This window comes from Mesorhizobium sp. B2-8-9, assembly GCF_006439475.1.
Taxonomy (GTDB): domain Bacteria; phylum Pseudomonadota; class Alphaproteobacteria; order Rhizobiales; family Rhizobiaceae; genus Mesorhizobium.
Map to the genome: position 1 here is coordinate 1 of NZ_VFTQ01000006.1, position 57,080 is coordinate 57,080.

The window sequence follows — 57,080 nt, forward strand, 5'->3', positions numbered from 1 at the left end:
TGTCCGAAAGGACGACCAGGATTCATTCGGTCTCCTTCCCACTTCAACCATACACCAGAACCAACACACAGGATTCTCGGGTCTGCGCGCGTCGCTTTGCTCCTTGCTCCGCCCTAGAATGACGAAGCAGAAGGGGCATCGCCACCTACGCCCCGTTGATCATCGCCTCGATATTATAGCCGTCGGGATCGAACACGAAACAGGCGTAGTAATGTTCCGCATAATCCGGACGCGGTCCGGGCGCCCCATTGCCCGCCGCGCCTGCATCGAGCGCCGCCCGATAAAACTCATCGACCTCTGCCTTGCTCTTCACCCGGAAGGCGACATGCAGATGGGTGAGCGGCGGCTTCTCGCCGGTGCGCTGGATCTCGAACAGGGAGCTGTTGCCGACATCGAACGCCCAGAACACGCCTTCCTTGCCGAAGGAGAGGCGATAGCCCAGAGGCGCGAAAGCCTGCTCGTAGAAGAGCTTGCTCTTGGTGAGGTCGCTCACTTCGATGGTGATGTGGTCGATCATTGTCGTCGATGGATATGTTTGGCAGCGAGGCCTTAGGCACGGTAGGCGTAGCTGGCGGCAGCTACGCCTCTACATACTCCGCCAGGCTGACGCCTTTCGGCACATCCAGCCCGTCCGCACGTAAGCCTTCGATGTGGAAGCGGATCGCATCACGGATTTCGGTTTCCACTTCAGCTACCGTCGCTCCGGTGGCGATGCAGCCTGGCAGGTCGGGCACATATGCAGAAAAGTTCTTTCCGGCTTTTTCGATCACCACGGCGTAACGCATACCATCACTCCTTCAGGCCGGACTGCTTGAGGATGCTGTTCAACGTTCCTGGTGCAACCTCTTCAGACGGCTTGCCGGCCACGGTGACGCGGCCGGCTTTGGTCTTATGCTTATATTGGCGATGGCTGCCCTTGGTTGCAACCAAATACCAGCCGTCGGCCTCCAGCATGCGAATAACTTCGCGGACTGTAAGCCGAGGCGGCATCTAGCTTCTCAGCTGCATCCGCTCGTGCTTCCACACGTGTCGCACTTCTCGCAGGTGCCGTTCCGCACCATGGTGAAGTTGTGACACTCGGAGCATTCGTTGCCGGTGTAGCCCTGGAGAAGCGATTGCTGGCGCCTTGTCGCGGCGAGCTTTTTCGCTTCGGCCGCCTCGTTGGCGGCAGCGTCGGTGAATAACGCCTCGGCGCCGCCGGCGGCTTCGGCTTCTTCTTCCACCATATCCTCGGCCAGTTCCCTGGCGCGCTCCTCATAGTCGCGCTTGTAGGCGATAGCCTCGTCGCTTGCCGGCTTCAGCGCCAGCACGTTGGAGCCTGAGAAGGCCGTCGGCGCAGCGCGGGCAGGGGCGGTCGACGGCCCAGAGCCGCCGAAACCCTTCGGGTCTGAACCAGCAGCGGACACCAGCTTCACCGGCGAGGCGCCGCGATAGAGGCCCTTGGAGAAGGGCGTCGCCTTGCCTTCGGTGATGCCGCGGCCGAGCGCGGTCTTGTCGAAGTCCGACTGGTCGACATGGGCGAGATCGTGGCGGCCGAGATAGGAGACCGCGAGCTCACGGAACACATAGTCGAGGATCGACGTCGCGTTCTTGATCGCGTCGTTGCCCTGCACCATGCCGGCCGGCTCGAACTTGGTGAAGGTGAAGGCCTCGACATATTCGTCGAGCGGCACGCCATATTGCAGGCCGAGCGAGATGGCGATGGCGAAGTTGTTCATCATCGCGCGGAAGGCGGCGCCCTCCTTGTGCATGTCGATGAAGATCTCGCCCAGGCGACCGTCGTCGAACTCGCCGGTCCTGAGATACACCTTGTGGCCGCCGACGACGGCCTTCTGAGTGTAGCCCTTGCGGCGGTTCGGCAGTTTCTCGCGGTCGCGGTAGAGCCGCTCGATGACGCGCTCGACGATCTTTTCCGTCACCTGCACGGCGCGCTGCGCGGCGGGCGCCGCGATCAGCTGCTCGACCGCCTCGTCCTCGTCCTCGTCGTCATCGACGAGCAGCGAGGCATTGAGCGGCTGCGACAGTTTCGAGCCGTCGCGATAAAGCGCGTTGGCCTTCAGCGCCAGCTTCCACGACAGCATATAGGCGTTCTTGGCGTCCTCGACCGTCGCCTCGTTCGGCATGTTGATGGTCTTGGAGATGGCGCCCGAGATGAAGGGCTGCGCTGCCGCCATCATCAGGATGTGGCTGTTGATCGAGAGCGAGCGCTTGCCGATCTTGCCGCAGGGGCTGGCGCAATCGAACACGGGCAGATGCTCGGCCTTGAGGAAGGGCGCGCCTTCCAAGGTCATCGCACCGCAGACATGGATGTTGGCGGCGTCGATGTCCTTCTTCGAGAAGCCGAGAGCTGGCAGCATCTCGAAGGAGATGTCGCCGAGCTGCTCGTCGGTGAAGCCAAGCGTCTCCTTCACCCAGTCGGCGCCGAGCGTCCACTGGTTGAACACGAACTTGATGTCGAAGGCCGACTTCAGCGCTGCATTCAGCGCCGCGATCTTCTCGTCGCTAAAACCCTTGGCCTTCAGCGAGGAGGGGTTGATGCCGGGCGCCTGGTTGAGGTTGCCGTGGCCGACCGCATAGGCCTCGATCTCGGCGATCTGGCTCTCGGAATAGCCCAGCGTGCGCAGCGCTTCCGGCACGGCGCGGTTGATGATCTTGAAATAGCCGCCGCCGGCGAGCTTCTTGAACTTCACCAGCGCGAAGTCGGGCTCGATGCCGGTTGTGTCGCAATCCATGACGAGGCCGATCGTGCCGGTCGGCGCGATGACGGTTGCCTGCGCATTGCGGTAGCCATGCTCCTCGCCGAGCTCGATGGCGCGGTCCCATGCGGCGCGGGCATGCTCGGCCAGCGCCTGCTGCTTCAGGTCGGAGGCGACCAGCGGCACCGGGTTGACGGCGAGCTTCTCATAGCCGTCCTTGTCGCCGTAAGCGGCGCGGCGGTGATTGCGCATGACGCGCAGCATGTTCTGGGCGTTGCGGTCATAGTCCGGGAAAGCGCCGAGCTCGGCGGCCATTTCGGCCGAGGTCGAGTAGGCGACGCCGGTCATGATGGCAGTGAGCGCGGCGCAGATGGCGCGGCCCTCGTCGGAATCGTAGGGGATGCCTGAGGTCATCAGCAGGCCGCCGATATTGGCGTAGCCGAGGCCGAGCGTGCGGTATTCGTAAGAGAGCTTGGCGATCTCCTTGGACGGGAACTGCGCCATCATCACCGAGATTTCGAGCACGATGGTCCACAGCCGAACGGTATGCTCGTAAGCGGCGATGTCGATCGTGCCGTCTTCGCGGCGGTAGGGCAAAAGGTTGATCGAGGCGAGATTGCAGGCCGTGTCGTCGAGGAACATGTATTCCGAGCACGGGTTGGAAGCCCGGATCGCACCGGCGGAGGCGCAGGTGTGCCAGTCGTTCATCGTCGTGTTGAAGTGCAGGCCCGGATCGGCGGAAGCCCAGGCGGCGTAGCCGATCTTTTCCCACAGGTCGCGCGCCTTCAGCGTCTTCAGCACCTTGCCGTCCTTGCGGGCGGTGAGCTGCCAGTCGCCATCGGCCTCGACGGCGCGCAGGAAATTGTCCTTCAGCGACACCGAATTGTTGGAGTTCTGGCCGGAGACGGTGAGATAGGCGTCCGAATCCCAGTCGGTGTCGTAGGTCTTGAACGACATCGAGGTGTAGCCCTGGCGGGCGAACTGGATGACGCGGTAGATATAGTTCTCCGGCACGGCGTCCTTCTTGGCCGCCTTGATCTCGCGCTTCAGCGCGGTGTTCAGCGCCGGGTCGAAGCAGTCGTCGCCATGGCCTTCGCAATTGACGCAGGCCTTCATGATGGCTTCGAGATGCTTCTTGACGATCTTGGAACCGGTCACCAGCGAGGCGACCTTCTGCTCCTCATTGACCTTCCAGTCGATGAAGTCCTCGATATCCGGGTGGTCGGCGTCGACGATGACCATTTTCGCCGCGCGGCGCGTCGTGCCGCCCGACTTGATGGCGCCCGCCGCGCGGTCGCCGATCTTGAGGAAGCTCATCAGGCCGGACGAGCGGCCGCCGCCGGAAAGCTTTTCGCCCTCACCGCGCAGCATCGAGAAGTTCGAGCCGGTGCCGGAGCCGTATTTGAACAGGCGCGCCTCGCGCACCCACAGGTCCATGATGCCGCCCTCGTTGACGAGGTCGTCCTGCACGCCCTGGATGAAGCAGGCATGCGGCTGCGGGTGCTCGTAGGAGGACTTCGACTTGGTCAGCTTGCCGGTGAAGGGATCGACATAGAAGTGGCCCTGGCTCGGGCCGTCAATGCCATAGGCCCAGTGCAGGCCGGTGTTGAACCATTGCGGCGAGTTCGGCGCGACGCGCTGGGTGGCGAGCATATAGGCGAGCTCGTCGCGGAAGGCGCGCGCATCATCCTCGGATTTGAAGTAGCCGCCCTTGTATCCCCAGTAGGTCCATGTGCCGGCGAGGCGATCGAAGACCTGGCGGGCGTCGGTTTCCGAACCATAGCGCTCGGCCTCGGGCAGCTTGGCGAGTTCGGCCTCGTCGGCAACCGAACGCCACAGAAAGGAGGGAACGTCGTTCTCCTCAACCTTCTTCAGGCGCGCCGGCACGCCGGCCTTGCGGAAATACTTTTGGGCCAGGATGTCGGCCGCGACCTGGCTGAACTGCGCCGGCACATCGATATTGTCCAGGCGGAACACCACCGAGCCGTCGGGATTCTTGATCTCCGACAAAGCCTTGCGAAATTCGATCTCCGCATAGGCGGACTGATCTGGCTTGGTGAAGCGACGCTCGATGCGCATTGGTCCCGTTCCTTTGTGTCTATATATAGCGCCTTTCCCAAGGGATTGCTGCCCCACATGGCGAAAAGCGCAGTCCGCCGTTTGCCGGCATCGCGGGCGACGCCGACACTCTCCTCGTCGCGGGCGCTGCCATGCAGACAAGCAAACGCCTTTCCAGGCGCTTACCCAGGTTGCCGGCCGACCCGCGGGTCCTCAAACTGAAACTTTTGTCGATTCCCTCCATGGAGGGAGGTTCACACTATCTAGGGTCGAGCCTGCCTGCAAACACTAAATATAGTGTTAACAGATCATTTTTTCCAGGCCGACAATTCTCCCTTTCGCCCACCCAAGCCCTAACGATCCCAACGCTTCCGCCGGCCTCGTGAACAGGCGGAAATCCGGGCAAAACGCACAAAATCCGGGAAAAAAGACCGGCCTCAGAACTCTCCGGTCGCGCCCGCTACAGGAGCGCATGGCCTATAAAAAGCGACTCGTTCCGACCCGTCAAGGATTCGTTTGCGTAGCTTTTATGACCCCAACATCTTGTGTGTCACATATGTGGATAACGGGGACATAAGAAGCCCGGCTTTGCAGGCGCTTGACGCGGCGACCGGCCAAGCCGGAAGCCGTGTCGGGCCGATGGCTTTTCATTTTAGCTGGCTTGCACTATCTGTTGCGTTCGCGCGGGGGCGCGCCTTGTCAACACCAAAAGCATCCGCTACGCCCCGCTCATGACCGTTACCGTACGTTTTGCCCCATCGCCGACCGGCCGCATCCATATCGGCAATGCGCGCACCGCGCTGTTCAACTGGCTTTTCGCCATGAACAACAAGGGCCGTTTCATCCAGCGCTTCGACGACACCGACATTGCCCGCTCTACGCAGGAATATGCCGATTCCATTCTTTACGACTTGCATTGGCTGGGCATCTTCCCGGATGTCACCGAATACCAGTCGCGCCGCTTCGAGATCTATGACGCGGCGGTCGAGCGGCTGAAGGCGGCGCGGGTGCTTTATGCCTGCTACGAGACGCCGGAAGAGCTCGACCTGCGCCGCAAGGTGCGCCGCACGCGCGGCCTGCCTCCGGTCTATGGCCGCGAGGCGCTGACGCTGACGCCGGAGCAGGTGGCCGAGTACCAGTCGGATGGCCGCCGGCCGCATTGGCGTTTCCTGCTGCCCAACTACACCAACGACCCACTGCAGCCGGAGCGCACCGAGGTGCGCTGGAACGACCTGGTGCGCGGCGAGGAGACGGTCGACCTCGCCTCGCTGTCGGATCCTGTCCTGGTGCGCGAGGACGGCACCTATCTCTACACGCTGCCCTCGGTGGTCGACGACATCGAGATGGGTGTCAGCCATGTCATCCGCGGCGACGACCATGTCACCAACACCGGCGTGCAGATCGCCATCTTCAAGGCGCTGGGCGCCGAGCCGCCGGTCTTCGGCCACCACAATTTGCTCACCACAGTGTCGGGCGAGGGGTTGTCGAAGCGCACCGGCGCGCTGTCGATCGAAAGCCTGCGCGAGGACGGCATCGAGCCGATGGCCGTCGCTTCGCTGGCTGTGCTTGTCGGCACGTCGGAAAATGTCACCGCCGCGCATGATCTCAACGAGCTCGCCGGCCATTTTGACCCGGCTGCGACGTCCAAGTCCGCCTCCAAATTCGACCCGGACGAGCTCTTCGTGCTCAACCGCACGCTGATGCATCGCATGTCGTTCGAGGAAGCGCGCGACCGGCTGATGGTGCTGGGCATTTCCGGCGACAAGGCCGAGCCGTTCTGGATGGCGGTGCGCGGCAATCTCGACCGCCTGTCGGACGCGGTCGCTTGGTGGCGTATCCTGAGCGAGGGCCCGCAGGAGCCGGCGGAATTTTCCGGCGAAGACCGCGATTTCCTCAATCAGGCGTTCGACGTTCTCCCCGAGGAGCCGTGGAACGGCACGGTGTGGAAGGACTGGACCGGCAAGATCAAGGAAGCCACCGGGCGCAAGGGCAAGCCGTTGTTCATGCCGCTGAGGCTGGCCCTTACCGGGCGGACTTCGGGGCCGGAGCTTTCAGATCTATTGCCGCTGATGGGTCGGGAAGGAACGCTGGCCCGACGACCCTGACCTTGCGCTGATCGGGCGGCAGCGCCGAGACCGGCGACACCGGCACCTTGGTGGTCAGCCGCCTGATCGCATCAAGGTCGAGCCCGCCTTCGGCATTGGCGAGCGTTTCCGGATCGGCGCCCGGATCGGGCTTGGACGCCGGCATCGGTATGAAGCGCGCTGCCTCGCCGTTCGGCTGCGATTGTTCAGGATCAGGCGGGTTGCCGCCGATGATCGTGAAATTGCCGGCCTGCGCATTGCAGCCGCAGGTGGGCGGGCGCGAGTAATTGACCTGTTTGTAGAGATAGGCGGTCGGCAGCTCGCTGTAGGGTTGACCTGTCGCCGACGAGGTCATCGAGCCAGAGTCGTCGTCCATTCCGCGCGAATAGAAGACCTGCATCTCGGTACCTGGGCAGCTCGACTCGCAATTCTTCTGGTCGCGCTCGAAGTCACCGATGGAAGCGGCATTCGACATCGGGAAGAAATAGCCGTCGCAGGTGCGCACGCACATCGTGTGGAACTCGCCGCCCAGCCGGGGCAGGTCCATGCCGTCCGGCTGGTTGATGACGCGGCGAATGTTGCGCACGCTCGGATCATCGGGCGGCACGTCCGCCGAGTCCGGCATACCGGGGGCATCGGGCGTTTCGAGCTGCTGGTCCTGGCGGCCGAAAAGCTGCTCGAACAGATTGCCACCGCCATTGTCGCGGGCCGCCTCCCGAAGCGGGGCGCGGCGCGGCGCGATCTCGTCGTCGCGGCAGCCATTGGCATCGAGCGCCGCCAGGATGCGGCTGCGGTCGCGCCGCGTGCCGCCGGCGGCCAGCCGCTCGCGCTTGGCCTGCAATGTGTCGAGATTAGCGTTCATGCGCTCTATCGAGGCGTTGATCGCCGTGCATTGGCTGACATTGCGCGAAAACAGCGTGAAGCCGCAACCGGCGTCGCTTGCCCGGCCGCGGGCCTTGGCAAGCTGCTCGCGCTGCCTGGCGATCGCGTCGTCATATTTGCGGACGAGACCCGGCCCTCCGCCGCCACCGCGCGTCGCGGCGAGTTCGGCTTCGAGTTGCCGGCATATGCGAGAAGCTGCCTGGGTTTCAGCGGCGGCGACAGCTGAGCCTGCAAGCGCTGCAAGCAGCGTCGCAAGATGCATCAGCTTCAGCCCCTTCATTCTCGTGGAATCCCGATTGCCCGTGCCGGAAGGCTACCGCGTTCGTGGTTAACTGTTCGCTATGCGTTTCACCGTTTCACGGAAACGGCGAAACCTCCTATTTCTTTGTTTTTACGCAATTCCAGACGGAAAACCGCTCACACTTTTCCTGGAATTGCTCTTGTCTGCAACCCGGCACAATTGCGCTCGTCGCGCCACCTCAGTTCAAGTCGACGAGGGCCTGCGCCTTGTGCGCCGCCTCGACCACCGCAAGCGCGGTCATGTTGACGACGCCGCGCGAAGTTACGGACGGCGTCAATATATGCGCGGGCTTGTCGGTGCCGAGCAGAATCGGTCCGACATGCAGCGCGTCCATCATGGCGCGCAAAGCCGTCAGCGTGATGTTGGCCGAATCGAGGTTCGGGAAGACCAGCAGATTGGCTTCGCCTTTCAGCCGCGAATGCGGGTAGACGCGCTGCCGCAGATGTTCTGAAAGAGCGGAGTCGGCATGCATCTCGCCATCGCACTGGAGTTCCGGGGCGATGCGAGCCAGGATCGCCGCGGCCTGGCGCATCTTCAGCGCGCCGGGTGAATCGCGCGAGCCGAAATCCGAATGCGACAGAAGCGCTGCTTTCGGCTCGATGCCGAAGCGCTGGATTTCCTCGGCCGCGAGCACAGTCATCTCGGCGATTTCTTCCGCTGTGGGATCGACCGAGACATGCGTGTCGGTGAGGAAGATGATGCCGCGCTGCGAGATCAGCATCGACAATGTCGACAGGTCGCGGTCCTTGATGCCGGCGCGAGGCCCGATGATCAGCGTGACATTGCGGAGATGCCGCTCAAAGCGGCCTTCGAGCCCGCAAATCATGGCATCCGCGTCGCCGCGCTTCAGCGCAAGAGCGGCGATCACCGTATTGTTGGTACGCGCCATGGTGCGGGCGGCTTCCGTCGTGATACCGCGGCGGCCGGCAAGCTCGATCAGGAGGTCGACATAGTGCCGGTAACGCGGATCGTCTTCCGGGTTTATCAGGCCGAAATCGACGCCGGGCCGGATGCGCAGGCCGTAACGCTTCAGGCGGACCTCCACGACATGCGGACGGCCGATCAGGATCGGCTCGGCGATGCCTTCCTCCAGCACCACCTGCGCGGCACGCAGCACACGCTCGTCCTCGCCGTCGGCATAGATGACGCGCTTGGCGCTCGAGGTTTTGGCGGAGGAGAACACCGGCTTCATCACCAGGCCGGAGCGGAAGACGAAGCGGTTGAGCTTGTCGATATAGGCGGCGAAATCGGCGATCGGCCGCGTCGCGACGCCGGTGTCGCAGGCAGCCTTCGCCACCGCCGGCGCGATGCGCAGGATAAGGCGCGGATCGAAGGGCGAGGGGATCAGGAAATCGGGGCCGAAAATCGGCGTCTCGCTGGAATAGGCGCGCGCCGCGACATCCGAAGGCTCCTCGCGGGCAAGGGCGGCGATCGCCCGCACGGCCGCCATCTTCATCTCCTCGTTGATGGCGCTGGCGCCGCAATCTAGCGCGCCGCGGAAGATGTAAGGAAAGCACAGCACGTTGTTGACTTGATTGGGAAAATCCGAGCGCCCGGTGCAGATCATGGCGTCCGGCCGCGCGGCGCGTGCCACTTCCGGCATGATCTCGGGATTGGGGTTGGCCAAGGCCAGGATCAGCGGTTTCGGCGCCATGTGCTGCAAAAGCTCCGGCTTCAGCACGCCGGCGGCGGAAAGGCCGAGAAAGACGTCGGCGCCGGAGATGACGTCGGCCAGCGTGCGCGCCTCGGTGTCCTTCACATAGGGATCTTTCCAGCGATCCATCTCTTCGACGCGACCCTTATGGGCGACGCCGAAACGGTCGGTGACCCAGATGTTTTCCACCTTGGCGCCGAGCGAGACCAAAAGGTTGAGGCAGGCAAGTGCTGCCGCACCCGCGCCGGACGTGACGATCTTGATGTCGGAAATCGTTTTGCCGGCCAGTTCCAGCCCGTTGAGCACCGCGGCGGCGACGATAATCGCGGTGCCGTGCTGGTCGTCGTGAAAGACCGGAATGCCCATGCGGGCCTTCAGCCGCTCCTCGACCTCGAAACATTCAGGCGCCTTGATGTCCTCGAGGTTGATGCCGCCGAAGGTCGGCTCGAGCGCCGCCACCGTCTCGACCATCCGCTCGATCTCGGGCGCGTCGATCTCGATATCGAAGACGTCGATGCCGGCGAACTTCTTGAACAGCACCGCCTTGCCTTCCATGACCGGCTTCGAGGCGAGCGGACCGATATTGCCCAGCCCCAGCACGGCGGAGCCGTTGGAGACGACGCCGACGAGGTTGGCGCGGCCGGTGTAGTCGGCGGCGGTGGCTGGATCGTCGCGGATCTCGAGGCAGGGCGCCGCCACGCCCGGCGAATAGGCAAGCGCCAGGTCGCGCTGGTTGCCGAGCGGCTTCGTCGCCTGGATCTCGAGCTTTCCCGGCGTCGGGTGCTTGTGAAAGAAGAGGGCGGCCTCGTCGAGGTCCGACCGGGCCGTTTTCTTGTTCTCGCCGTCCATTGCGGCCCCTCCCTGCGATACTGGTTTGGAGCCTTTTAGCATGTGTCGACGATTTCGCGACGCCAAAATCTCGGGCTCCGGCCTTCACAATGCCGGAGCGGAAATAATCAAACGATTCCAGTCGGTTGCCTCAGGAGCCTCAGGCTTATTGGATTGGCGGCGGTCAGAACGCGCTGACGTAGAGGCCGCCGTCGACCGGGATGTTCTGGCCGGTGAGATAGCCGGCATGGACCGAGCACAGGAAGGCGCAGATCTGGCCGAATTCCTCCGGCGTGCCGAGACGTTTTGCCGGCACGTCGGCGCTGATGCGGGCCTTGCGCGCGGCTGCTGCGGCCGGGTCTTCCGGAGTGCCGGCCTCATGCGGGCCGCGCAGCCGGTCGGTGTCGAGCTTGCCAGGCAGCAGGCTGTTGATGGTGACGTTGCGGTCGATGACCGTGCGCGCCACGCCGGCGAGGAACGAGGTCAGGCCGGCGCGCGCGCCGGACGACAGGTCGAGGCCCGGGATCGGAACATAGACCGACAGCGAGGTGATGTTGACGATGCGGCCGAAGCCGCGCTTGGCCATGCCGTCGATCACCGCCTGGATGAGCTCGATCGGCGTGACCATGTTCTGCGTCACACCCTCGAGGATCTTGGTGCGGTCGAGCTCGCGAAAATCGCGCAGCGGCGGGCCGCCATTGTTGTTGACCAGAATGTCGGGATCAGGGCAGGCGGCGAGCATCGCTTTCTGCACCTCGGGCTTCGACACGTCGCCGGCAACTTCGATGACATCGACGCCGAACCGGTCGCGGATCTCCTTGGCGGTCTTGGCCACGAGTTCGGCGTTGCGGCCGTTGACGACGAGATCGACGCCGGCTTCGGCAAGCGCCATGGCGCAGCCTCGCCCCAGTCCCTTGCTCGAGGCGCAGATGATGGCCTTCTTGCCGCGAATACCGAGATCCATGACGTTGTTCTCCTGATTGTGTCGCGCGCAAGCTAACGCCTGGGCTGGACCAACCGCAACCGTCATACGGTTGTTGCATGAATCGGGGCATAGGCACGCGAAAGCAAAGGGTAAAATCGTGATGTCAGACCCAGAGCCCCGCACTTTTCGCGCCCTGTTCATTTCCGACGTGCATCTCGGCTCGAAAGCGGCCAAGGCCGATTTCCTGATCGACTTCCTGCGTCATCACGACGCCGAAATCATCTATCTGGTCGGCGATATCGTCGACGGCTGGCGGCTGCGGCGCAACTGGCACTGGCCGCAGAGCCACAACGACGTGGTGCAGAAGCTGCTGCGCAAGGCGCGCAAGGGCGCCTCGATCACCTACATCGCCGGCAATCACGACGAATTCGCCCGCCAGTTCCAGGGCGTGCATTTCGGCGGCATTGTCGTCGCCGACCGCGCCATTCACGAGACCGCCGACGGCCGGCGCCTGCTGGTCATCCATGGCGACCAGTTCGACACGGTGGTGCACAACCAGCGCTGGCTGGCCTATCTCGGCGACTATGCCTATGACGCGGCAATGCTGGTCAACCGTGTCGTGACCAAGCTGCGCCACCTGCTCGGCCTGCCTTACTGGTCGTTCTCGTCATGGGCCAAGGTCAAGGTGAAGAAGGCGGTGAACTTCATCGGCTCGTTCCAGACCGTGCTTTCGGAAGAGGCGCGGCGCTCGCATGTCGACGGCGTGATCTGCGGCCACATCCATCACGCCGCAATCGAAAGCTATGGCGACGTGCAGTACATCAACACCGGCGACTGGGTGGAAAGCTGCACGGCGGTGGTCGAGCATTTCGACGGCCGCATGGAAATCCTGACCTGGGCACATGTGCTGCCCGAGGCATCGGCCGGCAATGAAGCGCTGGTGCCGATCGATATCATCGACCTCAAGGGCAGGGCGGCTCAGGCGGCTTGAGCGCAGCTGCCTTTTTCCCGGTTCAGCCTGCTGCTTTCGCGTTCACGCTGGCCGCGCGCCGCGCTTGCTCACAGGCACCGTCCGTCAACAGCTTTGCCCTCGATCGATTGGTCCAGCCGGTTCCGTCGCGCTTTGCCGCATGTTAGGGATCGAGACACGTTGCATGGGAGTCGAATGCAGCGAAATTGGATCGATTCATGTCGCTGCCGCCGCTATCGCCCGAACAGCTTGTCAAGCCGAGCCATTTCGAACTGCGCATGAGCCTGATCTTCGCGACCTTGTTCGTCTCGCAAGGCACGCATCTGCCTTACTTTCCGCTCTGGCTGCAGGCGAAAGGTTTTCATGCCGAGCAGATTGCGGTCATCCTGGCCGCGCCGATGTTCCTGCGCGTATTGACGACGCCGATGCTGACCGCGCTTGCCGACCGGGCCCGGGATCGCGCCGATGTCTATATCGCGGTGGTTGCGGCCTCTATGGTCATCTCTGCCGGCTATTTCCTGACGGCCACCTATGCCGTCGTGCTCGCCGTGTCGCTGCTTTTGACGATCGTCTGGACGCCCCATTCGCCGATGGCCGATTCGCTGGCGCTTTCGGGCGTGCGCCGTTTCGGTTCGAACTACACGGCGATGCGCAAATGGGGCTCGATCTCGTATCTGTGCGCCAATGTCGTGGGCGGGTTCATCCTGGCGGCCACGGGTCCACAGGCGGTCCCGCTCATCATTTTCATTGCGCTCGGCGCGGCCCTGGTCGCGGCGCTGCTGTCGCCGCGCATGGGGCGGCCGCGCAAGGCCTCGCCGCTTTCGGCGACCGAGATCCAGCATAAGGCGCCGAGCCTGTTCAATGCCTATTTCCTGTATTTCACGCTTGGCGTCGGCATCATCACCGCCAGCCACGCCTTCCTCTACGGCTTCGTCTCGATCTACTGGAAATCGATCGGAATCGGCGATTCCGTCGTTGGCCTGCTATGGGCCTGGGGCGTGGTGTCGGAAGTCTGCATGTTTCTGTTTTTCAACCGCATTTTTGCTTCGATCTCGGTCGCCAGGGTGATGGTGATCGCCGGCATCGGTTCGATCGTGCGCTGGATCGCCTTTCCGCTGGTCTGGCCGCTCGGCTTGGGCGTCGTCGGCTTCTTCGGCGTCCAGACGCTGCATTCGGTATCGGTGGCGATGGTGTTGATCGGCCTGCAGAAGATGATCGGCGAAACGGTCTCCGAAGAGCGCACGGGCGCCGCGCAAGGCATCGCCTATTTCTTCAACGGCTTCTTCATGGCGGCGGTGACGCTCGCTTCAGGCCCGCTCTATGACCGTTTGGGCGTCGACGGTTTCTGGGCGATGATCCCGATCGCTGTCGTCGGCATGGTGCTGATAGGCTTAGCTTCCCGTTCAGCCCCAAAGCACCCTGTCGGGGGGTGAAACCAGCGATCCCCGGTAGACGAGACCGGGCTCGCGATCTCGTGCCAGCAGCAGCGGACCGTCGAGGTCGACGAAGTCGGCGTCCTGCGCAAGCAGCACCGCCGGGGCCATGGCGAGCGAGGTGCCGACCATGCAGCCCACCATGATGCCGAAGCCGAGTTCGCGCGCGCGGTCGCGCAACTTCAACGCCTCGGTCAGGCCGCCGGATTTGTCGAGCTTGATGTTGACGGCGTCATAGAGCCCGACCAGAGCATCGAGATCCTTTTCCGCATGCACGCTTTCGTCGGCGCATATCGGTACCGGATGCGCGATCCGGCGCAGGATCTCGTCCTTGCCGGCCGGCAGCGGCTGCTCGACGAGCGCGACGCCGTGCTGCGCGGCGAAGGCAAGGTTCGCCTCGACATTTTCGTCGGCCCAGCCCTCGTTGGCATCCAGGATGATGCGGCTTTCGGGAGCGGCTTCCGTCACCGCGCGGATCCTTGCCATGTCGCCGTCGCCGCCGATCTTGACCTTGAGCAAAGGCCGCGCGGCATTGGCGCGCGCTTGCGCCGCCATGGCGTCCGGTTCGGCGAGCGACAGTGTGTAGGCGGTTTCCAGTGGCCTCGTCGGAAAGGCCCCGATTGCTGCCGCCACCGGCGTCCCGGTCAGCTTGGCCTCCAGGTCCCAAAGGGCGCAGTCGATGGCGTTTCGCGCGGCACCGGCCGGCATGGCCGCGAGCAAGGCGGTCCGGTCGATGCCGGCGACGATCGGATCGCGCATGGCCTCGATGGCCGCGCGCACCCCCTCCGTGGTCTCGCCGTAGCGCCTGTACGGCACGCACTCGCCGCGCCCGGAACGTCCCCCGTCAGCGATCGTTACGGTGATGACTTCGGCCTCGGTTTTGGATCCGCGTGAGATGGTGAAGGTGCCGGCGATCGGGAACCGCTCCATTTCGACCGAAATGACACGCGCCATAATTTTCTTCTCCGGCTGTGCGACACCGGTCTGCCGGCAAATCGACACGCCAGTCCGGTCACGCTAAACAGGACGCCATGTTGACCATCCGCAAACGCGACGCAAGCGGCGAGGCCAAGGACGCCGAGCACCGGCCTCGCATTGCCGTGGGCGAGGAAGGGGGCGTGCTGGGCTGCGCCTTTTCCGGCGTGTGGACGACGCGCACCGTGGCGCTGGTCGATGCCGACATGCGCAAGATCGAGCAGAGAAGCGGCGCAAAACAGCTGATGCTCGACCTTTCCCACATCGAAAAGATGGATACCGCCGGCGCATGGCTCATCGACCGGTTGGCCAGCGCCTTCGAGAAGAAAGGCGTCGAGGTCCATTTGCAGGGGCAGAGCGAGATCGCTTCGATCCTGCTCGGCGCGGTCGGCGATGCGGTTCGCCGGGAGCCCGAATCGGGTCCGTCCGGGCCGCCCAACATCATCCTGCGCGCGCTGGAGCTGGTTGGCCGGCGCGTCTACGAGATGCGCGACGATTTCTTCGCCTCCATGAACATTCTCGGCGCCACGATCCGCGGCGCGCAGATGAAGCTCGGCCGCGGCCACGCGGTCAACCCTGCCGCGATCTTCAACCAGATCGATCGCATGGGCGTCGGCGCGATACCGGTGGTGGTGCTGATGTCGGCCATTGTCGGCGCCATCGTCGCCCAGCAGGGCGCCTACCAGCTCAGCTATTTCGGCGCCAACATCTTCGTCGTCGACCTCGTCGGCGTGCTGATCCTGCGCGAGCTCGGCGTGCTGATGACGGCGATCATGCTCGCCGGCCGTTCGGGCAGCGCCATCACCGCCGAGATCGGCTCGATGAAAATGCGCGAGGAGGTCGACGCGCTGAAGGTGATCGGCCTCAATCCGATCGGCGTGCTGGTCTTTCCGCGGCTCGTCGCGCTGGTGATCGGGCTGCCATGCCTCACGATCGTCGCCAATTTTGCCGCGCTTGGCGGCGGCATCGTCGCCGCCTGGCTCTATTCCGACATCCCGCCGGCCGCGTTCATCGACAGGCTGCGCGTCGCCATTGACCTCAGCACCATCTTTGCCGGCCTGATCAAGGCGCCGTTCATGGCCCTCATCATCGGCATCATCGCGTCGGTCGAGGGCATGAAGGTCGGCGGCAGCGCCGAATCGCTCGGCCTGCACGTGACCGCGTCGGTGGTGAAGTCGATCTTCGTCGTCATCATCCTCGACGGGCTTTTCGCCATGTTCTACGCAGCGATCGGGTTCTGAGATGGCGAACGGCAACGGCGCCACGGCGGCGCAGGACACGAATGACGACGAGATCGTGCTTTCGGTCCGCGACGTAACCGTCGCCATCGGCGACAAGGTGATTCTCGACAAGCTCTCGCTCGATATCAAGCGCGGGGAAATTCTTGGCTTCGTCGGCGCTTCGGGCGCCGGCAAGTCGGTGCTGTTGCGCACCATATTGGGGCTGATGCCGAAGCAATCGGGGACGATCAGCCTGTTCGGCGTCGACGTCGACAAGGCCAGCGACGCCGATCGCCTGCGCATCGACATGCGGCTTGGCGTTCTTTTCCAGCATGGCGCGCTGTTTTCAGCGCTGACGGTGATGGAAAACGTGCAGGTGCCGATGCGCGAATATCTCGACCTGCCCAAGGCGCTGATGGACGAGCTGGCCTTGCTCAAGATCGAGCTGGTCGGGTTGCCGCCCGACGCGGCCCTGAAATTCCCGTCCGAACTGTCCGGCGGCATGATCAAGCGCGCGGCGCTGGCGCGCGCCCTGGCGCTCGATCCCGACATCGTCTTTCTCGACGAGCCGACGTCGGGGCTCGACCCGATCAGCGCCGCCGAGTTCGACGAGCTTGTCGTCAAGCTGCGCGACACGATGGATCTGACCGTCTACATGGTCACGCATGATCTCGACACGCTGTTCACCGCTTGCGATCACGTTGCCGTGCTCGGCAAGAAGAAGGTGCTGGTCGAAGGCACGATCGACGACATGCTGAAGAGCGACGAGCCGTGGGTGAAATCCTATTTCCGCGGAAAACGCGCCCGGCAACTTGATCTTGCGGCGCGCGCATAGCCATAAGTGGGGCGATGGAAACAAGAGCCAACTACGTAATTGTCGGCATCTTCACGCTTGGCGCAATCCTGGCGGCCTTCGCCTTCGTCTATTGGACGGCCGCCATCGGCGACAGGGGCGAAACGGCGATGCTGCGCGTGCGCATCCCGGGCTCGGCCTCCGGCCTCAGCCGCGGCAGCCTGGTGCTGTTCAACGGCGTCAGGGTGGGTGACGTGAAGAACGTCTATATCGACGGCGACGATCCGACCGTCGCCATCGCCGACACCGAAATCGCCCGTTGGACACCGATCACCAAATCGACGCAGGCCGATATCGGACTAACCGGCCTCAGCGGCCAGGCCAATATCGAGCTCAAGGGCGCCGATCCGAAGGAGACCAGGCTGCTCGACGAAGCGGAGAAAGAAGGCAAGGTCGCCGAAATCGTCGCCAATCCGTCCGCGGTCACCAACCTTTTGCAGACGGCGCAGAACATCTTTACCCGCGCCGACAAGGTGCTTGGCGAGCTCGAAGGCTTCACCAAGGACGTTCGCGGTCCGCTGACGCAGACGGTCAAGAACGTCGAGACCTTCTCGGACGCGCTGGCCAAGAATTCCGACGGCATCGACAAGTTCCTGTCGGCGGTGAGCTCGCTTTCGGATCAGCTGAAGAATGTCTCGGGCCGGCTCGACAGCACGCTGAAGGCCGCCGAGGGCCTGCTCAATTCCGTCGACAAGGACCAGATCAAGAGCATCGTGGCCAATGTCGACACGGTGACGACGAACCTGAAAGAGACCTCGAAGCAGTTCGATACCGTCATCGATAACGTCAACACGGCGGTCGGCTCGATCAACGATTTCGCCAAGCAGACGCAAGGCACGTTGGCCAAGGTCAACAGCGTGCTCGACGGCATCGATCCGGCCGACGTCAAGGCCGCTTTGGCCAACATCCAGAAGGCCAGCGTCAACGCCGACAAGGCGGCGTCCGACATCGCCAAGGTCACCGACAAGATCGCCAACCGTTCCGACGACATCGACGAGACGATCAAGGACGCCCGCCAGCTCGCGCAGCGGCTCAACGACGCTTCGGTGCGCGTCGACGGCATCCTGGTCAAGGTCGACAAGCTCCTCGGCTCCGGCGAGGCCAACGGCGTCATGGCCGATGCCAGGGCGACATTGAAATCATTCAAGCAGGTGGCCGACACGCTGAACTCCCGCCTCGGCACAATCGTCGACAACCTGTCGCGCTTCTCCGGACAGGGCCTGCAGAACGTCGAGGGGTTGGTGCAGGACAGCCGGCGCTCGATCAACCGCATCGAGGAAGCGGTGACCGATCTCAGCCGCAACCCGCAGCGCATTCTGTCCGGCGGCGCCGGCGAGGTCCGGCAGTTCGATGGAAGGGCACGGCGTTGACTTCGGCCGTCGCGACCGTCAAGAAATGAACCGCAAATGCGGGTTGATCGTAAGATCCGGGGACAGCGGGGATCACGCGTGAAGTCGATCGGGGTGGTTGCGGGTAGTTTGAGATCGTCCGCCGCAGCGTTGCTGGTGCTTGCGGTCGCCGGCTGCGCGGCACTGGGCGGCAAGCCGGCGCCGCTCGACACGTTCGAATTGTCCGCGCCGTCGCTCGATGTGCGTGCCCACAGCCGCCGCCAGATCCTGATCGCCCAGCCGTCCGCGCTCAAGGCGCTGGACAGCCAGAACATCGTCATCAGGCCTTCCGACCGGTCGATCCAGTTCCTCAAGGGCGCGCAATGGGCGGACCGGCTGCCGCTGATCGTGCAAGCTAGGCTGGCCGAAACCTTCCAGCGCTCCGGCAGCTTTGCCGGCGTTGGAAAGCCGGGCGAGGGACTGGCCATCGACTACCAGATCATCGTCGAGGTGCGCTCCTTCGAGGTGCGCGTCAATGGCGGCGAGCATGCCGATGTCGATCTGTTCGTGCGCATCCTGAACGACCGCAACGGCGAGGTGCGCGCCTCGAAGAACTTCACCGCGAGCGCCCCGGTCTCTGGCGGCGGCAATGCAGCTTACGTCGGCGCGCTGGACAACGCCTTCGGCCAGGCGGCGACCGACATCGTCCGCTGGACGGATTCGACGATCTGAACGCGGGCGCCAAGGCGACGGGAAACCAATTCCATCGATCAACGGACAAAAGAAAAAGGCGGGCCGAGGCCCGCCTTTTTTGTCAGACTTGTCGGCCGCTCACTGGAGCCGGCCGCTGGCATGGGCCAGCATGGTATAGACCTTGCCTGTGTCGGACGTCAGATAGGTCTGCGCCATGATGTTGTCGCGGTCGTTGCGCGAGACATCCTTGAGCAGCTTCTCGAAATCCTCGCAGTAACGGTCGACCGCGGCGCGGAATTCCGCCTCGGCCTGATACTTGCGGCGGATCTCGTCGAAGGTCTGCTGGCCCTTCAGCGTGTAGAGGCGACGGGTGAAGACGTCGCGCTCGCCCCGCCGGTAGCGGTTCCAGAGCTCGATCGAGGCGTCATGGTCGATGGCCCGCGCGATGTCGACGGAGAGCGAGTTGAGCGACTCCATGACATGCAGCGGCGAGCGCTGGGCAGGCGTCGCGCGCGGCGCTTCCGCCGGCGTTGCCGGCCGCAGCTCTTCCTCACGCGACGCATTGGTCAGGAGGTCGCGCACCCATCCGCCCTGCGCGGGCTTGCCGTTCGGATCGCGGCGCGGCGCCTCGGCGGGGCGTTCAAGATCGAGCGTGCCGCGCAGCGTGGTCTCCGCGAGCGGCGCCTGCGGAGCGCGGGCCGTTGGTTGCGATTGCTGCTGTGGCTGCGGGGCCGGGGGACGGCGCAGCGGCGGTTCGGCGGCTCGGGCCGGCGCCTGCGGAGCAGGGCGCAGGCCGCGTGGCTCGCCCTGTTCGCTGCTGCCGCTGCGGCCGGATTTCGCAACGATATCCGACAGTTCCTTGAGCGCATTGATTTGCTCTGCGACAGCGCGACGAATGGCCGAGGTCGATTCCTTAGCCTCCTCCGGCATCTCGATCACGCCCTTCTTCAGCTCGGCGCGGGTAAGGTCGAGCTCGCTCTTGATCGAGCCTGCGGTGCGACGCATCTCTTCGGTCGCGTCGGCAAAGCGCCGTGTCGCCGAATCGACGACGTCGGCGATGGCGGCGCGGATCTTTTCCGCCGATTCCATCGTGCGGCCCTCCGCGGTCTGCATCGTCTGGCCGACGAGGTTTTCGAAGGAGCGCATCACCTTCTCGAGATCTTCCGACTTCTTGACCAGGCCGACGGCGAGGTCTTCCAGCGAGGACTGACGCTCCAGCGTGTGCTCAAGATTGCTTTGCGCGGAGCTGAGCAAATTCGAGGCGCTGGAGAGCAACCGGCTGTGTTCGTCGAACTTGGTCGCGATCGAGGCCACCTCGCGCAGCGTCGCCGAGGACAGGTCGGTGAGCCGTGTCGTGTTGGAATCGACCAGACGCGCCGAACTGGCGAAAGTCTGGGCGGCCTTCTCCGTGGTCGTGGCGAAGCTCTGCGTGCTGCCGGAGAGCCGCTCCTCGACCTGGCCGAGATTGACGGCAGCCTGGTCGATCAATTGGCCGAGTTGCGCGCTGGAGGTCGTCATGCGGCCGATAAGATCGGCCACGCTGTCGGCAAGCGACGAGCGGGCGCCTTCGACGGCCGACAGCGTCTCGGCCGTGCGGGTGGCGAGAGCATTGACGAGGTTCGTGTTCTCGCTGCGCAGCTTCTCGGCCGCCCGTTCGGTGACCTCTTCCATGCTGCGCTGCAGCTCGGAGCCGCCCTGGGCGAAGCGCTCGACCAGCGGCTTGGCCGTCTCGTCGAGAATTTTCGCCATCTCTGCCGAACGCGCCGCGAGCATGGTGTTGAGCTCGCGGGTGTTGGCGCCGATCGTGCGCGCGGCCTCGTTGGTGCTCTGGCCGATATGCTGGCCGACCGCCGTGAAGGTCTCGGCGATGACATTGGCGCGCGAGATGAGCTGGGCCTCGGCGCTGGAGACCTGCTCGTTGAGCTTCTGGCCCATGGTCTCGGCGCTGTAGGCGAGGCGGTTTTCCACGCTCGCCACCTGGTCCTCGACACGGGCGGCCGCGGCCGAGGCGCTTGCGGCCAGCCGCTCGTCGGCTCCCGCCAGCGCCTGCTCGATCTCGCGGGCATGCACGGCAAGCTCCTGCCCGGTTTGGCGGGCACGGTCGGCGACGCGCTGTTCGGTCGCCGCGAAGGCACCGACGATCGTGTCGGCATGCTCGCCGATGGTCGAGGTGCTCGAGGCGATACGCGATACCAAACGGCTGTCGGCGTCGTCGAAGATACGGGCAATTTCGGACGCCCGCGATGACAGTGCTTCCGAGCCCTCGGCAATACGCGAGATCAGATGCTGGTCGGCGCTGTCGAAGATGCGGCCGAGGTCCGAGGCGCGGGCGGCCAGCGCTTCGGCCGATTCGCTGATGCGCATCGAAAGCCGCTCGTCGGCGCCCTCGAAGTTGCGCAGGATGTCGCCGGCGCGTGCGGCCAGCGACTGCGCTGTCTCGACGGCGCGGGCAACCAGCTTCTGGTCGGCTGCGTCGAAGGTGTTGGCGATGTCGCCGGCGCGCGCGGCCAGCTTGTTGGCGGTTTCCTCGGCGCGGGCCATGAGCGAGTTGGAGGCGTCGTCGGCGCGCGCCATCAGCATGTTGGACGTATCCTGGGCGCGCTCGTGCAGGCGGCGGTCCGCTGCCTCGAAAGCCTGCGCGATGTCCTCGGCCCTGGCAAGCAGCGCGGCGGAAGTCTGCTCGGCGCGTTCGGCGATCTTGCGGTCGGCGTCGCTGAAAGCCGCACCGGCCTGCTCGTGCAGGGTGCTGGTGATTTCCATGACCTTGTCGCGCAGCGCGCCCGCCACGAACACAGCGGTCTTTTCCAGCACGCCGCGGACATTGTCGACGCCGGTCGACAGCGCACGCTCCATGGTGCCGGCGCGCTCCTCGATGACACCGGTCTGCCGGCTGAAGGCCTGCTCGATCTTCTCGACATCGGCGGCAATCGCCGCCGAGATATCGCTGCTTCGGGCAGCGATCTGGTCAATATGGCCGGAAACCGAACGGTCGACGTCCTTGCGCGCATCGGCAAGCTTGACGAGATCGTCCTCGAGGGCCTTGGCCAGCATGTTGCGGCCCTCGGACAGCTTGCCGACATGGCCGGCGATGACGTCGTCGATCTCCGAGCGGCTTTCCGTCAGCTTCTGAAGGTCCGCTTCGAGGGCGCGCCTAAGGATATCGCGGCCTTCGGCGAGCTTCTCGACCTGGCCGGCGACCAGGCCGTCGATCGAGGAACGGCTTTCGGCGAGCTTGGCGAGGTCGGCTTCCAGCGCACGCTTGAGGATGTCGCGGCCTTCCGCGAGCTTCTCGACCTGGCCGGAGACCAGGCCGTCGATGCCGGCGCGGCTCTCGGCGAGCTTGGCAAGATCGTCCTCGAGCGCCTTGGACAGCGTCGCCCGGTTCTGCGACAGCTGGTCGGCATGGGTCTGCATGAGGCCGCTGGCATTAGCCATATCGGTCTCCAGCGCACGCGAAAGCTCGGCGCGGTGATCGGTGATCTTCTGCGAATGATCGACGATCGCGCCCTGGATTGTGTTGAGGTCGGCCTCCAGCGCGCGCTTGAGGATGTCGCGGCCTTCGGCGAGCTTCTCGACCTGGCCGGCGACCAGCCCGTCGATGCTGGAGCGGCTCTCCGCCAGCTTGGCGAGATCGTCCTCCAGCGACTTCGACAGCACGGAACGGTCCTGAACGAGCCGGTTTTGATGGTCGGCGATGGCGCCGCTGACGGCCTGCAGGTCGGTTTCAAGCGCTTTCGAAAGCTGTGAGCGATCTTCCAGAACCTTGTCCGAATGTCCCGCGATGGCACCCTTGATGGCGTTGAGGTCGGCTTCCAGGGCACGCTTGAGGATGTCGCGGCCTTCGGCGAGCTTCTCGACCTGGCCGGCGACAAGGCCGTCGATCGAGGCGCGGCTTTCGGCGAGCTTGGCGAGGTCGGCTTCCAGCGTGTGCGACAGCAGGCTGCGGTCCTCGGCGAGCTTGCCGGCGTGGCTGTCGATCAGGCCGCGGATGCCGCTCAGATCGCTTTCAAGGGCGCGGCTGAGCTCGCCGCGGTCCTCGGCGAGCTTGGTCGAGTGGGTCTCGATCAGGCCACGGATGCCGATGATGTCGGTCTCGAGCGCTTTGGCGAGCACCGCGCGGCCCTCGGCGATCTTCTCGACCTGACCGGCGACAAGGCCGTCGATGGAGGCGCGGCTGTCCTGCAGCTTGTTGAGATCGGCCTCCAGGGCGCGCGCCAGGATGTTGCGGCCTTCGGCCAGCTTCCCGACATGGCCGGCGACCATTTCGTCAATCATAGTACGGGCTTGGACGAGCCTGCCGGAGTCTTCGTTCAAGACCTGGGACAGGCGGTTGCGGCCTTCTTCGAGCTGCTCCAGATGGCTGCCCAGCGACGCATCGATGGCAGCGCGCGACTCGTTGACCTTGCGCAGGTCTTCTTCCAGCGCGCGCGAGATCAGGCTGCGGCCTTCTGCCAGCTTCTGCACCTGGTTGGTGACGGCGGCATCGATTGCCACGCGGCCTTCGGCGAATTTCGCCAGGTCCTCCTGCATGGCGGCCGCCATGCGCTCGCGGCTCTCCGAAAGCGCACGGCTGTGGTTCTCGACGGCTTCCTCGATGCCGACACGGGCATCGGCCAGCCGCTGGATGTCGGAATCGAATGAGCGCGACACGACATGCCGGGCCGCTTCCATGCGTCCGGCGAAGTCGGTGGCGCGGGCTTCGAGCATGGAAGAGGTCGACGAGATGATGTCCGCCATGTCGGCGCCGATCTGCGTCTTGCCCTGGTCGATCATCGACGACAGTTGGTCCTTGCTCTCGGCGAAGGTGTGCGCGATCTCGCGGGCGCGCTCGACCAGCGTCTCGTTGATCTGGCGGGCGCGGGCTTCGAGGGCGGCGTTGAGTTTCTGCGTACCGGTGTCGAGCGCCTCGGCGCGGGTCTGGAATTCGCTGATCAGCGCCTGACCGCGTTCGGCCAGGGTCCGTTCGATGCCGCTGAGGCTCGTCTCGAACTCCGAACTCAAGGTACGCGCCGCGCCGCCGAGTAGCGAGACCATGCCGTTGGTGCGGTCGTCGAGCAGGTCGGTTAGCGAGCGTGTCAGGCCGTCCGTGGTGTCGGTGAGCTTGGCGATACGGGTGTCGAGCAGGCTCGCGAAGGCCTCGCCGGAGGTCGAAAGACGGTCCGTGATGTTGTCAAGGCGCGATTCCACCGAATCGAAGATCGACGTCGAGCTTTCATTGATGCGGTCGATCAGCGTGTCGCCGGAATTGTTGATCGTCATCGACAGCTTGGTCGACGCGTTGAGGATCGAGTCGCGGATGATGTCGCTGGCCGAGCCGATCTCGTCGCGCAGCGTCTCGTGAGCGCTGGCGATGGAGGCGCGCACGCGCTCGGCATGGGTGACGACCGCCTCGCGCTCACTGCCGAGACCGTCGACCAGCGAACGGATGCGGGCCTCGTTCTCGGAATAGGAGCGTTCGAGCTGGCTGACTTCGCCGTGGACGAGCGTTTCGAGCTCGACCGCGCGGGCCAGGGTGCGCTCGATGCCTTCGCCCATGGCCGCCACCTCGCGGCGAACGGCCTGGCCGATCATCATGACACGGTCCTGGGCGAGGTTTTCGGGCTCCGCCAGGCGGAAGGCGACCTCGGTCATGGATTGCGCGGCGAGGCGCATTTCCTGCGCGCGCCGGATCATGGCGGCGAAAGCCCAGAACAGGATGACCGGAACGATCGCGGCAACCGCCAGGCCGATCAACTCGGGACGGGCGAAGAACTGGTCGACGGTACGGATCTTCCAGATGCCGGGACCGAACAACAGGTTGGCCAGGCCGCCGGCGCCGGCGATCCAGGCCAGCGAGATAAAGGCGATCACCCAGTAGACGGTGCTGGACGCACGGCGATTGAGGCTGTGCAGCAGCGTCTTGTAGTCCTTCTGGCGGTCATCATTGGCGGGCGTGAAGCCGGCTGGAGGCGTAAAGCCGGACGGCTGCCCATTGCGCGGCTCGACCGGGCGCAACTCGGCCGGCTTGGCAGCGGGCGCCCTCGGAGGCTGGGGGTTGGCAGGCTGGGGATTGTTTGCCGGCTCCGTCCTATGGCTGCGCCCTTCGCGCGCCAGCTCGTCGGCCGCCGCCGAAATCTGCGCTTCGAGATCCTCCATCGACGCCGCCATGTCGAGGCCGCCTTCGTCGCCGTTAAGGTCAAGGTCAAGCGCCTTTTCCAGTTCCGCGGCCACGTCATTCTCGAGAGACTTCGTCGTCGTTGGTTTCTTAGCCATGCCTTCGCTACCCTGTACTAGCTGCCGCGGGACTTATGATTTTGGCCTGATTCTGGCCCGATTCTGGCTTGTCTATCCCGCGCAGGAGGCTGAAAAATGGACCTTCGTATCGTAATGACACACAGGGGTAAAGAAAACATGCATTCCGGGCGATACGTAAAACTTTAAATATAAGGTTAACGGAGACGTGATCCGGCTGCCTCCGTGACAACATTTTTCCCTGCAGTCGTTAACCCGTTGGCGACCGGGAGCGCCTATTTTCGTGGGCCCGTCTGCCCGCTTGATGGAGTTGCAGTGCGTATGCGTGGCGAAAGTGGTATTGCGTTTTCCATGCCGGGGGGCGACGCCTCCGGAACGGCTGGAGCCCGACCGGTGGATCTCGGCCATCTGGCACGCCAGACAATGGGCGACCGCGACCTCGAACGCGAGGTGCTGGCGCTGTTCGTGCATCAGTCGCTGTCGGTCCGTGACCAGATAGCGGATGCCGACGCGAGGCAAAGGGTGCTTCTGGCGCATGGCCTGAAGGGCTCGGCGCGCGGCATCGGCGCCTTTGCGGTGGCCGACTGTGCGGCGATCATCGAAACCCAGCCGGAAGACGTCCGGGCGCTCAAGCGGCTCAGCACGCTGATCGAGGAAGTGCGCGACTTCATCGCCGGCATCAGCCGCTAGTATCCCGCCTTTCTGAAAAACGTCATTTCGTGGCGCTTTCGCGCCGCAGTTGACTTGTCCGGCAGAGTGATTATCTCGGCTGCGACTCCTCAGGTGACTTAATGACCAAGCTGACTTACATCGCCCATGACGGGACCCGATTTGACGTGGAAGCCGAAAACGGCTCGACAGTCATGGAAAACGCGATCCGCAATGCGGTTCCGGGCATCGAAGCCGAATGCGGCGGCGCCTGTGCCTGCGCGACCTGCCATGTCTATGTCGACGAAGCATGGACAGCGGAGGTCGGCGAGCCGGAGGCGATGGAGGAGGACATGTTGGACTTCGCCTACGAGGTCCAGCCGAACTCGCGCCTCTCCTGCCAGATCAAGGTGCGCGACGCGCTGGACGGGCTGGTGGTTCGGGTCCCCGCGCGCCAGGGTTAAGGCGCGTCGATATTCAGGTGAGGCCGGCCTGCAAATGGCGACTTCCTGCGCTTCCGGCCTTTGCCGGCCGAAGCACTCACGAATGGCGTGGCGGTTAAAATAAGCTACGGCCGGCGTAGGCCGGTTCTCGGACGTCACCAGTTTGGTCGCTTCGCGCCCGTCTTCGACTCCGACTCGGCCTGACCTGAATCTCGACACACCTTGGCTGCTTCCCAATATTCTTTCGCGCCGGCAGCTTGGCAGCGGCCGATAGCTCATGCAGTCTCGCCGCATTCCCAATCAGGGCGCAGCGCATGACCGATACCATCAAAACGGACGTTCTCATTGTCGGGGCAGGGCCGATCGGCCTGTTCGCCGTGTTCGAGCTCGGTCTGCTCGACATGAAATGCCATCTGATCGACATTCTCGATCGTCCCGGTGGCCAATGCGCCGAGCTCTATCCTGAAAAGCCGATCTACGACATTCCAGGCTGGCCGATGATCTCCGCGCAAGGCCTGGTCGACAAGCTCATGGAGCAGATCCATCCGTTCAAGCCGGACTTCACCTTCAACCGCATGGTGTCGAGCCTTGAACAGCTGGAGGACGGCAGTTTCCGCGTCGCTACCGACGAAGGTGAATTGTTCGAGGCCAAGGTGGTGGTGATCGCCGCTGGCGGCGGCTCGTTCCAGCCCAAGCGTCCGCCCATTCCGGGCATTGAGGAGTACGAAGGCAAGAGCGTCTTCTATTCGGTCCGACGCATGGAGGAATTTCGCGGCCACGATCTCGTCATCGTCGGCGGCGGCGATTCGGCGCTCGACTGGACGCTCAACCTGCAGCCGATCGCCAAGAGCGTGACGCTGGTGCATCGCCGCCCGGAATTCCGGGCCGCGCCCGACAGCGTCAACAAAATGTATGCCATGCAGGAGATGAAGCAGCTCGAATTCCTGGTCGGCCAGGTCAGCGGCCTTGCCGGCGCCGACGGCCAGCTGTCATCGGCGACCATCAAGGGTGGTCCGGATGGCGACGTCGAGGTGCCGTGCACCCGCATGCTGCCGTTCTTCGGCCTCACCATGAAGCTCGGGCCGATAGCCGAATGGGGCCTTAACCTCAACGAGAACCTGATCCCGGTCGACACCGAGAAGTTCCAGACGTCGATCCCGGGCATCTTTGCCGTCGGCGACATCAACTGGTATCCAGGCAAGCTCAAGCTGATCCTGTCAGGCTTCCATGAGGTGGCGCTGATGGCGCAGGCCGCCAAGCGGATCGTCAGCCCGGGCGAGCGCATCGTCTTTCAGTACACGACCTCGTCGACCAGCCTGCAGAAGAAGCTCGGCGTGCATGATTAAGGCGTATAGATATTCAGGTGATGCCGGACTGCGAACGGCAGCTTCCTGCGCTTCCGGTGCTCACGTACTTCAAGTACGCTCCGCTCCGGTTCTCGGAAACTGCCCTTCTCGACTCGGCCTGACCTGAATCTCAACACACCTTCAAGCGATCTACTCCGCAAGCGCGGGCGCGGTTTGCTCGTCGTGGCCGCGCAGTTCCTTTTCGGGCATCAGGACCAGCGTGATCAGCGCCAGGACGAGCGTTGCTCCAGCGGCGACGAAGATCATCACGAACGGCAACGCCGATGCCGGATGGATATGCGTCTGCGAGCCTTCTGAGGACAATGGCAGGCCGTAGCCGAGCGCGACGGCGCCGAGCATGGCCACGCCGAGCGCGCCGCCCAGCGTGCGCAGGAAGGTCAGAACGCCCGTCGCGACACCGAGATGCGCGCGATCGACGGCATTCTGGACCGAGACGGTGGCAACCGGGAATGTCGTTCCGCTGCCCAGGCCGATCAAAGTGGTCAGGATTTCCACCTCGAGCAGCGAGGCGTGTTCCGCAATGGCACTGAGCACGCCGATGCAGACGATGGCCAGGCCGACGCCGATCATCGCGATGCGCTTGTAGTGGACAAAGCGCGGGATCGTGCGGCCGCTGAAGGTCGCGCCGGCGACCGTGCCGAGCAGGAGGCCAAGCATCGCGGTGCCGGATTCGCTGACCGAAAGCCCGACGACCGATTGCAGATAGACCGGCAGGTATACCGACGCGCCGATATTTGCGGCCTGCAAGAGGAACATCGACAGTGTGCCGGCGAGCACGATCGGGTTACCCAACACTTCGAGCGAGATCAAAGGCTCGGCCGCCTTGAGCAGCCTGAGCGCGAAGAAGGCCCAGAACACCACCGAGCAGCCAACCAGCCCAAGGATTTCGCGGGAAAACCAGGGATAGGCACTGCCGCCCCAGCTGAGCGCCAGGAGCAGAAGCGTCGTGGCGATAACCAGCAGCACGGCGCCCAAGCCGTCGATGCGATGGTTCTTGGCCGCGACCGGCAGCTTCTTCAACGGGTTGTTGATGATGGCCATGGCCAGGAAGCCGATCGGCAGGTTGATCCAGAAGATCAGCGACCAGTGCAGATGCTCGGCAAACACGCCGCCGAGCAGCGGGCCGGCGACGCTGGCGACCGCCCATGTGCCTGCGATCCAGGCCGCATAGCGGGCGCGTTCGCGCGGCGGCACGAGGTCGCCGATGACCGTCTGGGCCAGCGCGAAGAGACCGCCGCCGCCGGCGCCCTGGATGGCGCGGCCGATGACCAGCACCAGCATGTTGGGAGCGAGCGCGCTGACCAGCGACCCGAGCAGGAAGACGAGGATGGCGGCGTAGATGACAGGGCGGCGCCCGTAGACATCGGAAATCTTGCCGTAGAGCGGCGCCATCGCGGTCGCGGTCAGAAGATAGCCGGTGACGATCCACGGCAGATATTCGGCATGGCCGAGCGCGCCGGCGATCGTCGGCAGGGCAGGGGCTACGATGGTCTGATCGAGGGCCGCCAGCAGCATCGACAACAGCACGCCGCCGATGATGGTATTCTTCTCGCTCTCGCTCATCAGCGGCGCGGCTTTCGGCGCCATCGTCTCGACGGTCTGGTCCATGCGTCGTTCTTTCAAAGGCTGATACTTGGCGCGCAAGGCGGCTCTGGCCGCTCACGCCTGTCATTTCTCATCGTGGATAGCGGCTCGAGCGTTTGGTACCCGCTATATGTCGTTCGATATAGACCGATTTCGACCGTCCTTCGAAAGTTTTCCCGGTCTGGCACCATGCTTGGGCGAAATTGGCCTCGGATAAGGCTTGCCTCAGATCAAGGCGGCGGCAGCTGGCCGGCTTCGACACGCTCCATCCGGTAGCGCATCAGCCGAAGGATACGGCTTTCGAAATTGACGCTCTCGACGCGGTCGAAGCGGACCTGGTCCTGATCGTGCCTGGCGAGCTCGGCTGCCTGGACCGCGGCGGCGTTGAGCTTCGCCTGCTCGCAGGTCTTTTGCGGTGGGAGTGCCTTCAGCGCATCCTCGAGCAGGCGCGCATGGTTCTTGGCGATCTCGACATGGCGCTCCTCATGCCGCTTGATGTCGGCCGAGAGCGTATCCCAGACCAGCCTGACGCCGGGATCGGATTTGCGCGGGCGCCGCCATTCGGGGAGGATTACCTTGACCTTCAAGGTGACGGCCGCGTCGGCGATGCGGCAGGACCCGGCGCTCTGCGCGTAGCTGATGCGGGTGGTGAAGGCCATTTGCGTGGCGCCGGGATGCCGCGAGCCGGTGCTCTTCACCTCGGGGCCGTTTCTCGACAGCTGGTTCTGGATATCGTCGAGCGTGCGGCCGCCGACGCTGAAATAGCTGTAGGTCTTGACCAGACTGGCCGCGCCCGCCGGCAGGGCAGTGAGCGAGAGCATCAGGGCGCAGAGCAGGGAGCGGTTCATCATATTGCCTCTTCACGCACCTTGCTTTAGGGCCGTCGCCAGCGCAACGGAATTGATTTCGCGCGGATCACGCATGGTTGATGGACAATGACGACAAGGCGATGGCAGCTGGCGCATGGACGCTATCTCGACCTCGGTCCGAAGGCGGTCATCGCCGGCATCCTCAACGTGACGCCCGACAGCTTTTCGGACGGCGGCCTGTTCATCGCGCCCGAGAAGGCGCTGGAGCAGGCGCACCGCATGGTGAAGCAGGGCGCGGCGATCATCGACGTCGGCGGGGAATCGACGCGGCCCGGTTTCGCCCCGATCTCCGCCGAGGAAGAACAGGCGCGCGTGCTGCCGGTCATCGCGGCGCTCGCCGCTTCCGGCGAGGCGCTGATCTCGGTCGACACCTATCGCGAGGACACCGCGCGGCTTGGCGTCGCCGCCGGCGCCCATATCGTCAACGACGTCTGGGGGCTGCAGCGTGAGCCGGGCATCGCGCGCGTCGCGGCCGAGACAGGCGCCGGGCTCGTCATCATGCATACCGGGCGCGAACGGCAGAAGCTGCCCGACGTGATCGAGGACCAGTTCCTGTTCCTGCGCAAATCGCTGGAGATCGCGCGTGCCGGCAATGTTGCCGACAGCCAGATCGTGCTCGATGCCGGCTTCGGCTTCGCCAAGGAAACGGCGGAGGAAAACCTCGACCTGATGGCGCGTTTTTCCGAGCTTCAGGCGCTCGGCTACCCGTTGATGGCCGGAACCTCGCGCAAGCGCTTCATCGGCACGGCCACCGGGCGCGATCCCGCGGAACGGGCTGCCGGCACGGCGGCCACCAGTGTCATCCTGCGCTTGAAGGGAGCCGACCTGTTTCGCGTCCACGATGTCGCAATCAACGTGGATGCGCTGGCGGTCACCGATGCTATGCTTCAACGCGAAACCGAGCTTCCTCCCGGACACTGATCATGTACCTCATCCGCATGAAGAACTGCGCCTTCTTCGCCCGCCACGGCGTGCTGGACGAGGAGGAGACGCTTGGCCAGCGTTTCTACGTCGATGCCGAGCTGACGGTCGAGCCAAGCCGGCCGCTGACCGAGGATTCCATCGAGGACACCGTCAATTATGGCGTCGCCTTCTCGGTCATCGAAAAGATCGTGACCGGACATCGCCGCTTCCTGATCGAGGCGCTGGCGCTGGAGGTGGCGAAGGCGCTGACAGCGCGATTCTCGCAGATCAGGAAAGCCGCGATCACCGTGCGCAAGCCGAACGCCCCGGTGCCGGGCGTGCTCGATCATGTCGAGGTGACCGTTGTCTGGCCAGAATAGCGCCGTCTACCTCAGTCTCGGCGGCAATCTCGGCGAGCCGGCGAAATCCATGGGCGCGGCATTGCGCATGCTGGACGGCGACGACGCGACGCGCGTCACCGCCGTCTCGTCGCTCTACCGCACGCCGCCGTGGGGCAAGCTCGACCAGCCCGATTTCCTCAATGCCGCTGCCGCGATCGAGACGGCGCTTTCGCCACGCGCGCTGCTTGAGCTTTGCCTCGATGTCGAGAAGCGGCTGAAACGCGTGCGCGAGGAGCGCTGGGGGCCGCGCCTCATCGATATAGACATCCTGGTGTTCGGCGACCGGGTGATCCACGAGACCGGCCTCGAAGTGCCGCATCCGCGCATGCTGGAGCGCGCCTTCGTGCTGGCGCCGCTGGCCGAGATCGCGCCAGGGCTTTCCGTCGGCGGCAGAAGCGTATCGGAGCGGCTCGAAGCCGTCGATACGTCCGGCATCGAGCGGCTGCCTTCGGGCCGCGAATGGTGGCTCGCTTAGTTCAGCCGGCCGGTCAGCCCGAAAACCCGCCGCCGTCCAAAAATGCCTGCTCCTCGGCCGTCGTCGCACGGCCGAGCATGCGGTTGCGGTGCGGAAAGCGACCGAAGCGCCGGATGATCTCCAGATGCTCATCGGCGTATTTCAGATAGTCGGGCGCCCTGGCGACCGTTAGCTCGACCGACCGTTCCTGATCCGCCAGCACTTCGGAATGCTCGAATGGCAGATAGAGGAAGACGCGAACCGGTTCTTCCAGCTCGAGGTCCTGACCGGCGGCGATCGCCCTGTCGGCGAAGTATCTGGCGAGCGGATCGGTCGCGTACATGTGGCCGGTGCCGCGGAAGCAGTTGCGCGGGAACTGATCGAGCAGGATCATCAACGCCAGCGATCCTTCGGCATACCCATTCCAGTCGTCGCATTCGCGCCGCGCAGCGGCGTAATGCAGCTCGAGAAAGCGGCCGCGGAAATCGGCGTCGAAGGCGTCGCTCTTTTCGAACCAGGCGTCCTCGCCGGCGTCGCGCCAGAATGCGATGACCGAAAGCGCTCGCGGATCAAGCTCTGCCATATTTGCCTCTCAGTTCTTGGTCTCTGCCTGGTTCAGCACGACGGCGGTTTCCTGGTTCAGCGCGCGGCCGGCGCGGCGTGGCTGCGTGAGCGGCGTCGGGATCGGCGTGCCGATATTGCCCTTGAGGAAACGCTGGCCGGCGCGCACGCCCTCGGCCAATTGCGTCTCGAAGCGCGCTTCGTCGCGGCGTCGCGCATCCTCAATGACTTCGGCGACCTCCTCGGGATCGACGCCAAGCGCCTCCAGCGCGGAGCCGCCGAAGACCAGCGCCGATTCGAAGGTCTCGCGCAGCTGATAGTCGACGCCGGCGCGCACGAGCTGCAGCGCGGTGCCGCGGTCGAAGGCGCGCGCCAGGATGGTGACCAGTGGAAATTCGGCCTTGATAAGCTGCGCGATGCGCACGGCGGCGTCGGGCTTGTCAACGCAGATCAGCACCGCGCGGGCGCGCCCGGCGCCAGCCGCATGCAGGATGTCCAGCCTTGTGCCGTCGCCGTAATAGACTTTGAAGCCGAAATCGGCCGCCGCCTGGATCATCTCCACCTCGTTGTCGATGATCGAGACGTCCATCCCGCGCAGCAAAAGCGGCTGGCTGGCGATCTGGCCGAAGCGGCCGAAGCCGATGATCAGCACGCTGCCGGTGAGGCCGTCGGCGATGTCGACGCCGTCGAGGGACTGCTCGTCACGCGGGGTGAGGTAACGCAGCGCCAAGATCGCGAGCGGTGTCAGCACCATCGAGATGATGACGATGGCGGTCAGCGTGGCGTTGGCCTGGCCGTCGATGATGCCGACCGCGGCAGCGGACGAATAGAGCACGAAGGCGAACTCGCCGCCCTGCGCCATGAAGACGGCGCGTTCGAGCGCCTCGCGATGGCCGCTTTTCAGAATGCGCGCGACGACGTAGATGCCGAATGCCTTCATGACCATGTAGGCGACGACATAGATGGCGATGAGCCGCCAGTTCTGGGCTACGACGCCAAGGTCGAGCGACATGCCGACGGCGAGGAAGAACAGGCCGAGCAGGATGCCGCGGAACGGCTCGATATCGGCTTCGAGCTGGTGGCGGAAGGTCGATTCCGACAACAGCACGCCAGCGAGGAAGGCGCCCATCGCCATCGACAGGCCGGAGAGCTGCATGGCCAAGGCCGATCCCAGCACCACCAGCAGCGCCGCGGCGGTCATGACCTCGCGGGCGCGGGCATCGGCCAGGATGCGGAAGAGCGGATTGAGCAGGTAACGGCCGGCCACGACCAGTCCCACGATCGCGGCGATGCCGATCCCAACTTCGGTCAGCCGCTCCGAAAGGCTGGTTTCGGCGCCGCCCGGCGCGAGGAATGCGATAAGCGCGAGCAGCGGCACGATCATCAGGTCTTCGAGCAGCAGGATGGAGACGATGCGCTGGCCTTTCGGCGTGGCGATCTCACCGCGCTCTTCGAGCAACTGCATGACGATCGCCGTCGAGGTCAGGACGAAGCCGGCGCCGGCGACGAAGGACTGCGCGATGGGAAAGCCTCCAGCCAGTCCGACGAGAGTGAGCAGGACTGCGCAGACGCCGACCTGCAAGGCACCCAGGCCAAAAATCTCGCGACGCAGGCCCCAGAGCCGCGACGGCTGCATCTCCAGCCCGATGATGAACAGGAACATGACGACGCCGAGCTCGGCGACGTGGAGGATCGCTTCCGATTCAGAAAAGATGCGCAGGCCGAACGGACCGATGACCACGCCGGCGGCGAGGTAGCCCAGGATCGAGCCCAGCCCCATGCGCTTGAAGATCGGCACGGCGACGACGCCCGCGGCGAGCAGCGCCACCACCTGCACCAGATCGCTGCTCGACGCTTCAACTGCCATGCCTGTCGTCCCGTTGCTCGAAGCACTCCTTGCATGCCCCGGGAGCGAGAGGCAAGGGCGGGCGGACTGACTTGAAGGGTAGGGTGCCGTTGAAGCGGCCTCAGCTTGCCTGCCGGACGTTCGGCATGTACAGTAACCGAATGCCTGACTATTCGTCCCGCCCGCCTCTGCATATCCCGATGGATGCGCTCAGCGAAGTCCTACAGGACTTTCGCTTGAGTGGGGTCAACTATGGCCGCTGCGAGCTGCGGCATCCATGGAGCATCGCCTTTCCGCAACAGAAGCTGCTTCGCTTTCACTTTGTCGGCCAGGGTCCGTGCTGGATTTTTACCGAGGCGGAAGGCTGGCAGGAGTTGCGCGATGGCGATCTGGTGCTGTTGCCGCAAGGCATCGCCCATCGGCTGGCTAGTGCGCCGGACGTTGTCGACGACTCGCTCGAGAGTTGCCAGGTTACCAAGTTGGGGAGCAATGTCTGTGAGGTGGTGCGGGAAGGGACGGGCGCGACAAGTACCCTTTTCTGCGGCTCCATGGCCCTGGGCGTCTGTGCGCTCAATCCACTGATCACGTTGATGCCATCTATTATCAAGGGGTGCGATGTGGCCGGCAACGATCCGGTCGTCCGTCCTTTGCTGGCGGCTATGACGGCGGAGGCCGCGCAACCGCAGATGGGCAGCGCCACGATTCTGTCGCGCATGGCCGACTTGCTGACCGCCCGGCTTATCCGCTGCTGGGTCAATTGCACTGGAGCTTCGACCACCGGCTGGCTTGCAGCCATCCGCGATCCCCATATAGGCCGCGCTCTGGCAGCCATGCATCGAGACCCCGGCCATAACTGGACCCTGGAAAGCCTTGCCGCCCTGGCAGGCCAATCGCGCTCGATTTTCGCCGAGCGCTTCAGCGCTGTGTTAGGGGAGGGCGCTGCCCACTATCTCGCCCGTCTGCGGATGCAGCTTGCCCGCGAGTTGCTCGGGCAAAACGGCCTGTCGGTTGCCGAGGTCGCTACCCGTTTGGGCTATGATAGCGAAGCATCCTTCGCGCGCGCGTTCAAACGCATCACCAATGTCTCGCCAGGCGTTGTGCGCCGCACAATTCCCGGACGAACGAACATGAATTTCGGATTATAAGGTACATATCATCCGAGAAGACTCGTCTATTGAAGACCTCCAGACCTTGGAGATCTTTCAGTGACAGACACAACATTACAGCTTGAAGACGCGGCGATAGACCTCGATGACGCCGCGCCAGCCCCGTGGAACGCAGCCACCTGGTTTGCGGTCATTTCATTGGCGGCCACCAGCTTTGCCCTGGTATCAGCCGAATTCCTGCCGGCAGGCCTGCTGACGCCGATGGCGCGGGACCTCGGCATCAGCGAAGGAACCGCCGGACAGGTCGTCACCGCCACGGCTTCGGTCGGCGCCGTGACGGCCATGTTGAGCAATGTTCTCATCGGACGATTGAACCGCAAGACGGTGCTGGTTGGCCTCAGCGCCTTGGCGGTCGGTTCCAACCTCCTTGCCGCGCTAGCGCCCAATTTCTGGCTGTTGCTGCTGGGCAGGGCCGGGCTCGGAATCGCTCTCAGTGCATTCTGGGCACTGTCGGTTGCCGTCGTGGCCAGGCTGGTCGGCGCCAATGCGACAGGTCGGGGCATGGGCATCGTCACCCTCGGCGTCTCGCTCGCCACCATCGCCGCCCCGTCAATGGGGGCGTTGATCAGCGACTGGCTAGGATGGCGCAGCGCCATGGCCTTGACGGCGGGATTGGCAGTGATTGCCATGCTGCTGCAATTGCTGAGCCTGCCGACCTTGCCTGCGACGGCCAGCAATAGTCTGGCTGACGTATTTCGGCTGACACAGCGGCGCGGCATCCAACTCGGTATGCTTGCCATTCTTTTGCTGATGACGGGGCATTTTGCCGGCTCTGTTTATGTGCGCCCCTTCCTCGAACACGTGACGCTCCTCGCCACCGGGCCAATTGCCCTGGCCCTGCTCGGATTTGGCATCGCGGCTGTGATCGGCAACGTCGCCGGCGGCCGTATGGCCGACGCCAATATCCGCATGGCGCTCGCGGGCAACGCCGCATTGATGGCGTTTGCGGCGCTGGCATTGGTGCTTTGGGGCGTGCACATTGGCGTCGCGTTCACATTCGTCACGCTTTGGGGCTTGGCCTTCGGCATGGCGCCGGTCGTGCTGCCGACCAATCTGTCCCGCGCGGCACCTGATGCGCTGGAAGCTGCGGGTAGCCTGATGGTCGTCTCCTTCCAGGTTGCCATCACCATCGGCGCGGTTGTCGGCGGCTATGCCGTGGATACCCATGGCGCCACGGGACCTTTGACCCTTACCGCCGTCCTTGCCGCATTGACCGTCGTGCTGGCGCTGCTACAGCCTCGCGGGTGAACTTTGCTCCAGCTGACATGGAGCGTCTCATCGTTTCACGAAAACGGTGAGACGCACTATCTCTTTGTTTTCGGGGCTGAAAACCGTTTCGTACATTTCTTGGGATTGCTCTAAAGCCGTCGCGTCTGAATGGCCTCGTACGACGCGCTTTAGCTTGTTGCCTTATGCCCGTCGTCGACCCAAAACCGTTGCGCGCTTTGGGCGACATGCATCGGGCGGCCTCAACACGGACGCCGCGACGTTGCAACCTGATTACACAAGTTTATGCGGTCCGGTCGTTGCTTCACGCCACAATCGGAGGTTATGGCACGTTCGGCTTCGGCCAGTGGAGGCAGCGGCGATGGGCGGCTGCCTTTTTTGAGGAGATGATTGACATGAAGAAGTTTTTGCTCGTTGCCGTGGGTGTTGCGGCGTTGGCCGGTTCGGCTTGCTCCAAGGGGCCGGAATGCACGCAGGAAATCGCCGCCAAGAAGGCGCAGGACATGGCTGCCGCGCTCCAGGAAGCCATCACCAAGGATCCGAGCAAGGCGGCTGATCTGACCGCCAAGGTGCAGGCTGTGACGACGAAATATCAGGGCGCCACGACGCTCGACGAAGCCTGCAAGGCCTATGACGAGCTGACCGCCACCATCAAGGGTTGAGCCCAGCCGTCGACAATGCGAAGGCGGTGGCCGGTCGGTCGCCGCCTTTTTTCTTGCGCGGCGCTTCGGAGGAGACGCGCTATGCGATACCCATCGTGCGCTTATGGTCGGCGATCTCGGCGAGCAGCCAATCCTGGAACAGGCCGGTGCCTGGCTTGTTTCCGATGCTGCGGCGCTGGTGCAGGTAGATTCCGGCGGGATAGGTGTGGCGGGCGCTGAACGGGGCGACAAGCTTGCCCTGCTGCAAAAGGTCTTGGGCCATCATGGTGTCGGCCAAAGCGATCCCCGCGCCGTTTATCACCTCGCGCATGATCAAGGTGCAGTCATCGAGCGTCGTGCTGGATTTCGGCGTGGCGTCCAGAACGCCTTCCTGTTCCAGCCAGCGCCGCCAGCGCATGCTCTCGCATTCGTGGATGAGGTGATGATTGACCAGATCGGCGGGCGTTCTGAGCGGCACCGGTCCCTCAAGCAGCGACGGCGCGCAGACCGGCGTCAGAACGAGCGGGATCAGCAGCGTCAGGGCCGGGCCGGCCTTGTAGACGAACTCGTCGACAATGGCCAAATCGAAGTTGGCGCGCTTGCCCGACGTCGAGATCTCCAGGTTCACGGACGGATGCAGCTTGCGGAAATTCGGCAGCCGGTCCGCCAGCCAAAGGTTCAAAACCGCCGGCACGCAGAGAACCCTGACCCGCTGGGTCCTGCCGTGACCATGGACGAAGCTGACATCGTCGGTGGCGCGCCAGATAGCCTCGAATGCTTCGGAGAGGCCGCGCGCATAATATGAGCCCCTGATGGTCGGTGTGATCTGGCGAAAGCCGCGCTCGAACAGCTCCTGGCCAAGGTTCTTCTCGAGCGCGCGGATGTGGCGGCTGACGGCCGAGGGCGTCAAATGCAACTCTTCCGCTGCATCCTTGATGCTGCCGAGACGCGCGGCGGCCTCGAAAGCGCGCATGCCATTGAGTGAGGGCAGGGCCATTGGCCGATCATGAAATGTCAGTTGAGTTTTTGTCAATCGACTTGGGCAAAATTGGCGTTTGATCGCTTGGCCGGTTCGGGGATACCCAAAAGACAAGAGCGACCAAGTCGCCATCCGAAAACGATTGTTTGGGCACTCCGATGCCATTCCACCAGCGGCGGAAACCGGTATGACCGGCTTCCGCCGGGGACCGGCGAAGCTTTGCGTATGACGCCAGCTGAGCCTCGGCGGGGCGCCCCAGAATGGGAGAATGAGCTTCTATGCCTCAGTCGCCGGCGCCGGTCTTTGAAGCGGCGGAGGAGATTTCCGCGGAAACCTCGGTCGTCGTGATCCTGCAAACCGCTCAAAACGGTTTTGGGCTCCGGGCAGCGGCGCTCGATGCTGAAATGGACGGGATCTTGTCCCGCGCGTGTTCCGAGCCGGCCGCGCTTGAGGAGTCCGGCGCCTGCGTCGATGTCATCGCGCCGAAGGCGATGTCGACCCGCCGCGTGGTGGTGCTGGCCTTGGGCAAGGCCGAGGCCGTAACCCAGCTTTCGCTGGCGCGGGCCGGCGGTTTGCTTGCGGCGCATCTGGAAGGCAAGGGCGAATGCGCGGCCACCCTGATGCTGGACCCGCTCGCAGGTGTCGACCTGCCCGCAGCGGAAATCCTGGCGCGGGTCGCGCTCGGCATGCGGCTGCGGCGCTATCGTTTCGACCTGCGCAACCGGCGTCAGGGAGCAGGCGCCGACCGCACTTTGCGGGTGCAATTGATCGGCGCGGCCGGTCCGGAGCTGAAGGCGGCGCTGATACGGGTCAATGCCATCGCGGACGGCGTCGAATATGCGCGCACGCTGGTCAACTTGCCGCCGAACCACCTCCATCCCGACAATTTCCACGATCATCTGGAGCCGCTGCGCGAGGCCGGCATCGATGTCGAGATTCTCGACACGGCGCGGCTGAAGGAGCTCGGCATGAATGCGATCCTGGCCGTCGGCTCCGGCTCGGCGCGACCGCCGCGCGTCGCGGTCCTGCGCTATCGCGGCAAGGGCGCTCCCGCGCAGCCGTTGGCTTTCGTCGGCAAGGGCGTCTGCTTCGATTCTGGTGGTCTGTGCATAAAGCGCGGCGGGCAGATGTTCGATATGAAGGCCGATATGGGCGGCGCGGCCGCCGTGGTCGGCCTGCTGATCGCGCTCGCCCGGCAAGGCAGCCCGGTGCATGCCGTCGGCGTGCTCGGCATTGCCGAGAACATGCCGTCCGGCACCGCGCTCAAGCCGCGCGATATCGTCACGACCGCGTCGGGCCAGACCGTGGAAGTGTTCGACACGGATGCGGAAGGCCGGCTCATCCTGGCCGACTGCCTCTATTATGCCGCTTCGCGCTTCAATCCCTCGGTGATCGTCGATCTGGCGACGCTGACCTATTCGGTGATGCGGGGCCTCGGCTCGGTCTTCGCCGGACTTTTCAGCACCGACGACACCATCGCCTCGCGCATGATCGCGGCGGGGGAAAAGGTCGGCGAGCGGTTCTGGCAACTGCCGCTCGACCGGGCCTATGACGAGGGGCTGCAATCGCCTTTCGCCGACATCCGTCACCACGCCAAGGACATGGAAGACGGCGATGCGCCCTATGCCGCGGCCTTCCTGCGCAATTTCACCGAGGACCGCCCGTGGGTGCATCTCGACATAGCCGGCAAGGAAATGGCCGACAAGGACCGGCCGCTGGGCCGGGAAGGCGCCACGGCCTTCGGCGTGCAGATGCTGGAAGAGTGGGTGCAGTCCGGCCGGACGGCGAACTAGGCGGCAACGAGATGTCTTCAACCACTGAGGGAGCCGGGATGCCGTCCGAGATCGTCAGCAAGGAAGGGCGGGCCGGCTTCGGCGCCTATGAGACCTGGTACCGGATCAGCGGCGCGCTCGATGCCGGCAAGGCTCCGGTCGTGATCCTGCATGGAGGGCCGGGTGCTGCCCATAATTACGTCGATGCCTATAAGCTTCTTGCCCGGGGCGGCCGTGCCGTCATCCACTACGACCAGTTGGGCTGCGGCAATTCCACCTTGCTGCCGGAAAAAGGCGCCGATTTCTGGACGCCCCAACTCTTCATCGACGAACTGGAAAACCTCGTCGACCATCTCGGCATCCGCGGCGGCTTCCATGTGCTGGGTCAGAGTTGGGGCGGCATGCTGGGTGCCGAATATGGCGTGACCCGGCCGAAGGGCCTGAAGTCGCTGACCATCGCCAATTCGCCGGCGTCCATGAAGCTCTGGGTCGAGGAAGCCAACCGGCTGCGCGCCGATCTGCCCATCGACGTGCAGGAGACGCTGACGAAGCACGAACAGGCCGGCACGACGGACAATCCGGCCTACCAGGAAGCGACGATGCGGTTCTATGAACGGCATGTCTGCCGGGTCGTGCCTTTCCCGCCCGAGGTGACGGAGACTTTCGCCCAGATCGTGCGCAATCCGACCGTCTACAATGTGATGAACGGCCCGAACGAATTCCACGTCATCGGCACGCTGAAGAGCTGGAGCGTCATCAACCGCCTGCCGGCCATCGAGGTTCCGACACTCCTCATCTCCGGCCGGCACGACGAAGCCACACCCGCGACCGTGCAGCCCTTCAAAGACGGCATTAAGGGATCGCGCTGGCAGATATTCGAGCATTCCAGCCACATGCCGCATGTCGAGGAGCAGGAACTCTGCATGCGTGTGGTGGGAGACTTCCTGGACGACAACGACAACAGAAAAGGGGAATGACGACATGAAGAAACTGCTTTTGGCGGCATCGGCCGCGGCATTGCTGGCTGGCTCGTGGCTGGCTCCGGCACAGGCCGAATATCTCAAGGAGCACCGCGGCGGCACCATTCGCCTTCTCGCCCGATCGGCGGCCGGAACGCTCGATCCGCATATCAACTACACGGATCAGGGGTGGCAAATGTACCAGCCGATCTATGACGGCCTGGTCGCCTTCCGCAAAGCCGAGGGCGTCGACGGCTTTTCCATCGTTCCCGACCTGGCCGAGGCGTTGCCCGAGGTCAGCAATGGCGGCAAGACCTTCACCTTCAAGCTGCGCAAGGGCATCAAGTTCTCCAACGGCCAGGATCTTGGCGTGAAGGACGTCGTCGCCTCCTTCCAGCGCATCTTCAAGATTTCCGGGCCGACCTCGGGCACCTTCTATGCCGGCATCGTTGGCGCCGACAAATGCCTGGCAGACACCAAGAGCTGCACGCTGGAAGGCGGTGTCGTCGCCGACGAGACGGCCGGCACGATCACCCTCAATCTCACCAAGCCGGACGCCGAGATCCTCTACAAGCTTGCCTTGCCGCACGCCGTGATCATGCCGGCCGACACGCCGGCCGAGGATATGGGCTCCAAGCCGATCCCCAGCACCGGCCCGTACATGATCTCGGCCTTCGATCCGAACAAGGGCATGACGGTTTCCCGCAACCCCAATTTCAAGCAGTGGAGCGAGGAAGCCCAGCCGGACGGCTATCCGGATGTCGTGCAGTATGATTTCGGCCTGTCGGAAGAGGCGGCCGTGACGGCGATCCAGAACGGCGAAGCCGACTGGATGTTCGACGCGCTGCCCAGCGACCGCCTCGGCGAGCTCGGCAGCAAGTCCATGGACCAGCTGCACATCTCGCCGCTTTCGGCGTGGTGGTACGCGCCGCTGAACACCCGCATGGCCCCGTTCGACAATGAAAAGGCGCGCCAGGCCGTCGCCTATGCGGTCGACCGCAACACGCTGGTCAAGCTGTTCGGCGGCAAGGTGCTGGCTTCGCCGGTCTGCCAGGTCCTGCCGCCGGACTTCCCCGGACACGAGGACTATTGCCCCTTCACCAAGAACCCGGGCGCCAAATGGTCGGCTCCGGATGTCGACAAGGCCAAGCAGCTCGTCGAGCAATCGGGCACCAAGGGCCAGAAGGTGACCATCATTGTCGAGGACACCGCCATCTCGCGGTCGATCGGGGTCTATCTGCAGAGCGTGCTGACCAACATCGGCTACGTCGCCGACGTCAAGCCGATCTCGTCCAACCTGCAGTTCACCTATATCCAGAACACCAACAACAAAGTGCAGATGTCCGTCACCCAGTGGTACAAGGATTATCCGGCGGCGTCGGACTTCCTGAACATCCTGTTCAGCTGCGCCTCCTATCGCGAAGGCTCGGACGCCTCGATCAACATTTCCGGCTTCTGCGACAAGGGTATCGACGCGCAGATGCAGAAGGCGCTGGACCTCGGCGTGACCGACCAGAAGGCGGCCGATAAATTGTGGGCGGCAATCGACAAGCAGGTCACCGACAAGGCGCCGGCGGTCGGGCTGTTCACGCCGAAGCGGCTTGATTTCGTCAGCAAGCGCATCGGCAATTTCAAGTTCAACCCGCAGTTCAACTGGATTATCACCCAGTCCTGGGTGCAGTAAGGGGCCTGTGTCCAGTAACGAACCGCGGAATCACATATCGTGTCCAGCCAAGTCGCCGCCATGCCGCGCAAGACGCGAGGGCCTTGGGCCGTCGCGTTTGCGAAGCTGGCAACGGACAGGGCCGCCATGGCGTCCCTGGCTGTTTTCCTCATCATCGTTCTCGCCTGTTTCAGCGCGCCGCTTTATGCAAAATGGGCGGGCACGGATCCGTTCGCCTCGACGCTCGACGCCGTCATCCAGATCGACGGCGCCGACGTTCCGGTGATGGAACAGTCGACCGAGGGACTGGGGCTTGGCTACACGCCGATCGGTCCGACGTGGCGGCTCGGCAATTATTTTCTCGGCGCCGACAGCCAGGGGCGGGACGTCATGGCAAGGTTGCTCTATGGCGGCTTGAACTCGCTTTTGATTTCCGGCGCAGCCACCATCTTCACACTGATCGTCGGCACGATGGCAGGACTGATCGCGGGTTATTTCGGCGGCATCACCGACACGGTGCTGTCGCGCTTGCTCGACGTGCTCTGGGCGTTTCCGATCTATCTGCTGGCGATCTCGCTTTCCATCGTCACCATCGCGCAAGGCATCGCGATCGGCCCGATCGAGATCCAATCGGGCAGCCTATGGCTGCCGATCATCATCATAGGCATCGTCTATATACCCTATGTGGCGCGGCCGATCCGCGGGCAGGTCCTGGCGCTGCGCCATAGCGAGTTCGTGTTCGCCGCGATCAATCTCGGCGTGCCGGGCTGGCGCATCCTGTGGCGCGACATCCTGCCCAACATCACCACCACGCTGATCGTCTTCGTGCCGCTGATGATGGCGCTGAACATGCTGACCGAATCGGCGTTGTCGTTCCTGTCGATCGGCGTGCAGCCGCCGGCCGCGAGCTGGGGCACCATCATCCAGGACGGGCAGGCGCTGCTCTATACGCGACCGCTGGTGGCGTTGGTGCCTGGCCTGGCGATCGCCGTTTCCGTCATGGCGCTCAACGTCTTCGGCGACGGCCTGCGGGATGCGCTCGACCCGCGCTCCAAGGTCCGGCTGGGGCGCGACTGATGTTTTATGCCATCCTTCGCCGCTTCGGTCAGATGCTGTTCGTGATGTTCGGCATCTCGGTCATCGTCTTCCTGATCTTCTTCGCCACGCCCGGCGCCGATCCCGCCGCGCGCATCGCCGGCCGCAACGCGTCGCCTGAAGTGCTGGCGGCGGTGCGCCACAGCTTCGGCTTCGATCAGCCGCTCTACGTGCAATACACGCGCATGATGGAGAAGATCTTCGTCACCGGCGATCTGACCTCCTTCGTCAACCGCGGCTGGAAGGTTGTGCCGGCCGTTATGGATTCGATCCCGGTCACGCTCTCGCTGGTGTTCGGCGCCGCGGTCCTGTGGGTGGTCGTCTCCATCATCATCGGCATCGTCGCCGCGGCCACCCGCGACAGCTGGCTGGACAAGCTTTTGATGGCGCTGGGCCTGCTCGGCATTTCCATGCCGGTCTACTGGCTGGGCGAGGTGATGAACCTGATGACCCAGAGCCGCTATCACGACAGCTGGGCATTCTCCTGGGTGCCGCCGCTTGGCTATAAGAATTTTTCCGACGATCCCAAGGGCTGGTTCCTGACGCTGGTCATCCCATGGATCACGCTGGCCGTCCTCTATATCGGCATCTACGGACGCGTGCTGCGCGCGGCCATCATCGAATCCATGCAGGAGGATTATATCCGCACTGCCCGCGCCAAGGGCCTGTCGGAGACCCGTATCCTGTTTCGCCATGCGCTGCGCACGTCGCTCATCGCCTTCGTCACGCTGTTCGGTCTCGACTTCGGCGCGCTGGTGGGCGGCTCGGCCTTGCTGACCGAGGTCGTGTTCGGCCTGCACGGCATCGGCAAGCTCACCTATGACGCGCTGCAGAACCTCGATTTGCCGATGATCATGGCGACGGTCATGTATGCGTCCATGTTCGTGGTGATCGCCAATGCGGTTGTCGATTTCGTCTACATCCTTCTCGATCCGCGCCTGAGGGCATCATGATACTGTCGGTGCGCGATCTCAAAGTCTCCTTCCGCACGCATGACGGGCCGGTGCGGGCCATCGACGGCGTTTCCTTCGACCTGGAGGAAAGCGAGATCCTCGGCGTCGTCGGCGAATCCGGCTCCGGCAAGACGGTGTCGCTGCTCGCCGTGATGGGGCTCATTACCGACCCGAACGCCACCATCGAAGGTTCGATCCGCTACAAGGGCCGCGAGCTGGTGGGACTGCCGCCGCGCGAGCTGCGACGCCTGCGCGGCAACGAGATCGCGATGATCTTCCAGGATCCGATGACGGGGCTGACGCCGGTCTACACGATCGGCTGGCAGATCGCCGAACAGATCCGCGCGCATCGCGGCGTCAGCAAGGCCAAGGCGATGGAGCGCGTCGAGCAGCTGTTGGCTGAGGTGAATATCCCCAACCCGCACGAGGCGATGTCGCGCTATCCGCACCAGCTTTCCGGCGGCATGCGGCAGCGGGCGGTGATCGCGATGGCCTTGTCCTGCGATCCGGCGCTGCTGGTGGCCGACGAGCCGACCACCGCGCTCGACGTCACCGTGCAGGCCGGCATTCTCGACCTCGTGCGCAAATTGCGGGCGAAGCACAAGTCGGCGGTTGTCTTCATAACGCACGACATGGGCGTGGTCTCCGAGCTCGCCGACCGGGTGATGGTCATGTATGCCGGCCGCGTTGTCGAGCGCGGCACCCGCACTGAGCTGTTTTCCGATCCGCGACACCCTTATACGCGCGCGCTGCTCGGCTCGATCCCGCCGCTGACCGGCGAGAAACCGCGCCGCCTGCCGGCCATCCCCGGCTCGCCGCCTTCCTTGCTGCGGCTGCCGGAAGGCTGCGCCTTCGGCCCGCGCTGTCCGGTCCGCTACGAGCCTTGCGAGGCTGGCAAGCCAGGTCTCGGCGCGAGCGCGCACGCCGCCGCGTGCTTTCGGGTGGCACAGGCATGAGCGAGTTGATGACAGATACAGATCGGCCGATCCTCGAGACGCGTTCGCTGGCAAAACGCTTTTCGATCGGCAGCCGCTTTTCCGCCGAGGGCAGGCGGACGGTCCATGCGGTGGACAACGTCTCGCTGAGCGTGCGGCGCGGCGAGACTGTCGGCCTTGTCGGCGAATCCGGATGCGGCAAGTCCACGCTGGCGCGCTGCCTGGTTCGGCTCTACGACATCACCGACGGCAAACTTCTGTTCGAAGGCGACGACATCACCTCGAAATCGCTATCCGAGCTCAGGCCGCTGCGGCGGCGTTTGCAAATGGTCTTCCAGGATCCCTCGGCCTCGCTCAATCCGCGCCGGCGCGTCGGCGATCTCGTCGCCGAGCCGCTGCGCATCCACGGCAAGGTTTCGGCACGTGAGATCACCGCGCGGGTGGCGGAGCTGTTTGAGCTGGTCGGGCTGTTGCCGGACCATATGATGCGCTATCCGCACGAATTCTCCGGCGGGCAGCGCCAGCGAGTCGGCATCGCGCGGGCGATCGCGCTGAACCCCGACCTTGTCGTGCTGGACGAGCCGGTCTCCGCGCTCGACGTGTCGGTGCAGGCCCAGATCGTCAACCTGCTCGCCGATCTGCAGGAGAAGCTGAAGCTCACCTATATCTTCATCGCCCACGATCTCTCCGTAGTGCGCCAGGTCTCGACGCGCATCGCGGTCATGTATCTCGGCTCGATCGTCGAGGAAGGACTGGCGGAAGAGATCTTTGCGACACCCGCCCATCCCTACAGCCAGGCACTGATCTCGGCGGTTCCCATCGTCGAGACGACGCGTGCGGGCGCGCGCAAGCGCATCATCCTCACCGGCGACGTGCCGAGTCCGCTGAAGCCTCCGTCCGGATGCCGCTTCCATCCGCGATGCCCGATCGCGGCGGACCGGTGCCGTTCTGAGCGGCCGGAACTGAAGGAATATCGTCCGGGCCGCAAAGTGGCCTGCCACTTCCCGACTTTGACCTGAACCGTCTTGTAACGGATGGCGGACGCGGACTGCGGGAACCGCGCCGGATCAGTTCTTGGCGATGGCGCCGACTTCGACCGAATCGACCCGCTTCAGGCTCATGCCGATCACCGGCACCAGCTGATTGTCGACGCGCACGGCCACCGTCACGGTCATCGAATTGCCGTCGGGGACACGCGCCTGCATGACGCCGTTCAACTGCTTGCGGTTGATGGTGAAAACGACCTTCTGAGCGTCGACGACATTGCCGCCGACAATGTCCATGCCGCTTTCGGTCGAGCCGCCCATGAAGGTGCCCCGATAGCCATCGCGGCCCTTGCGCTCGACGCTGGCCGACATCTTTTGCGTGAACACGCCGACCCTGCAGCCGCCGTCAAGCGTCATGCCGAGCTTGCTGGCGGGCGTCGAGCCATTGAAATCGCAAGTGAATTTGGTGCCTTTGTACTTGCCGGCGATGATCTCGCCGGGGCCGACCCATCTGCCTTCGACGGAGCGGAAAAACTGCTTGTCCGGCTCTGCGCCAAGGGCCTTTTCGACGAGGCCGAGCGGCGCGACGATCGCAATGGCGGCAGGCAGGACGCAGGACAGGATCACGCTTCTCATCGACGACACCCGGCACGAAAGAGTCTATTCTTGGGACCGGACCGACCATGCAGAAGATTGGTTAATGCTTCGTCACCCGCGATGGGTCGCGCATTTACCTTATCGGTCGTCCTGGCCGTTCTTTCGTGCCGCGAACGACGTCAGCGCCGAGAGGAAATCGCCGAGGCCCGGGCGCTTCACGGCGATGAACGGCAAGGGGCGTGCCGTTTCCATCGCCGCGATGCCGATGCGCGCCGTCATCATGCCGTTGACGACGCCTTCGCCGAGTTTTGCCGAGAGTTTTGCGGCAAGCCCATGGCCGACGATCTGCTGCACGAAACTGTCGCCAACCGCGATCGAGCCGGTCACCGCCAGATGCGCGAGCACGCCGCGCGCCAGCCGGAAGAAGCCGAGCGTGCCTGGGCGGCCGCCATAGAGCTCGGACAGGCGCCGGATCAGCCGCCCGGCCTCGAACACGACATAGGCAATGTCGACCAGCGCGCGCGGGCTGACCGCCGTTATAAGGGACACGCGTTTCGCCGCCTCCAGAATCATGACTTTGGCGCGGGCATCGAGAGGCGACAGGATCTCGGTCTCGGCCAGCCGCACCAGATTGGCGCCATCGATGATCTCGCCCCGCAATTCGGCCAGCGAACGGCGGCCGGCGGCGGTCTCGGGTTTTGCGGCGACGAAAGCCGAGAGCTCGTCGACCAAGGCGCGCGCCGCCTTGGGGTCGTCGCGCGCCACGGCATCCAGAGCCTGTTTCTGCATTTTTTCGACTTCGGCAAGGCGGGCGATGGCGAGGAATTCGCGGATCAGGATGACGAGCAGCGAGAGCAGCGCGATCGCCGCCATGCCGGCCGCCAGCCAGCCGAGCCATTCGGCGCGTGCGAACAGGTCGCGAATCAGCTGGTCGGCCCAAAGGCCGACCGCCAGCGAGACGAGCACGCCGAGAGCGCCGAAGAACAGCCGGGACAATAGCGAGCGCTTTCTCGGCGCTGTCGCCGGCGGCGGGACCGCGGCCTCGATATCCGGCTCGTCGAAGACGTCGACTTCCGAGGGGATCACGACCGCTACATCAGCCCTCGCGGCACGTGGTCGGCGCGCCGGCGGCTCCTCGGCGGCGCTGTTTCGCTGTGGTTGCGGCGGCGCCTCGGTCTCAGGCTCGATGCGGAAGGCCGCCGGTTTGCGGGGCGCGGTCATGCCAGATGATCTCCGATCAGGAACTGCAGCGCGCGGTCGAGCCGGATATGCGGCAAGGACAGCGTGACGCCTTCGGCGGTGCGTTCAAGCTTCGGCGGGCGGAAACGCACGAAGCGGATCGCCGGTTCGGCGCTGTCCACCTGCGATCCGGAAACGTCGAAGACGGCATCCACCTTTTCCGGCAAATCGCCCGGGAAAATGGCGGTTTCGGCCTTTCCGTCGAATGTCTCGCCGTTGATCGTCTCGCTTTTCAGCGGCGTGCCGATGATGACGGGGAGTGTCTCTCGCCCCCGCTTCACCGTGCCTTCGCGGGTCGAGCGAACCGCCGCCATGGCGACGACATCGACGGCGGCACCGCTGAAATTCGCCCGCGCGGCGGCCCGGTCGGTCAGCCGGCGCACGATCGCCTGCAGCCGGTCATGGCTCTCGTGGTGCAAATGGTCCGCCTTGGTCGCGGCCACCAGGATGCGGTCGATGCGGCGCGAGAAGAAGTCGGTCAGGAAATTGCCCCGTCCGGGCCGGAAGCAGGACAGGATCTCAGTCACCGCGCGCTCCAGATCGGCCATCGCGGCCGGGCCGGCATTGAGCGCCTGCATGGCGTCGATCAGCACGATCTGCCGGTCGAGGCGGGCGATGTGCTCGCGAAAGAACGGTTTGACGACATGCGTCTTATAGGCCTCGTAGCGGCGCTCCATCATCGCCCGTAGCGATCCGGAGCGCGGCCGGCCTTGCGACAGCGTCATCAGCGGCGCGAAGGTGAGCGCCGGCGAGCCTTCGAGATCGCCCGGCATCAGGAAGCGGCCTGGCGGCAGCGTCGACAGCGCGCGGTCGTCGAGCTTGCACGCCTTGAGATAGGCGGCAAAGCTTTCGGCCAATCGCCGGGCGGTCATCTCGTCGGCTTCGGCATCTGGATCGATGGTGGAGGCCAACTCACGCCAGGCCTGCGACAGGTCGCAGCGGACGGGCAGGGCGGCCAACTCGACCGCCTCGCGCGAAAAATCGGCGAAAGATTTGCCGAGCAGCGGCAGGTCGAGCAGCCATTCGCCGGGATAATCGACGATGTCGACCGACAGTTTTCCGGCGGAAAACAGACGATTCCAGCCGGAAGCCGACTCATATTCGATGGTGAGCCGGAGCTCGGAGATAGCGCGGGTCGAGTCCGGCCAGACGCGCTCGTTCACCAAAGCCGCGACATGATCTTCATATTGGAACCGCGGAACGGCATCGTCCGGCTGCTCCTCGAGGAAGGCGCGGGCGATGCGGCCGGATTTCTGCGCCTCGAACAGCGGCAGGCGACCGCCATGGATGAGATTGTGGACGAGGGCGGAGATGAACACCGTCTTGCCGGCGCGCGACAGGCCGGTGACGCCAAGGCGCATTGACGGAGAGAAGAGCCCGGCGGCGCGGCCCGACAACGTGTCGAGCGCAATCCTCGCCTCGTCGGTAAAACTGGTCAGCGATGATGCCAAATCAGGCCTCTGGTTGCGCGTCAGCGCCCGATATAGGCCCTGGACCGCGCGTTTGAAATGGCTTTAGAGATCGGCCGGCGTGAGAAAAGCTTCGAGATAGCCATTGCCCTGGGCCGCTTCGGCAAGGTTGCCGGGAAAGCGCACCACGGCAAGGCCGGAGGTCGGAAAACCGTGATTCATCATGCCGCGCGCCGCCTGGTCGCCATTTCCGGACACCGCCATGGCCAGATCTTCGGTCATGGGGTTGTGGCCGATCACCAGAAGCTGGCCAGCGTCCCGATTTTTGCGGATGATCTCCAGATAGCCGGCCGCATCCTCGCTGTAGAGCGTGTCGAAGAACAGCACCCGGCCGGTGTCGGTGCGCCCCGCCAGGCCTTCCAGCGTCTGCCTGGCCCGCTTGGCGCTGGAGCAAAGGGTGACGTCCGGCACATAGTTGCGGGCCCGCATGGCCTCTCCGATCGCTTCGGCATCGGCCATGCCCGATTCGTCGAGCGGGCGGTCGAAATCGCGCATGCCGGGCAGCGCCCAGCCGGCTTTGGCATGCCGCAACAGATAAAGTCTGCTCAACCGGACCCCCATGGCGCTGTGTTCGTGACAAAGCGCGATTAGTCACCAGAACGATGTCATGCACAATGGTCGGCCGGCAACTGCAACGAATCATGTGCGAATTCGTTTTCTGCCGTTGAACAACGTTGTCGCCGGAGTTGCCGATGCAAGACTAACAATTGCGTGAAACTGTCGCCGATAGCGCTTGTGCAGGCTCTTTTCCCCGAATATATAGGCGCCAAATTTTGGGGTTGTTGGGTGAGTCGAATGAACGATATCGTTACCGCCAATTACGTACCCTCCGAAGACGAGCCGTTCATGAACGAACGGCAAAAATCGTACTTCCGTCAAAAGCTTATCACCTGGAAGAACGACATTCTGCGCGAAGCGCGCGAAACCCTAGAAATCCTGCAGCAGGAAAACGCCAATCATCCCGACCTAGCCGATCGCGCCTCCTCCGAAACAGACCGTGCCATCGAATTGCGCGCCCGCGATCGCCAACGCAAGCTCATCTCGAAAATCGACTCCGCGCTCCAGCGCATCGACGAAGGCACCTACGGCTATTGCGAGGAGACCGGGGAGCCGATCGCGCTGAAGCGGCTTGATGCGCGTCCGATCGCGACGTTGTCGATCGAGGCGCAGGAGCGTCATGAACGCCGCGAGAAGGTCTATCGCGACGACTGACGCGATCCAACAGGCAGGAAGATCAAAAATGGCCGGAATTCCGGCCATTTTTGTTTTCAGCGCTCCCATTGTCTTTGCCGACAAAGGCGCGAAAGGCTCGCTTGCGCCGGTGGCCGGTCAGCGCTTGTGGCTGCCCAACTCGCCAAGCAGCTTGGTCATCTCGTCATCGAGCGAAGGCTTGGCCGCGGGCTTGCTGGGTGCCGGCTGGGAATGCGTCTCGTCGAGAGAGGTCTCGAGCTCGTGCATCAGCGTGTCGTCGATGGAATCGTTCGGGGGCGGCGGCGCATATCGGGTGCTGCCGTTCGTCGTTCCGTAGCCCGGCAGCGGCATAACCTTCGCCGTCGGCTGGCTTGGCGCCGCCGGCTTGGGCGCGGGTGCGGGCGCCGGCGCGCGCGGACGTGCGACGGCAGCCGGCTGGGCGGCAGGCGGCGGCGCCGGCCTGGCGGGGGCGGGTGCGGGCGCCGGTTGCGGCGCGCGCGGGCGTTGCGCAGCTCCTGTCTGCTGCTGACCGGCGTCGCCCGTCAATGCCGGGCGGCGCAGCGCCGCCAGCCTGATGTCGCGCTCGACCACGACATCGGTCGGCCCGCCGATCAGGATCAGATGCTCGATGTCGTCGCGGCGCACCAGGACAAGCCGGCGATGGCTGTCGACAGCGGTGGCATCCATCACGGCAAGCCGCGTCTTGCGGTTCCTGCCGCCGGCGACGAAGGTGCCGAACGTCAGGTTGCGGACCACCTTGATGGCGAGCAGGACGACAACCAGCATGATGAGAGCCGCTACCGTCCACAAGATTGCAGCGACATAACCCGGGCCCGCTACATTATCCAGCCACTGCATCGGTGCACCCCAATCGCCATCTTTGAAGTCAGGGAACACTAGACCGTTGGGACCAGCGACCGCAAGTTCACATCATCCATCGTGAACAGTTTGAAACATGAATCGTTGATTTTATCGGACATTTGCCGCCGAGGCCTTTTCCGCTACAGGAGAATATGATTCAACCGGCCGTCCGTGCCCGTCGGACACCGGAATCACGAGCAGGGGGAACATGGCCAAGGAAGCGCGCGGCGATTTCTATCCGGTACCGATCGTCGACCAGAACACGCGTCCGGGCGCCGTCACCAGGCTCATCGTCTTCATCGTCGTCTTGACCGGCGCCGCGATCGTCTTCGGACTTTTCCGCGAGCGTCTCGGCGATCCATTCCTGCTCGGCATGCTCGGTGTGCTCGCCATGATCGGCGTCGGCTTCCTGTTCGCGACCGCGATCGGCTTTGTGCAGATCGCACCGCGGTCGACCGGCGACGAATTGTCAAAAGCCTTCGTCGACTCCATGTCGCAGGGCCTGCTGGTCACCGACACAAAGGGGCGCGTCGTCTACGCCAACCGCGCCTATGCAGACATGACGGGTGCTGCCTCGGCCGCCGATCTCAAGACCGTCGAAGGGCTGTTGTCGGATGTTCCCGAGGCCTCGATGACGATCTACCGGCTGGCGTCGGGCCTGCGCGACGGCCAGGCTGGCGACGGCGAGTTCCGGCTGGCGCAGTCGATCAAACCAGGCGCTGAGCCGGGCGCGCGCTGGTACCGCGCTCGCGCCCGCGCCTTCAGCATGCCCGGGCAAAGGCTGCCGATGCTGGCCTGGCAGCTGGCCGACATCTCGCAGGAACGGGCGGAGCAGGAACGTTTCTTCCTCGACCTGCAGAAAGCCATAGACCATCTGGACCATGCCCCGGCCGGATTCTTCTCGGCCGACCAGGAAGGCCGCGTCACCTATATCAACGCCACGCTCGCCGAGTGGCTGGGCATCGACCTTGCCTCCTTCACGCCGGGCGCCATCACGCTGCCGGAAATCATCGCCGGCGACGGCATGGCGCTGGTCCGCTCGGTCAAGGCCGACCCCGGTACCACCCGCAACGCGGTCATCGACCTCGACCTCACCACGATGAGCGGCCAGGCGCTGCCGGTGCGCTTCATGCACCGGGTTTCGGCGAGCCGCGAAGGCGTGAACGGCCCGACCCGCACGATCGTGCTCAACCGCACCCAGGGCGAGGACGCTTCCGCGGAGCTGCGGGCCTCCGAGGTTCGCTTCACCCGCTTCTTCAACTCGACGCCGATGGCCATTGCCGGCGTCGATGCGAACGGGCGCATCCTGCGCACCAATGCGCCGTTCCTGCAGCTGTTTTCGTCCGTGGTCGACCGCGACGCCGTCGACCGGCGGGTGCGGTTCGAGACCATCGTCCACGAGCGCGACCGGCCGGCATTCGCCGCCGCCTTCGAGAAGGCGCGGCAGCGGCAGGCCAATATCGAGCCGATCGATTCCGTCCTGCCCGGCAATGAGGAGCGCCACATCCGCTTCTACGTCAATGCCGTCGCCGACAGCGCGGGCAGCGAAGGCGCCGAGGAGGCGGCGATCGTCTACGCGGTCGAGACCACCGAGCAGAAGGCGCTCGAGGGCCAGATGGCGCAGAGCCAGAAGATGCAGGCAGTCGGCCAGCTCGCCGGCGGTATCGCGCACGACTTCAACAACGTGCTGACCGCCATCATCATGGCGTCCGACCTTCTCTTGACCAACCACCGGCCGTCGGACCCGTCCTTCCCCGACATCATGAACATCAAGCAGAACGCCAACCGGGCGGCCTCGCTCGTGCGGCAATTGCTCGCCTTCTCGCGCAAGCAGACGCTGCGGCCGGAAGTGCTCAACCTGACCGATGTTCTGGCCGATCTCAGGATGCTGCTCGCGCGCCTCGTCGGCAACGACATTAAGCTGAAGATCGACCACGGCCGTGACCTGTGGCCGGTCAAGGTCGATATCGGCCAGTTCGAGCAGGTGGTGGTCAATCTCGCCGTCAATGCGCGCGATGCCATGCCGAGCGGCGGCGATCTCACCGTGCGCACCCGCAACGTCACCGCCGACGAGTGCAAATCCTTCGCCTACCGCGAATTGACGCCGGCCGACTATGTGCTCGTCGACGTCGAGGACACCGGCAGCGGCATTGAGCCAGAGGTGCTGAAAAAGATCTTCGAGCCCTTCTTCACAACCAAAGAAGTGGGCAAGGGCACCGGCCTCGGCCTGTCCATGGTCTACGGCATCATCAAGCAGACCGGCGGCTTCATCTTCTGCGATTCCGAAGTCGGCAAGGGCACGGTGTTCCGTATCTTCCTGCCGCGCCACATCGCCGAGGTGAAGAAGCAGGCCGAGCCTGGCGAGGCGCCGTCGACAGCGGCGACTGCTCCGGCCAAGACCGCCGATACCGCAAAAGATCTTTCCGGCTCCGCCACGGTGCTTCTGGTCGAGGACGAAGATGCCGTGCGCATGGGCGGCGTCAGGGCGCTGACCTCGCGCGGCTATACCGTGCACGAGGCGTCGTCCGGCGTCGAGGCGCTTGAAGTGTTCGAGGCGCTCGGCGGCAAGGTCGATATCGTCGTGTCCGACGTGGTGATGCCGGAGATGGACGGGCCGACATTGCTCGGCGAGCTGCGCAAACGCCAGCCGGACATCAAGTTCGTGTTCGTTTCGGGCTATGCCGAGGACGCGTTTGCGAAGAACCTGCCGGCCGAGGCGCATTTCGGTTTCCTGCCGAAACCGTTTTCGCTCAAGCAACTGGCGACGATCGTCAAGGACGTGCTGGAATCCTAGGGCGTTCAGCGCTTCCTTGGATTGCTCTAAATAAGCCAGAGCTTGCGCATTGCGGCAGTCCTGCCATGATGGTCGCCGGATGGGTCTATCAGGGGTGGTAGCGCGTGACGCCGCATATCGAGGCGGGCCGGGGGGACTATGCCGAAACGGTGCTGTTGCCGGGCGATCCCGAGCGCGCGCAATGGATGGCGGAGATGTTTCTCGAGGCGCCGCGCTGCGTGAACCGCCGAAGGGGCGCGCTGGGCTTCACCGGCCGGTTCCGCGGCAAGCCGGTCAGCATCCAGGCGACCGGGATAGGGGCGCCGTCTTTCCTGATTTATGCCTTTGAGCTGATGGAGTATTACGGTGTCAAAACGCTGATCCGCACCGGCACATGCGGCGGCTTGTCGGAAAACGTGCCTTCGCGCGGCGTCGTCATCTCCAGCGAGGTGCGGGCCGAGAGTGCAATCAGCGGGCAAGTGTTCGGGCTTTACCAGCCGGCGGGGCCGGACCCGGCGCTGCATGCGCGGGTGCTGCAATGCGCCGCCGATCTCGGTATCGCCTGCAGCGCCGGACTGACGATCTGCAGCGACGTCTTCCACCATCCCGATGGCCGCGCTCGGTTTGACGAGCCGATGGCGCTGGGGGCGTTGGCCGTCGATATGGAAACCAGCGCCCTCTATCGGATTGCGGCACAGTTCGGCGCTCGAGCGCTGTCGCTGCTGACCGTCGTCGACCATGTCGCCACCGGCGAGCTGATCGACGATTCGGAGCGCCAGGCGCTTTTCACCGACATGACCCGGCTGGCGCTCGAAGTCGCAGTCGAGAGCAGTTAGGCGGCTTCCTGCTTCAATGCGGCCTGGTCTTCGGCGCTGGGACGATGGCCGCGCAAATAGAGCGCGCAGGTCGTGCGCAGCATGGAAGCGAAGTTCGGGATCTGGCCGTTGATCTCGATCGCCTCGTCATAGAGCTTCGAGATGAATTTCGGGGTCGTCAGTCCCTGGCTGTCGGCGATCTCGTCAAGAAGACCCCAGAATGTCGCTTCGAGCTGGATGCTGGTCGAATGGCCGTCGATGCGGATCGACCTGTTGATCTGCCGGTAGCCTTCCGGGTCCTGCCCGGCGAAGACTCTGCACATCGGTACCTCCCGTTGTTGTTTGTCTTGGGCGCCGATTGGGTTGGCTGGCGCCTTTTTGAACACTGCCTGCGTTGGTCATTTTCGATCCGATAGCCGCCGACGGCAATCGGACTTTCGTCCTTAGAATTGGAGCGACACTAGCCGTTTTCCTGCTCCACGCGTGGTAATCGGCTGCCACCACCATTTTTCGCCGGCGCGCATAATCGGCTTCGAAAGCATGAGAGCTCACGGAGTCCGATTTGGCGAAGACGATCCATTCCATGATCAGGGTTCTCGACGAAGCGCGCTCCGTCGACTTCTACAACAAGGCCTTCGGCCTCGACGTCGCCCAGCGGCTCGATTTCGAGACCTTCACGCTGATCTATCTCAGCAATGAGAGTTCGCCTTTCGAGGTGGAGCTGACCGTGAACAAGGGACGCACCGAGCCCTACGCGCTTGGCGACGGCTACGGCCATCTCGCCGTCTCGGTCGCCGATCTCGACAGCGAACACGATCGGATCGGCGCGCTCGGTCTCAACCCGAAGAAGATTGTCGAGTTCAATCACGACGGGGCGCTGATCGCCCGCTTCTTCTTCATCGAGGATCCCGACGGCTACAAGATCGAGGTCCTGCAGCGGGGAGGGCGCTTCCAGTAGGGATAGGCCGCGGAGAGGCGCGGCGCCAGCAACGGCACTCTCAGGGGTGCGAACAGCAAGCAGGGAGGAAAATCATGGTTACAGTCTACGAGAAGAAACCGGGTTATGAGAGAAAGGCCGGACTATCTAGGCGCGAGCTTCTGAAACGTGGCGGCGCGGGCGCGCTGCTCATCATCTCCGGCAGCGCCGTCATCAGCCCCGAACACGCCTGGGGTCTCGAAACCTCGGCGCTGAAGCCCGAAACGATGGCGACGCTGATCCAGGTGGCGCGCGACATCTACCCGCACGACCAGGTGCCGGACAAATATTACGCCATTGCCGTCAAGGGCCATGACGAGACGGCCGCCAAGCACCCTGCCCACAAGGAGCTGATCGAGAAAGGCATCGCCGAGCTCGACAAGAAGGCTGGCAAGGGCGGCTATCGCGGGCTTGGCTGGGAAGAGCAGCGGGTGGCGCTCCTCACCGGTATCGAGAAGACGCCGTTCTTCCAGGCGGTGCGCGGCGGTCTTGTCGTCAGCCTCTACAACCAGAAGGAGGTGTGGCCGATCTTCGGCTATGAAGGCGAGTCCTACTCCAAGGGCGGCTATATCGCGC

The 57,080-nt window shown here is 64.2% G+C and carries 48 protein-coding genes (1 of these 48 running past the window's edge); 28 read left to right on the forward strand and 20 right to left on the reverse strand.

Going from position 1 to position 57,080, the window contains the following annotated elements; genetic code table 11:
- Positions 1-145: 145 nt before the first annotated feature.
- The 4 genes from FJ423_RS09370 to FJ423_RS09385 all read right to left on the reverse strand — a co-directional run bounded on the left by FJ423_RS09370 (position 146) and on the right by FJ423_RS09385 (position 4,775).
- On the reverse strand, positions 146-517 hold the full coding sequence (locus FJ423_RS09370) for a VOC family protein (protein WP_140841092.1): 372 nt from the start codon (positions 515-517) through the stop codon (positions 146-148).
- Positions 518-578: 61 nt separating this feature from the next.
- The gene (locus FJ423_RS09375; protein ID WP_140841094.1) at positions 579-785 is read right to left on the reverse strand and encodes a type II toxin-antitoxin system HicB family antitoxin; all 207 of its coding nucleotides are present in this window, start codon (positions 783-785) and stop codon (positions 579-581) included.
- 4 nt (positions 786-789) lie between these two features.
- Positions 790-990 carry a type II toxin-antitoxin system HicA family toxin gene (locus FJ423_RS09380; protein ID WP_127863793.1) on the reverse strand — a complete coding sequence of 67 codons (201 nt, stop codon included), beginning with the start codon at positions 988-990 and terminating at the stop codon, positions 790-792.
- 8 nt (positions 991-998) lie between these two features.
- On the reverse strand, positions 999-4,775 hold the full coding sequence (locus FJ423_RS09385; RefSeq protein WP_140841096.1) for a vitamin B12-dependent ribonucleotide reductase: 3,777 nt from the start codon (positions 4,773-4,775) through the stop codon (positions 999-1,001).
- Positions 4,776-5,485: 710 nt separating this feature from the next.
- On the opposite strand from FJ423_RS09385, the gene gltX reads away from it, so the two are divergent.
- On the forward strand, positions 5,486-6,859 hold the full coding sequence (gltX, locus tag FJ423_RS09390) for a glutamate--tRNA ligase (RefSeq protein WP_140841098.1): 1,374 nt from the start codon (positions 5,486-5,488) through the stop codon (positions 6,857-6,859).
- On the opposite strand, the gene FJ423_RS09395 is transcribed toward gltX, so the two are convergent.
- From FJ423_RS09395 to FJ423_RS09405, 3 genes are all read right to left on the reverse strand, one after another.
- On the reverse strand, positions 6,777-7,982 hold the full coding sequence (locus FJ423_RS09395; protein WP_246680133.1) for a DUF2865 domain-containing protein: 1,206 nt from the start codon (positions 7,980-7,982) through the stop codon (positions 6,777-6,779). The genes gltX and FJ423_RS09395 overlap by 83 nt on opposite strands.
- Before the next feature lie 217 nt (positions 7,983-8,199).
- The gene (locus FJ423_RS09400; RefSeq protein ID WP_140841102.1) at positions 8,200-10,524 is read right to left on the reverse strand and encodes an NADP-dependent malic enzyme; all 2,325 of its coding nucleotides are present in this window, start codon (positions 10,522-10,524) and stop codon (positions 8,200-8,202) included.
- A 163-nt stretch (positions 10,525-10,687) separates the two neighbouring features.
- Entirely contained in the window at positions 10,688-11,467 is a 780-nt protein-coding gene (locus FJ423_RS09405; RefSeq protein WP_140841104.1) for an SDR family oxidoreductase, read from the reverse strand.
- Between the two features lie 121 nt (positions 11,468-11,588).
- Between FJ423_RS09405 and FJ423_RS09410 the strand changes: the two genes are divergently transcribed.
- Together FJ423_RS09410 and FJ423_RS09415 are read left to right on the forward strand one after the other, a co-directional pair.
- Positions 11,589-12,419 (forward strand): UDP-2,3-diacylglucosamine diphosphatase, encoded by an 831-nt coding sequence (locus FJ423_RS09410; RefSeq protein WP_140841106.1) that lies wholly within the window; start codon positions 11,589-11,591, stop codon positions 12,417-12,419.
- Between the two features lie 197 nt (positions 12,420-12,616).
- Positions 12,617-13,831 (forward strand): MFS transporter, encoded by a 1,215-nt coding sequence (locus tag FJ423_RS09415; protein WP_140841108.1) that lies wholly within the window; start codon positions 12,617-12,619, stop codon positions 13,829-13,831.
- On the opposite strand, the gene dgcA is transcribed toward FJ423_RS09415, so the two are convergent.
- On the reverse strand, positions 13,802-14,785 hold the full coding sequence (dgcA, locus tag FJ423_RS09420; protein WP_140841110.1) for an N-acetyl-D-Glu racemase DgcA: 984 nt from the start codon (positions 14,783-14,785) through the stop codon (positions 13,802-13,804). The genes FJ423_RS09415 and dgcA overlap by 30 nt on opposite strands.
- 77 nt (positions 14,786-14,862) lie before the next feature.
- Here dgcA and FJ423_RS09425 point away from each other — a divergent pair, with 77 nt between their 5' ends.
- From FJ423_RS09425 to FJ423_RS09440, 4 genes are read left to right on the forward strand one after another with little or no spacing between them, the layout of a single operon-like run.
- Positions 14,863-16,047 carry an ABC transporter permease gene (locus FJ423_RS09425; RefSeq protein ID WP_140841112.1) on the forward strand — a complete coding sequence of 395 codons (1,185 nt, stop codon included), beginning with the start codon at positions 14,863-14,865 and terminating at the stop codon, positions 16,045-16,047.
- 1 nt (position 16,048) lies between these two features.
- A complete protein-coding gene (locus FJ423_RS09430; protein WP_140694926.1) occupies positions 16,049-16,861 on the forward strand; it encodes an ABC transporter ATP-binding protein in 813 nt (270 codons plus the stop codon).
- Between the two features lie 14 nt (positions 16,862-16,875).
- Complete coding sequence (locus tag FJ423_RS09435) at positions 16,876-18,249, forward strand: MlaD family protein (protein ID WP_140841114.1); 1,374 nt, start codon at positions 16,876-16,878, stop codon at positions 18,247-18,249.
- A gap of 36 nt (positions 18,250-18,285) precedes the next feature.
- Positions 18,286-18,939, forward strand: coding sequence for an ABC-type transport auxiliary lipoprotein family protein (locus FJ423_RS09440; protein WP_140841116.1), 654 nt, complete (start codon positions 18,286-18,288; stop codon positions 18,937-18,939).
- Positions 18,940-19,038: 99 nt separating this feature from the next.
- Here FJ423_RS09440 and FJ423_RS09445 read toward each other — a convergent pair whose 3' ends face one another.
- A complete protein-coding gene (locus FJ423_RS09445) occupies positions 19,039-25,152 on the reverse strand; it encodes a kinesin (protein WP_140841119.1) in 6,114 nt (2,037 codons plus the stop codon).
- Between the two features lie 300 nt (positions 25,153-25,452).
- Between FJ423_RS09445 and FJ423_RS09450 the strand changes: the two genes are divergently transcribed.
- The 3 genes from FJ423_RS09450 to FJ423_RS09460 all read left to right on the forward strand — a co-directional run bounded on the left by FJ423_RS09450 (position 25,453) and on the right by FJ423_RS09460 (position 27,568).
- Entirely contained in the window at positions 25,453-25,821 is a 369-nt protein-coding gene (locus FJ423_RS09450; protein ID WP_140542794.1) for an Hpt domain-containing protein, read from the forward strand.
- Between the two features lie 101 nt (positions 25,822-25,922).
- Positions 25,923-26,243 (forward strand): 2Fe-2S iron-sulfur cluster-binding protein, encoded by a 321-nt coding sequence (locus FJ423_RS09455; protein WP_095765250.1) that lies wholly within the window; start codon positions 25,923-25,925, stop codon positions 26,241-26,243.
- Positions 26,244-26,536: 293 nt separating this feature from the next.
- On the forward strand, positions 26,537-27,568 hold the full coding sequence (locus tag FJ423_RS09460; protein ID WP_140841121.1) for an NAD(P)/FAD-dependent oxidoreductase: 1,032 nt from the start codon (positions 26,537-26,539) through the stop codon (positions 27,566-27,568).
- 150 nt (positions 27,569-27,718) lie between these two features.
- On the opposite strand, the gene FJ423_RS09465 is transcribed toward FJ423_RS09460, so the two are convergent.
- Both FJ423_RS09465 and FJ423_RS09470 read right to left on the reverse strand, forming a co-directional pair.
- A complete protein-coding gene (locus FJ423_RS09465) occupies positions 27,719-29,197 on the reverse strand; it encodes an MDR family MFS transporter (RefSeq protein ID WP_140841123.1) in 1,479 nt (492 codons plus the stop codon).
- A 206-nt stretch (positions 29,198-29,403) separates the two neighbouring features.
- Positions 29,404-30,024 carry a DUF922 domain-containing protein gene (locus tag FJ423_RS09470; protein ID WP_095765253.1) on the reverse strand — a complete coding sequence of 207 codons (621 nt, stop codon included), beginning with the start codon at positions 30,022-30,024 and terminating at the stop codon, positions 29,404-29,406.
- An 84-nt stretch (positions 30,025-30,108) separates the two neighbouring features.
- On the opposite strand from FJ423_RS09470, the gene folP reads away from it, so the two are divergent.
- Genes folP through folK form a run of 3 tightly spaced genes read left to right on the forward strand, consistent with a single transcriptional unit; the run spans position 30,109 to position 31,821 of the window.
- On the forward strand, positions 30,109-30,963 hold the full coding sequence (gene folP / locus FJ423_RS09475) for a dihydropteroate synthase (RefSeq protein WP_140841125.1): 855 nt from the start codon (positions 30,109-30,111) through the stop codon (positions 30,961-30,963).
- A gap of 2 nt (positions 30,964-30,965) precedes the next feature.
- The gene (gene folB / locus FJ423_RS09480; RefSeq protein ID WP_095765255.1) at positions 30,966-31,325 is read left to right on the forward strand and encodes a dihydroneopterin aldolase; all 360 of its coding nucleotides are present in this window, start codon (positions 30,966-30,968) and stop codon (positions 31,323-31,325) included.
- Positions 31,309-31,821: a 2-amino-4-hydroxy-6-hydroxymethyldihydropteridine diphosphokinase gene (folK, locus tag FJ423_RS09485; RefSeq protein ID WP_140841127.1), complete on the forward strand. Its 513-nt coding sequence runs from the start codon at positions 31,309-31,311 to the stop codon at positions 31,819-31,821. Before folB ends, folK begins: the two co-directional genes overlap by 17 nt.
- Before the next feature lie 13 nt (positions 31,822-31,834).
- Here folK and FJ423_RS09490 read toward each other — a convergent pair whose 3' ends face one another.
- Together FJ423_RS09490 and FJ423_RS09495 are read right to left on the reverse strand one after the other, a co-directional pair.
- Entirely contained in the window at positions 31,835-32,383 is a 549-nt protein-coding gene (locus FJ423_RS09490; protein WP_140841129.1) for a DUF924 family protein, read from the reverse strand.
- Between the two features lie 9 nt (positions 32,384-32,392).
- Positions 32,393-34,228: a monovalent cation:proton antiporter-2 (CPA2) family protein gene (locus FJ423_RS09495; protein WP_140841131.1), complete on the reverse strand. Its 1,836-nt coding sequence runs from the start codon at positions 34,226-34,228 to the stop codon at positions 32,393-32,395.
- A gap of 140 nt (positions 34,229-34,368) precedes the next feature.
- Here FJ423_RS09495 and FJ423_RS09500 point away from each other — a divergent pair, with 140 nt between their 5' ends.
- The 3 genes from FJ423_RS09500 (at position 34,369) to FJ423_RS09510 (ending at position 37,262) form a co-directional block, all read left to right on the forward strand.
- Complete coding sequence (locus FJ423_RS09500) at positions 34,369-35,352, forward strand: AraC family transcriptional regulator (protein ID WP_140841472.1); 984 nt, start codon at positions 34,369-34,371, stop codon at positions 35,350-35,352.
- A gap of 60 nt (positions 35,353-35,412) precedes the next feature.
- The gene (locus FJ423_RS09505) at positions 35,413-36,621 is read left to right on the forward strand and encodes an MFS transporter (RefSeq protein ID WP_140841133.1); all 1,209 of its coding nucleotides are present in this window, start codon (positions 35,413-35,415) and stop codon (positions 36,619-36,621) included.
- Positions 36,622-36,995: 374 nt separating this feature from the next.
- Positions 36,996-37,262: a hypothetical protein gene (locus tag FJ423_RS09510; protein ID WP_040982305.1), complete on the forward strand. Its 267-nt coding sequence runs from the start codon at positions 36,996-36,998 to the stop codon at positions 37,260-37,262.
- A gap of 79 nt (positions 37,263-37,341) precedes the next feature.
- Here FJ423_RS09510 and FJ423_RS09515 read toward each other — a convergent pair whose 3' ends face one another.
- On the reverse strand, positions 37,342-38,238 hold the full coding sequence (locus FJ423_RS09515; RefSeq protein WP_095765261.1) for a LysR substrate-binding domain-containing protein: 897 nt from the start codon (positions 38,236-38,238) through the stop codon (positions 37,342-37,344).
- Positions 38,239-38,498: 260 nt separating this feature from the next.
- On the opposite strand from FJ423_RS09515, the gene FJ423_RS09520 reads away from it, so the two are divergent.
- Genes FJ423_RS09520 through FJ423_RS09550 form a run of 7 tightly spaced genes read left to right on the forward strand, consistent with a single transcriptional unit; the run spans position 38,499 to position 46,616 of the window.
- Entirely contained in the window at positions 38,499-40,013 is a 1,515-nt protein-coding gene (locus tag FJ423_RS09520) for a leucyl aminopeptidase (RefSeq protein WP_140841135.1), read from the forward strand.
- A 38-nt stretch (positions 40,014-40,051) separates the two neighbouring features.
- Entirely contained in the window at positions 40,052-40,969 is a 918-nt protein-coding gene (locus FJ423_RS09525; protein ID WP_140841137.1) for a proline iminopeptidase-family hydrolase, read from the forward strand.
- A 4-nt stretch (positions 40,970-40,973) separates the two neighbouring features.
- Entirely contained in the window at positions 40,974-42,635 is a 1,662-nt protein-coding gene (locus FJ423_RS09530) for an ABC transporter substrate-binding protein (protein WP_140841139.1), read from the forward strand.
- A gap of 39 nt (positions 42,636-42,674) precedes the next feature.
- Positions 42,675-43,691, forward strand: a complete 1,017-nt coding sequence (locus FJ423_RS09535) for an ABC transporter permease (RefSeq protein ID WP_095765265.1) — start codon at positions 42,675-42,677, stop codon at positions 43,689-43,691.
- Positions 43,691-44,662 carry an ABC transporter permease gene (locus FJ423_RS09540; protein WP_140841141.1) on the forward strand — a complete coding sequence of 324 codons (972 nt, stop codon included), beginning with the start codon at positions 43,691-43,693 and terminating at the stop codon, positions 44,660-44,662. Before FJ423_RS09535 ends, FJ423_RS09540 begins: the two co-directional genes overlap by 1 nt.
- Positions 44,659-45,618, forward strand: a complete 960-nt coding sequence (locus tag FJ423_RS09545; protein WP_140841143.1) for an ABC transporter ATP-binding protein — start codon at positions 44,659-44,661, stop codon at positions 45,616-45,618. Before FJ423_RS09540 ends, FJ423_RS09545 begins: the two co-directional genes overlap by 4 nt.
- Positions 45,619-45,626: 8 nt before the next feature.
- Positions 45,627-46,616 (forward strand): dipeptide ABC transporter ATP-binding protein, encoded by a 990-nt coding sequence (locus FJ423_RS09550; RefSeq protein WP_140841145.1) that lies wholly within the window; start codon positions 45,627-45,629, stop codon positions 46,614-46,616.
- A 48-nt stretch (positions 46,617-46,664) separates the two neighbouring features.
- On the opposite strand, the gene FJ423_RS09555 is transcribed toward FJ423_RS09550, so the two are convergent.
- The 4 genes from FJ423_RS09555 to FJ423_RS09570 form a co-directional block, all read right to left on the reverse strand.
- Positions 46,665-47,219 carry a hypothetical protein gene (locus FJ423_RS09555; RefSeq protein ID WP_176476910.1) on the reverse strand — a complete coding sequence of 185 codons (555 nt, stop codon included), beginning with the start codon at positions 47,217-47,219 and terminating at the stop codon, positions 46,665-46,667.
- 99 nt (positions 47,220-47,318) lie between these two features.
- Complete coding sequence (locus FJ423_RS09560; RefSeq protein WP_140841147.1) at positions 47,319-48,401, reverse strand: TIGR01620 family protein; 1,083 nt, start codon at positions 48,399-48,401, stop codon at positions 47,319-47,321.
- A complete protein-coding gene (locus tag FJ423_RS09565) occupies positions 48,398-49,870 on the reverse strand; it encodes a YcjX family protein (protein ID WP_140841149.1) in 1,473 nt (490 codons plus the stop codon). The genes FJ423_RS09560 and FJ423_RS09565 overlap by 4 nt, the downstream gene beginning before the upstream one ends.
- Before the next feature lie 63 nt (positions 49,871-49,933).
- Positions 49,934-50,437, reverse strand: a complete 504-nt coding sequence (locus FJ423_RS09570; RefSeq protein ID WP_140841151.1) for a histidine phosphatase family protein — start codon at positions 50,435-50,437, stop codon at positions 49,934-49,936.
- Positions 50,438-50,683: 246 nt separating this feature from the next.
- Here FJ423_RS09570 and dksA point away from each other — a divergent pair, with 246 nt between their 5' ends.
- Entirely contained in the window at positions 50,684-51,100 is a 417-nt protein-coding gene (dksA, locus tag FJ423_RS09575; RefSeq protein WP_095765270.1) for an RNA polymerase-binding protein DksA, read from the forward strand.
- Between the two features lie 117 nt (positions 51,101-51,217).
- On the opposite strand, the gene FJ423_RS09580 is transcribed toward dksA, so the two are convergent.
- Positions 51,218-51,937, reverse strand: coding sequence for a flagellar biosynthetic protein FliO (locus FJ423_RS09580; protein ID WP_140841153.1), 720 nt, complete (start codon positions 51,935-51,937; stop codon positions 51,218-51,220).
- Positions 51,938-52,148: 211 nt separating this feature from the next.
- Between FJ423_RS09580 and FJ423_RS09585 the strand changes: the two genes are divergently transcribed.
- Together FJ423_RS09585 and FJ423_RS09590 are read left to right on the forward strand one after the other, a co-directional pair.
- The gene (locus FJ423_RS09585) at positions 52,149-54,734 is read left to right on the forward strand and encodes an ATP-binding protein (protein WP_140841155.1); all 2,586 of its coding nucleotides are present in this window, start codon (positions 52,149-52,151) and stop codon (positions 54,732-54,734) included.
- A gap of 104 nt (positions 54,735-54,838) precedes the next feature.
- A complete protein-coding gene (locus tag FJ423_RS09590) occupies positions 54,839-55,549 on the forward strand; it encodes a DeoD-type purine-nucleoside phosphorylase (protein ID WP_140841157.1) in 711 nt (236 codons plus the stop codon).
- On the opposite strand, the gene FJ423_RS09595 is transcribed toward FJ423_RS09590, so the two are convergent.
- Positions 55,546-55,851: a ribbon-helix-helix domain-containing protein gene (locus FJ423_RS09595; protein ID WP_095765274.1), complete on the reverse strand. Its 306-nt coding sequence runs from the start codon at positions 55,849-55,851 to the stop codon at positions 55,546-55,548. The two genes, FJ423_RS09590 and FJ423_RS09595, sit on opposite strands and share 4 nt — an antisense overlap.
- Positions 55,852-56,090: 239 nt before the next feature.
- Between FJ423_RS09595 and FJ423_RS09600 the strand changes: the two genes are divergently transcribed.
- Complete coding sequence (locus FJ423_RS09600; RefSeq protein WP_140841159.1) at positions 56,091-56,486, forward strand: VOC family protein; 396 nt, start codon at positions 56,091-56,093, stop codon at positions 56,484-56,486.
- 74 nt (positions 56,487-56,560) lie between these two features.
- On the forward strand, positions 56,561-57,080 hold the 5' portion of the coding sequence (locus tag FJ423_RS09605) for a gluconate 2-dehydrogenase subunit 3 family protein (protein WP_140841161.1). The gene runs 29 nt beyond the window's last position; the window shows 520 of its 549 coding nt (coding positions 1-520); its start codon is at positions 56,561-56,563; its stop codon lies beyond the right edge, outside the window.

Excerpts from the sequence above, each read along its gene's own strand:
- dksA (WP_095765270.1), top strand. The coding sequence starts at position 50,684 with ATGAACGATATCGTTACCGCCAATTACGTACCCTCCGAAGACGAGCCG.
- FJ423_RS09460 (WP_140841121.1), top strand. The coding sequence starts at position 26,537 with ATGACCGATACCATCAAAACGGACGTTCTCATTGTCGGGGCAGGGCCG.
- FJ423_RS09490 (WP_140841129.1), bottom strand. The coding sequence starts at position 32,383 with ATGGCAGAGCTTGATCCGCGAGCGCTTTCGGTCATCGCATTCTGGCGC.
- FJ423_RS09440 (WP_140841116.1), top strand. The coding sequence starts at position 18,286 with ATGCGGGTTGATCGTAAGATCCGGGGACAGCGGGGATCACGCGTGAAG.
- FJ423_RS09585 (WP_140841155.1), top strand. The coding sequence starts at position 52,149 with ATGGCCAAGGAAGCGCGCGGCGATTTCTATCCGGTACCGATCGTCGAC.
- FJ423_RS09445 (WP_140841119.1), bottom strand. The coding sequence starts at position 25,152 with ATGGCTAAGAAACCAACGACGACGAAGTCTCTCGAGAATGACGTGGCC.
- FJ423_RS09580 (WP_140841153.1), bottom strand. The coding sequence starts at position 51,937 with ATGCAGTGGCTGGATAATGTAGCGGGCCCGGGTTATGTCGCTGCAATC.
- FJ423_RS09400 (WP_140841102.1), bottom strand. The coding sequence starts at position 10,524 with ATGGACGGCGAGAACAAGAAAACGGCCCGGTCGGACCTCGACGAGGCC.
- FJ423_RS09455 (WP_095765250.1), top strand. The coding sequence starts at position 25,923 with ATGACCAAGCTGACTTACATCGCCCATGACGGGACCCGATTTGACGTG.
- FJ423_RS09555 (WP_176476910.1), bottom strand. The coding sequence starts at position 47,219 with ATGAGAAGCGTGATCCTGTCCTGCGTCCTGCCTGCCGCCATTGCGATC.
- gltX (WP_140841098.1), top strand. The coding sequence starts at position 5,486 with ATGACCGTTACCGTACGTTTTGCCCCATCGCCGACCGGCCGCATCCAT.
- FJ423_RS09550 (WP_140841145.1), top strand. The coding sequence starts at position 45,627 with ATGACAGATACAGATCGGCCGATCCTCGAGACGCGTTCGCTGGCAAAA.
- FJ423_RS09375 (WP_140841094.1), bottom strand. The coding sequence starts at position 785 with ATGCGTTACGCCGTGGTGATCGAAAAAGCCGGAAAGAACTTTTCTGCA.
- FJ423_RS09470 (WP_095765253.1), bottom strand. The coding sequence starts at position 30,024 with ATGATGAACCGCTCCCTGCTCTGCGCCCTGATGCTCTCGCTCACTGCC.
- FJ423_RS09540 (WP_140841141.1), top strand. The coding sequence starts at position 43,691 with ATGTTTTATGCCATCCTTCGCCGCTTCGGTCAGATGCTGTTCGTGATG.
- FJ423_RS09430 (WP_140694926.1), top strand. The coding sequence starts at position 16,049 with ATGGCGAACGGCAACGGCGCCACGGCGGCGCAGGACACGAATGACGAC.
- FJ423_RS09495 (WP_140841131.1), bottom strand. The coding sequence starts at position 34,228 with ATGGCAGTTGAAGCGTCGAGCAGCGATCTGGTGCAGGTGGTGGCGCTG.
- folP (WP_140841125.1), top strand. The coding sequence starts at position 30,109 with ATGACGACAAGGCGATGGCAGCTGGCGCATGGACGCTATCTCGACCTC.
- FJ423_RS09370 (WP_140841092.1), bottom strand. The coding sequence starts at position 517 with ATGATCGACCACATCACCATCGAAGTGAGCGACCTCACCAAGAGCAAG.
- FJ423_RS09510 (WP_040982305.1), top strand. The coding sequence starts at position 36,996 with ATGAAGAAGTTTTTGCTCGTTGCCGTGGGTGTTGCGGCGTTGGCCGGT.
- FJ423_RS09415 (WP_140841108.1), top strand. The coding sequence starts at position 12,617 with ATGTCGCTGCCGCCGCTATCGCCCGAACAGCTTGTCAAGCCGAGCCAT.
- FJ423_RS09435 (WP_140841114.1), top strand. The coding sequence starts at position 16,876 with ATGGAAACAAGAGCCAACTACGTAATTGTCGGCATCTTCACGCTTGGC.
- FJ423_RS09595 (WP_095765274.1), bottom strand. The coding sequence starts at position 55,851 with ATGTGCAGAGTCTTCGCCGGGCAGGACCCGGAAGGCTACCGGCAGATC.
- FJ423_RS09465 (WP_140841123.1), bottom strand. The coding sequence starts at position 29,197 with ATGGACCAGACCGTCGAGACGATGGCGCCGAAAGCCGCGCCGCTGATG.
- FJ423_RS09560 (WP_140841147.1), bottom strand. The coding sequence starts at position 48,401 with ATGACCGCGCCCCGCAAACCGGCGGCCTTCCGCATCGAGCCTGAGACC.
- FJ423_RS09395 (WP_246680133.1), bottom strand. The coding sequence starts at position 7,982 with ATGCATCTTGCGACGCTGCTTGCAGCGCTTGCAGGCTCAGCTGTCGCC.
- FJ423_RS09545 (WP_140841143.1), top strand. The coding sequence starts at position 44,659 with ATGATACTGTCGGTGCGCGATCTCAAAGTCTCCTTCCGCACGCATGAC.
- FJ423_RS09380 (WP_127863793.1), bottom strand. The coding sequence starts at position 990 with ATGCCGCCTCGGCTTACAGTCCGCGAAGTTATTCGCATGCTGGAGGCC.
- FJ423_RS09525 (WP_140841137.1), top strand. The coding sequence starts at position 40,052 with ATGCCGTCCGAGATCGTCAGCAAGGAAGGGCGGGCCGGCTTCGGCGCC.
- FJ423_RS09530 (WP_140841139.1), top strand. The coding sequence starts at position 40,974 with ATGAAGAAACTGCTTTTGGCGGCATCGGCCGCGGCATTGCTGGCTGGC.
- FJ423_RS09405 (WP_140841104.1), bottom strand. The coding sequence starts at position 11,467 with ATGGATCTCGGTATTCGCGGCAAGAAGGCCATCATCTGCGCCTCGAGC.
- FJ423_RS09450 (WP_140542794.1), top strand. The coding sequence starts at position 25,453 with ATGCGTGGCGAAAGTGGTATTGCGTTTTCCATGCCGGGGGGCGACGCC.
- FJ423_RS09520 (WP_140841135.1), top strand. The coding sequence starts at position 38,499 with ATGCCTCAGTCGCCGGCGCCGGTCTTTGAAGCGGCGGAGGAGATTTCC.
- FJ423_RS09425 (WP_140841112.1), top strand. The coding sequence starts at position 14,863 with ATGTTGACCATCCGCAAACGCGACGCAAGCGGCGAGGCCAAGGACGCC.
- FJ423_RS09515 (WP_095765261.1), bottom strand. The coding sequence starts at position 38,238 with ATGGCCCTGCCCTCACTCAATGGCATGCGCGCTTTCGAGGCCGCCGCG.
- dgcA (WP_140841110.1), bottom strand. The coding sequence starts at position 14,785 with ATGGCGCGTGTCATTTCGGTCGAAATGGAGCGGTTCCCGATCGCCGGC.
- FJ423_RS09385 (WP_140841096.1), bottom strand. The coding sequence starts at position 4,775 with ATGCGCATCGAGCGTCGCTTCACCAAGCCAGATCAGTCCGCCTATGCG.
- FJ423_RS09500 (WP_140841472.1), top strand. The coding sequence starts at position 34,369 with ATGCCTGACTATTCGTCCCGCCCGCCTCTGCATATCCCGATGGATGCG.
- FJ423_RS09410 (WP_140841106.1), top strand. The coding sequence starts at position 11,589 with ATGTCAGACCCAGAGCCCCGCACTTTTCGCGCCCTGTTCATTTCCGAC.
- folB (WP_095765255.1), top strand. The coding sequence starts at position 30,966 with ATGTACCTCATCCGCATGAAGAACTGCGCCTTCTTCGCCCGCCACGGC.